This window comes from Staphylococcus sp. FSL W8-0304 (assembly GCF_038006565.1).
In the GTDB taxonomy this organism is placed as follows: domain Bacteria; phylum Bacillota; class Bacilli; order Staphylococcales; family Staphylococcaceae; genus Staphylococcus; species Staphylococcus epidermidis.
In genome coordinates this window covers 1,499,460-1,557,130 of sequence record NZ_JBBOVL010000001.1, presented here as the reverse complement: position 1 = coordinate 1,557,130, position 57,671 = coordinate 1,499,460, and the positions used below count along the sequence as shown (strand labels likewise).

Here is a 57,671-nt window from a genome sequence, read left to right as displayed (position 1 = left end):
TTCAAGATGATAAACGTGATCCAGGTAATGCACTGGAAGCATGTGGTTATGGACGTGATGAAATTGATGTGATTGATAATCTAGTGCAACGTTATATTGATAGCGAAGATGTTGATACAGAAACAATTGTGAATCAACCTGAAGAACAAGACGAAATTATTGAAAAGAAACCAGTTGGATGTACACGTGTAAAAGTATGGTCAGAAGATGCTTATTATAAAGGTAAGATTAAATACGATGCTTCATTACGTGAACGTGCCGGAAGTAGCTTTGATAACTTTAGTTTTGCAAAAGAAATTGATGTACTTGAAGCGGGTACAGAAGTTTATATTTTTGAAGAAATTCAAGATCCACAAGGAAATATTTGGTGTCGAACATATTCGCCTAGTAATAATGGGTGGGTGCACAAGCATACTATTGAAGTAGAAGAAAAATATAAATAATTAAAAGGGTAGCCATTTTTTGGTTACCCTTTTTTGTGTTTAAATGTAATTATATGATTAGTGTTTTATATCTATCTGAAACAAATTTAAAGATAGTGATTTAAATAGTGGTTCACAGCATATTAAAGTTAGAGTATAATGTAATTAATTTTGAGTATAATAGAGGCAGGGGTACAAGTTGGAAATTATTTCAGAAATCACTGAGGATGTGGGGAATGGAGTAACCGATCCTATTCGAGGATATATAGATGATAAAAAAGTTGTTGCAAAGTACATACACAATAACGAAGGATTTATTGCGTTATTTAATGAATTATTAGGCTATAATTTAGCTGAATTTTTTGGTATAAGACATCCCCATTTTGGATATGCATTGTTTAGCAAAGAAGATACGGCAGTGAAAAATGGGAAAGATTACGTACATAGTAGTTTGTTCACTTACACAACTTGGTTAGAAAAATCATTAACAATTACTTCGCCCAGCATGACATCTTTTGTTCAAAAGAGTGAAATTGTCAATTTGCTTCTATTTGATATCTTTATTTACAATAAAGATAGAAATTTAGGTAATTTATTAATAGAAATCCCTAAAAAATTATATCCTATTGATTATACTCATATTTTACCAGGTGGATGTATTTGGCCAGATGTACTTAAAAATGATGATTATAGTATAGAGGATATAATTAAGGATATGTTTAGTTCTGGATATTATCAATATTTACTTGAAAATAGAAAAATTGAAACATCAATAATTGAAGATTGTGGTAGAACTTTTGTTGATAAAGTTAATGATGTTGATATTGAAAGTATTATTTCTAAAATTCCTATTTATTTAAAAAATAATCTTTCTGAGGAAAATATACAACAACTATACAAGTACTTTATATACATTACCGAGAATTTTGATGAAGCTATTAAATTTATAATAGAAAAAATAGGAAAGGAGTGATTGACTATGTTTAAAGTGAATTATTCAGTGTTAAGTTACTATCCAGATATATATTTAAGAAGTAATCTAGCTATAGGTGTTGCTTTTGAGGTAGTAGGAGAAAGCTATCATAAAAATGAAGTTAAATTTATAACTCAAAGAAAAAAAATTGTTTCTTTTGATGATGAACTTGAAGATTTAGAATTTATTAATATGTTTTTAGATGGATTAAAATTTGAATTCGAACATACTAATCAATCGCTTCAGAATTATATAAAAAGATTTGTTAATAATTTTTATTTTGAAGATATTGAATATAGAACATTTAGTTCCATTAATGAAGTTAATGATTTTATTAATAAAACTTATAAATACATTTTACATCTTGGGTTGAATAAAAAGGAAAGATTAAATGTAAATGAAAAAAGAAAGTATGTAATGACTTATTTAGAAGGACGATATAAAGATATAACTTCTAAGCATGTCGTAAGTGGCAAGAATTCATTAGATAAATTTACTCCAGATTTTGTTGCTAAGGATATTGAAAATAAAGAGTTCCTTTTTAAATTTTTAAATAAAAATAATACAACTATTCATAATGCGAGATCTTATATTCTATATTCAATTATGAACGAAAAAAATCTGATTTTAATTCTTGAGGATGATATGGTAGAAGAAGAAAAACTTTTGAAAGAATTCATCAATAAATTTGAAGCTAAAGTTCAATTAAAAAATGAGCATGATTTAATTAAGAATTAATACACCATACCTAGGAGGTATGGTTTTTTTATAAAAAAATTAAGAAAAACAGTTGAATTATATCACATATGTGATATAATATATGTATCAAGAAAGAAAGGAGAAGGAAATGAAAAGAATTGAAAAAGAAAAAGAACGAATTGAAAAAATAAAGTATCGATTAGCTATAACAGGCTTAATAATTCAAATACTTAATTTTATCAAATCGTTCATTTAATGGTAAAGGGTTAAAAGCCCTTTACCTCATTATATATGGAGGTGAGGTCTATGACAAGAGAATTGAGAAAGAAGTTAACATTTTATATAAATATATTATCTTTAATTTTGTTTATCATTAATATAATAAGAAGAAAATAATAAAATATTTCTTTTCATTTCCTATTTAATTTATGAATCAGTTTAATCATATATATACAGTTATAGAAAAATTGCTAAACAATAATGAAATATCGAATTATAAAATTAAAAAAGATACTGGCATTTCCTATGGGGGCATAAGTGAGTTAAGAAATGGTAAAAGAAAAGTCAAAAATTTAACTCTAGAAACTGCGGAAAAACTTTACAATTATCAAGTAGAATTAGAACAAAGTGATGAAAAATAAAACAAGGCTCTATCTTTTGCTACATAAGGGATAGAGCCTTGTTAGTTGCCCAGTGTATATAATTTATTATATTGGGCAACTAAATGGGCAACTACAATTAATTCACAATACATTAATAAAGTGTAAAAACGTTGATATAAAGCTATTTAACAATTTAATAAACCTTATTATACCCAATTTGCTTAAATAGAACTCAAGTATCCGAATGGGAAAGAGAACAGTATATTAAGCAATACTAAGCGCTAAACAATTTCAGGGGAAACCTAATAGGGGTAAGGAGTTAAGGCATTTTGCCTTAGCTTCTTTTTTATTTAGTTTAGGTGGACAATACTATTAAATTACATTATAGAATTTTTACTTGTCTACTATTCAAAAATATTTTAACCATATAAAATATGAGGTAATTAAATGGAATTATATACACATATAGAATGCTTATTATTAGATATACTTGATAAAACACCATCTATTTATTATTCTTTCTTTACAATTGCGTTAGGGATTATAATTTATTCTATTAAAGAATGTATTAGATATTTTAATGAAAAAAGATTCATAAAGCTAAATACAATTTAGAATATATAAGACCTATATTACAAGAAGCACATATTAAAGTTAATAAATTAAATCAAGCTTTTATAGATACTTACAACGACATAGATTCATATAGTGATTTGAATTTGGAACTTTTAAGTAAACTACCAGAAAATGAAAGAAGAAAGTATGAAAAAGAAGAAATTTATAGAATATATTATAATATTGAAACAAACATAAATAGATTAAAAAAAGCTTGTCGAGAGTTTATTGCATTTATGAATGTAAACAAAATCTATTTTTCAAATGAGATTTTTTATAAAGTTATAGAGATAGACATTACTGTAAACACCAATCATATTAGTTTATTAAAAAACATACAAAAAGAAGTTGTAGAAAAGAAAAATCCTAATACATTGAAAGTTGGTATTTCTGAAGATTACAAAAGAAATCAAAGAGATTATAGATTTTTACAAGATGCATTAGAACAGGAAATTGAGAAGCAATTAAAAGTATGAAACTAAAATATGTAATATTCTTTAAACTTAAGAAGAAACATAAAATGAAAAATCTAACAATTACATCTTTAATACTCAAAATTGGAAATATGACGAAATTAATGATGAATTCATTTGTCCGAACAATAAAAGACTAGGATTTAAAAGATATGCCTATCGCTATGATAAATATGTTTTTAAACGAGACTTTAAATTATATGAATGTGATGATTGTTCAGAGGGTCCTCTGAAACACCATTGTTTGAACTTCAATTCAAAAGCAAATAAAAAATAATGAAGAATTATAATTTGTAATATTTTAAAGCCCAAATTAATAAAAAGCTTTCAAAACCAAAAACAAAAACTATCTACATTCAAAGGAAAATTGATGTGGAGCCTGTTTTTGGATTTATTAAGGCTATTTTGGGTTTCCCTCGAATGTCCGTTCGAGGGATAAATAAAGTCAAAAGGGAACTAGGATTTGTGCTAATGGCACTTAATATAAAAAAAGTAACAGCTCAATGAGCTGAAAATAATCAAAAAATTATAAAAAAGACAATTTCTATATTATTTTAACAGAAATTGTCTTTTGTTACTTATACTAAAACTTTATGTCCCGGACTCTGTAATGTTAAAACTCTTTCTTAATGATTACCTATCTAAATGATTCATTGCATATTGTGCTTCTTCAGGAGTAAATCCTTCTCCTTTTTCTGAAACGAGTTGATCATATAACGCTTGATTAGAAATGTTTATATTTTTTACGTAACTTTTTGCTAATCTCAATGCATTCTTTTTATAATCTACACTGATATGGTCAACAGCATACTGTGCTACGTCTGACGGATATTTCTCTCCGTATTCCGAAGTTAATTGTTTGTATAAACTTTTCTTAGAGATAGGTAATGAATTTGCATATGATTTTGCTTGTGCTATAGCTGCATTTTGTTCGCTAGTTGTAGAAGTTTCTTCATCATTTGCGTTATTGTTTTGATCTTTTGTATTTTGCTTTAAGTTTACAGAGTTTTGTTTATCTGTCTGCGTTGATTTTTCAATATTTTTATTTTTAGTTGTTTTTACATTATTTATATTAGACTTTTCTTTCATAGTTGATGCATGTTCTATTTGATTTGTTTTATTCTCATTTAATAGACTAACTTGAAATAAAAGTATTAAAACTAAACTAATAATATAGACTGATGAAACAATTAATTTTAACCAATTCTTCCAATGCGCATACCTCCACATTAGAAAGAGACCTAATGGAAAAATAAATAGCAATGTGAGAATAATAAACCAAGATTTTTGGTACCACGATTGTCGTTCTTGTTGCATAGCATAGTCCTCCTGACTACATTCTTAGCTGCCTGTAGTGATACAGTTTTTATAACTTCATTTTGTATTTTATATTAGTTCAAGTAGTTGATTAACATTTTCTTCAGTAGTGGCCCAACTTGTTGCGAAGCGAACTACACGATGTTGATTATCGTATTTCTCCCAAACTGCGAATTTTACCTTTTGTTTTAGTTCTTCAATTTTATCGTTGCTTAAAATAAAAAATTGTTGATTGGTTGGTGAATCAAAATAGACTTGATATCCTTTATCTATAAATCCTTTTTTTACCTTTTCAGCCATTTTAATAGCATGTCGACTTATATCAAAATATAAATCATCAGTGAATAATTCTAAAAATTGAACACCAGTTAGACGGCCTTTTGCTAATAAAGCACCATGATGTTTTATAATTGTAGTGAAGTTTTTAGGTTCATTTTGTTTAGTGAAGACGATTGCTTCACCACAAAGTGCTCCAATCTTAGTACCTCCTATGTAAAACACATCACAGTATTTTGCAACATCTTCGATAGTTACATTAGTTTGATTACTCATAAGACCATAGCCTAAACGTGCACCATCCATAAATAGTGGAATCTGATGTCTACGGCAAACTCTAGATAAAGATTGTAATTCCTCTTTCGTGTATAAAGTTCCGTATTCGGTTGGATGTGAAATATAAACCATCCCTGGATACACCATGTGCTCTTTTTTAAAATCACTTTCAAAAGTTTCTATATAATTCTCAACGTCTTGAGCAGTAATTTTACCTTCTTGGGAGGGGATGGTTAGAACTTTATGTCCACTGAATTCTATCGCACCACCTTCATGGACTGCCACATGTCCTGTATCAGCGGATATAACACCTTCATAACTATCAAGCATTGAGTTAATAACTACTTGATTGGTTTGCGTACCACCTACTAAAAACCGAATGGTAGCATCTGGACAGTCAATACGTTGTCTAATTTTATCTGCAGCTTGTGCCGAAAAGTCATCAAAGCCATATCCAGCAGCTTGTATTCGATTTGTCTCTACTAATCGATTTAAAACTTTTTCATGTGCACCTTCTAAGTAATCATTTTCAAATGAAATCACAAGCGTTCCCTCCAATGTTAAATCGATATTTATTAATTTATTCGATGAAAAGTGTTGATTAGTTCTCAATTAGACAAGATTTCGATCAATTAAAAGAGAATCAGTAAAGACATTGATGTTAATCTAGACTAATAAAAATTCTGAATATTCAATCGAATGTAATTTATTATACATCAATACCATTTAAATTAAAATATATTCTGTTCAAGATAATGAACGTTTGATTTATAAAAGATATTTTCTCTAAAGTAATTGAAATTTTGTATGAAAAGTTCTATGATTTAATCAATATAATGAAAGGGGTATGGGATTTATGCAACAAATAAAATTTAAAACTTTAACTGAGGAAACACTGGAGAGCTTAGAGAAAAGTGTTAATTCGTTTTTAAAGTCTCAAGAGGGTAATGGTTACAAATTATTAAACATTACTATTAAACAAATCGAAGAACGTGCATTTCCGCATAATGACGAGGACTTTAATGCTATTTTAACATTGGTAACTGAAGCATAGTTCAGTAAATCGGCGGCTAAATTTTCTTGGTGAAAGACTGAATAGGAGTATTTAGTAATGAATTTTGGACTTTTGGGTACCATTTTAACTATATTGTTAGTAGTTGGGTTTATAACTAACGTAGTATTGGCATTTGTTATCATCTTCCTTGAACGTGATCGACGTACTGCCAGTTCAACTTGGGCGTGGTTATTCGTATTATTCGTTCTTCCTGTCATTGGATTTATTTTGTATCTATTTTTAGGACGAACGGTTTCCAAGAAAAAGATGGAAAAAAATAACGGTGATGAATTACATGCATTTGAAGATTTAGTTCAAGATCAAATCGACAGTTTTGATAAACATAATTATGGTTATATCAATGATCAAGTCATTAAACACCGTGATTTAATACGTATGTTGTTAATGAAACAAGATGCCTTTTTAACAGAAAATAATAAAATCGATTTATTTACAGATGGTCATAAGCTTTATGAAAAAGTACTTGAGGATATTTACAATGCTCAAGACTATATACATTTAGAGTACTATACCTTTGAACTTGATGGATTAGGTAAAAGAATCTTAGATGCACTTGAAACTAAACTTAAAGAAGGTTTAGAAGTTAAACTTTTGTATGACGATGTTGGTTCTAAGAAGGTTAGATTATCAAAATTTAAACATTTCAGAGCATTAGGTGGAGAAGTTGAAGCATTTTTTCCTTCGAAAGTACCTTTAATCAATTTCAGAATGAATAATCGAAATCATAGAAAGATTATCATTATAGATGGACAAATTGGTTACATTGGCGGTTTTAATGTCGGCGATGATTATTTAGGATTAGGTAAGTTAGGTTACTGGAGAGATACACATACACGTGTTCAAGGTGAAGTTATCGATGCACTACAATTAAGATTTATTTTAGACTGGAATTCACAGTCGCATCGTCCACAATTTAAATTTGATCAAAAATACTTCCCTAAAAAAATTGGGGACAAAGGGAACGCGGCTATTCAAATCGCTTCTAGTGGACCTGCATTTGATTTACATCAAATAGAATATGGTTATACAAAAATGATAATGAGCGCTAAAAAGTCTATCTATCTACAAAGCCCTTATTTTATTCCAGACCAATCATACATTAATGCATTAAAAATGGCTGCTAATAGTGGCGTTGAAGTAAACCTTATGATACCGTGTAAACCTGATCATCCATTCGTTTATTGGGCTACATTTTCAAATGCAGCTGATTTATTAGATAGCGGAGTTAATATTTACACTTATCAAAATGGATTTATTCATTCTAAAATATTAATGATTGATGATGAAATTTCTTCAATTGGTAGTGCAAACATGGACTTTAGAAGCTTTGAGCTGAATTTCGAAGTGAACGCATTTATATATGATGAAGATATTGCTAAACAGTTACGTCAAGCATTTGAAAAAGATATTGAGCAATCTAAATTACTTACAAAAAAAGTATACGACAAGCGTCCATTATCAATTAAATTTAAAGAAGGACTAGCAAAATTAATATCTCCAATTTTATAAAATTTCAAAATACCCTCGTTTAAATGAACGAGGGTATTTTTTTAACAGTAAATATATTATGTAAACTTATATGTATGATATGACAAATGTCATAGTTAATTAATGACATTCGGTACTTATATCACTAACTTAAACTTGCTAAATTATAATTAACATAAATCAAGAGGTGTGACGATAATGATTGAACTTCGACATATATCTAAATCTTTCAAGGAACATAAAGTTTTAGAAGATATAAGTATTGATATAAAAAATAATCGTTGTACGGCATTAATCGGTAAAAATGGAGCAGGTAAGTCAACGTTAATTGATATTATTATTGGAAATAATCACTATGATAGTGGTCAAATCGCTGATAAATCAAATTTGTTAAATAAACATAAAATGGGTATTCTTTTTCAAAAAACGGAGTTTCCTAAATACATAAAGGTTTGCGAATTATTACATTTATATCAATCCTTTTATCAAACGTTTATTTCTTTTCATCAATTTAAAGAAATTACACAATTTAGTGACCGACAAATGAATCAATTTGCATGTAATTTATCAGGTGGACAGCAGAGAATTTTAGATTTTGCTTTAGCATTGGTAGGTAAACCTGAACTGTTAATTTTAGATGAGCCTACGTCAGCTATGGATGTAGAAATGCGTCAACATTTTTGGAATGTTATAGAAAAATTAAAAATGAATAACACTACGATACTATATACTTCTCATTACATTGAAGAAGTTGAAAGAATGGCTGATCAAGTAATGATGTTAGATAAAGGTAAAATTCAATTAGATGATTCACCTGAAAATATAAAAAGGAATCAAAGTTATTCTTTAATTCGAATTCCTTGCAAATATCAAGAACTTATCAATCAACTGAAACATAAATACGAAATTAAATTAATAAAAAATAGATATGAAATAAAAACAACTGATGTGAGTGATGTTTTACAATTATTGAAACAATATCATGTCAATTTCAATAAGATTGAAATTCTTAAAAAATCTTTATTAGAAGTCATGTTTTCTAATGATTTGTCTAAAGGAGGGAATTACCAGTGATATCAACTTATTTTAAAATAGAATTAAAGATTATATTTAGAAAGAAATTGTATTTAGTTATGTCCATATTCCTACCTGTCGTGTTTTATTTATTATTTACTTCTATATTAGACATGCCAGAAGAAGCAAAACTTAAGTTTTATAAAGAGTATATGTACAGTATGACAGTATTTAGTTTAATGAACTTTTGTCTATTGTCATTTCCATTAGATTTGATTGAAGAGCGAAATCAAGGTTGGTATAAGCGGTTAATGGTGACCCCATTATCATCATTTCAATATTATTTAGTTAAAATTAGTAAGACAATGTGTCAGTTTTTAATAGCAATTATAATTATTTTTTCAGTAGCTCATTTTTACAAAGATGTTCACATGACTGTTTTTCAATGGATATTCTCTGCATTAACTTTATGGATTGGGGTTAGTTTATTTTTGACTTTAGGATTGATTATCGCTCAACTCAACGATATTCAAAAAGCAAGTAGTTTTGCCAATTTACTTAATATTACACTAGCTATATTAGGAGGTCTATGGTTTCCAGTATACACGTTTCCTGATTGGCTTCAGTCGATTTCTAAACACATGCCAACATATAATTTAAAGCTACTTGCTATAGATTTAGCGCAAAATAAAGGGGTGGATATAGAAGCGTTTGGCTATCTCGTGGTCTATTGTATAATCTTTTTGAGTATTGCTTTATTCATGAATAAGAAAGGAGATGTACCCTAATGGAATCAAGAAGTTGGGGAGTGAGAATAGGGGAATTAAGTACTTTAATATATTTAATATTTCCTATTTTAGCTATATTTGTTGACAAACGTGGTAATTTCTTAACTTATTTAATTGTTTGTACTATTTTTATAATCAGCTATGTGACGATGATTTTATTTTATAAATACCTTAGTAATAGTATTTTATATTCATTACTGGTTATTCATTATTTAGGAATCTTTTATTTTGTCTATAGTGTCAATCCTATGAATAGTTTGTTTTTCTTCTATAGTGCTTTCGCTTTACCTTTTATATTTAATGTTCGTGTTGTTTCAAAAGAATTTATAACCTTTTTAATAGCTATGGTAAGTTGCTTAATACTAACTTATATATTTAATCCAACATTTGTGGTTCTATTAAGTGCATTTTATTTGGTTATATTAATTGTTGCTATAGGTAATTTTAAAAATAGAGACGAACGAATTATGAAAGCTAAACTTGAAGAAAAGAATAAGTATATTAATGTATTAATAGCTCAACAAGAGCGTAATAGAATAAGTCAAGATCTTCATGATACATTAGGACATGTATTTGCTAGTCTTACATTGAAGTCTGAATTAGCTGTTAAACTCATAGATACTAATCCAGAAGAAGCAAAAAATGAAATGCAGGCAATAAATCAACTTTCAACAGAAGCCTTAAATAAAGTTAGACTCATTATTGATGATTTGAAGATACAATCTTTTGAAGATGAAATTTCATCATTGGAAAAGTTATTGCAAAATGCTAATCTACATTTTAAGTTTAACAATAAAAGTGCGGCTAAATCATTAAATCCAGCAAAACAATCAATATTATCTATGATTTTTAGAGAAGCAATTAATAATGTTATTAAACACGCACATGCGACTGAAGTAACAGGTGAATTGGAGGTACATGAGCATCAAATCATTTTAAAAATTAAAGATAATGGTGTGGGGATGGAAAATGAAGATGCTTCAAATTTGAAAAGTATTAAAGAACGTGTAGATTATTTAAATGGTAAATTAATTGTACAATCAAATAATGGAACACTTATTATTGTTGAAATACCTAGAGGTGATTTATTATGATATCGCTTGTCATAACTGAGGATCAATTGATGTTAAGAAAAGCTATGGTACAACTGATAGAAATGCATGAAGAAATGAATGTATTAAAAGATTTTGAAAATGGTCTAGAGACACTCGAATTTATTGAAAATAATGAACCCAATGTAGCCATTTTAGATATTGAAATTCCGGGTATAACAGGCTTGGAAATCTTATCTTATGTAAGAAAAAAACAACTCAATACAAGAATAATCATAGTGACTACATTTAAACGTCCAGGTTATTTTGAAAAAGCTGTAGCAAATGATGTTGATGCTTATGTACTAAAAGAGCGTTCAATTGATGATTTAATTAAAACTATTTATAAAGTGACAAAGGGTGAGAAGGAATATAGCCCTTCACTCATGACATCATTGTTTACCGAATCGAATCCATTAACTCATAAAGAACAAGTTGTTTTAAGAGAAATAGGCAATGGGTTAAGTAGCAAAGAGATTGCTAGCAAATTGTATTTATCGAACGGGACTGTGCGTAACTATACGAGTACTATTATAGACAAAATGAATTCAGATCATCGTTTTGAGGCATGGAAAAAAGCAAATGAAAAGGGGTGGATTTAATTAATAAGAGTCCACCATACATAATTGAGGCAGACTCTATAAAATTAAATTAATCTAACAGTTATCAATACGATAAAGTTTTGATAAGTAAAACTTTGTATTGAGACAAAGATACTGAGTGAATGAAGTTTAATTTCAAACCATATATACTAAAGATATTACCAAATTTTAATTCTTTTTTTTACGACGAAATGATTGAATTAGGTAAACGATAAAACCAACGAACATACCTAAAAATACTGACCCCACTAAACTCACGATTAAGGGTAGTTTAAAGACAATTTGTAGTACGACACCAACAATTATTGCTACTATAACGGCAATGATTGTTATTTTATTTTCATTAGATGTATCCATTTCTTTCACTCCTAACATCATGTATTATATCATGCTCTTATAATTTGGAAAGCGAGATTGTAATTATATAAATTTGATTACTTATAATAGTATGAAATCATTTGACGTTGGATCAAATTTTCTTTAGTATAAATCGGGATATTAAGTGAAATAAGGTGACATTATTGAAATCTAAGAAAATGTCATCGCTTTTAGTAGTAGCGATGATAGGAATAATTGTAATTATTTTCCAGTTTGTAAACCATTCTGGACCGTTTAGTGGTTCAGAATCTCAACATCAATCAGATAATTCCAATTTAAATGGTAAAGACAAAGTATATGTGAAACGAGTTGTAGATGGTGATACATTTGTTGCTCAAAAAAATGGAGAGGAAATTAAAGTTAGATTAATTGGTGTAGATACACCAGAAACTGTTAAGCCTAATACGCCAGTTCAACCATATGGTAAACAAGCATCTAATTATACGAAGAAGTATCTCACGCATCAAAATGTTTATTTAGAATATGATAAAGAAAAAACTGATAGGTATGGTCGTACTTTGGCGTACGTATGGTTAAAAAATGGAGATATGCTTAACGAATCGCTGGTGAAAAAAGGTTTAGCCAGAGAAAAGTATTTTTCTCCAAATGGAAAATATAGAAATACCTTCGTAAATGCTCAAGAGGAAGCAAAAAAGAGAAAATTAAATATTTGGAGCTAGAAGTGATAATTTAGAGTTTGATATTGAGTGAAAATAGAAAAAATCGTTTGTTATATCGATAAGTAGAAACTCAGTTGGACCATTTTGTTTTGCATCGTTTTCTTATTCTAGCAAATGAGATTAGAATAAAAAAAGATTGATATTTAGTAGATTTCAACTACGTTTTTGACTAGTGTTTCAATAAAGTAGAAATTAGGATATCTACTTCTTAGTCTAGTGAAAAACATTATGTTTCAAATAGATTTCTAATGGAAACTTATGTATTTTATAATTTTGTTTATCGATTCATGAAATAATTGCTATAAGTATTGTCATATAAATATGTACTATGACTACCGAATCGTATAAAAACATTAAAATTAAAAAGAAATATATGACAACATTGTTGATAATAGATAATTTAAAAAGTTGAAATATAAAATTACAACTTAAGATGTTTTAAAAACCAAATTGGGATAAGATTTCTTATTAGAAGAAACGTTTGCAGTTAAAGAAATTTGATGTGGAACTTGTTGATGGATTTACGAAAGTTATTTTGAGTTTCATCCGAATGTCGATTCGAAACATAATTAAAGTCAAAAGAGAAATTGCATTTGTATTAATGCTAATGAATATAAAAAAAGTAGTTGCTCAACAATTTGAATAATTATAATAAAAAGACAATTTCTATATTTTATTAATAGAAATTGTCTTTTTATTAGTCAAATAACTTCATGCTCCAAACTCTTTTTGAATTTTAATTATTCATATGTTGTTTAAAGCTTTCAGAAATTTCTTCGATTTGTTTATCAGTAAGGGGGTGCTTAGATAAATCGATAGCATCCTCAATTACTTTTTCAAGTGATATTGGTGTAGATACGGTGTCGACGTATTTATCACTCTCATCGGATCCTTCAATAATATTAACGCTACCATCACTAAAGTATATGACACCAATACTTTGAATTTTAAAATTATAATCATTTTCAATTTTATCTTTTAATGCTTTTGCATTGTTTGCGGCTTTATCGTATGGATCGTGGTCATAAAATTCATATATTACACGATTATCCTGTAAAATCTCAATAAAAGTATAGACACCAGAACGTGTTGTTTTAAACTGACTATGATATCGATTGCTAATATAATGACCGACAACTTTTTCGGTATTATATTGTGGTTGTCCTTCTTCAAGATGTTGATCTGGCACATCAAAATGATAAAACGTTTTTTGGTTCCAATTTTTAACATCCACATTTATCAAACCAACATCAGTAATGATAATAAAATCGAATGAACGTGCGTATTCGAAAAGGGGATGTTTAACAGCCAAATTACTCGTAGGAACAATTGTATATGATCGTAAACGACCCTCTTCTTTAAATCGATTTAATATTTTTCTTAATTCACGCTTGGCGTTTTTAAAAGCGTGTTGTCCGACGTCATTGTTTGTACTTAACATTTGGTTTTTCAATGATAAATTTTCTTCACTTAAAATTGAATTTTTAGAGATTAATTGATTTCTAGCATATTCTTCTGTTTCAACCCTATCTTTCATAAAATTTTGATTAAGAACCATAGTTATAATCAAAATAATAATTATTATAGATAAGATAATCGTTAAAGACATTACTACTCACCCAAATCTTTTAATATTAAATTCTATTTGCAAGATAAATTATAAACTTCTTAAATTTTGAGTTCAATGAAAATGAGAGGGGAAATGTGTTTTATCAAATAGTAATGACGAAATATTTACATATCAATTAAACTTTCGTGAATTTTTATGAGAGCCCTATCATATGCGTAGCGAATAGTGATATAGTAACTTTTTATGAAAATAATTTTATTGAAAATAAAATAAATTTTACTAAATGTTCACATTTATTTGTTTGATAAGTGAAAAAAGAGAATGTATAATTTAATTGTGAGAGCGCTTGCTCTAGGGGTGGTAACATGTACGTTAAAGAAGAAAAATCAGTGAATAAAATAGTCGAAATTTTAAGGAAAACATCATCTCATTTATTCAAATTTCACGGCGAGGTAGCGATGCATCTATTTCTGAATGATGATTTTATATTACCATCGAAAGTAGATATTTGTGTTGAGCGCAAAAAGTTATTGGAAATTATCAGAATGATTCCTGAAGAATTTACGATTCACTATTATGATGATCAGTTATATGAAAGATTGAGAGAATCTTTATCTTTATCAGATGTTGAACATGTTAAAGTCTTTAAAAACGATACAGAAGTCATGACAATATTTGTTTATGATGTTGTAAATGATGAATGGCTATTTAGGTTAGATCATCATATACGTTTACCAAAAAATAATATATATTTTCATTCTTTAAGTTGGAACGTAGATTATATCAAGCCAGAAATAGTTCTTATGTATGATTTAATGAGTGAACAAAAATATCATCAGTTTAGTAATTATAAAGCTGTTATTGATTCTCTTAGTTATTATCAATTCTATATTTTAAAATTAGTAGTAGGTGAACAGCGTATTAAAAAAGCTATAGTAAATAGTTCCGCTAAAAAGATATCTTAAAAAGATTTCTACATCATTGATACAGAGTTAATAAATTTACTTTATGTATTGAAAGTGATGTAGAAATCTTTTTTATTTTATTTACACAAATTTTTTAAACAAACGCCGTTGTAACAAAATTCGTACGTAGATAATACTGCTTTTTCAGCATCTGCTTCATGAATTCCAAACATCATTGAAATTTCAGAAGCCCCTTGGTTAATCATTATTAAATTAATGTTTGATTCTGAAAGGGCGTGAGTAATTTTACTAGCTGTACCAACAACTTGATTCATACCTTCACCAACAATCATTAATACTGCCAAATCATGGTCGATACTTAACTCATCAACTTCACAACGTTTGCGTATGGCATTAAGAACTTGACTTTCTTTACCTTGAATTTGATTTGTACGCATGATAATACTTATGTTATCAATACCAGAAGGCATATGGTCAAATGATATATTATAATCTTCTAAAACGCCAAGAATCTTTCGTGTAAATCCAACTAATCTATTCATTAAATATTTTTTAATATTAATCACAGTAAAGCCTTTATCACAACTAATTCCACTAATGACATTTTTAGAATCGATTTCACGGTCATGTAAAATGTAGGTTCCTTTATCATTTGGACGATTAGTATTTTTGATAACTACCGGAATTCGATCTTTGTATAAAGGTTGTAGTGCTTCATCGTGAAAAACTCCAAATCCTGCATAAGATAGCTCTCGCATTTCCCTGTAAGTTATTTCCTCAATGAGTTCAGGATTATTTATGATATTTGGATTAGCTTTATATATTCCTGATACATCAGTGAAGTTCTCATAAAGTGAGGCTCGGACGCCACGTGCTATGATAGCACCAGTTATGTCAGAACCACCGCGTGGAAACGTAACGATATAATTTTGTTTTGAAACTCCGAAAAAACCAGGAATAATTAGTTTTTCATCATAATCACGCAATTTGTATATATCATTATATGCGGAATCTAAAATTTGAGCCTGCTGTGGTAAATCAGTTACGGTTAATCCAGCTTCTTTAGGAGAAATATAACGAGTAGGAATACCTTGACTATTATTATACTGGGCTATTAATTGAGCATTAAAATTTTCGCCACAAGATAATAAAGCATCATATAAACGGTTAGGTTTGTCAGAAAGATTTTTAATGTATTCCTCTAAAGTGTCATTAATTGTTATTAAAATGTCATTTCCTATACCTAATTCTTCTACTATATCAGCATATCTTTGAATAATTTCTTGTTTTTTACTTTCATAATTTAATTTATTAAGTACTTTTTCATAGAGACGAATTAATAAATCAGTAGTTTTAATGTCGTCATTATGCCTTTTGCCTGGAGCTGAAACGATAATGATTTTACGTTCAGGGTCTTCATTCACTATAGTTAATACCTTTTTAATTTGTTCTGCAGTTGATACAGAACTTCCACCAAACTTAGCAACTTTCATAATTTTCCTACCTTTCTAAAAAATCAGAAAATTTTATTTAGTTTTCTGATTAAGCATGGTAATATAGATTTATATTTTCAATATTAAGAACTTTACAAAAATTTAGAATGATTTTATACTAAACCATTATATAGTATTTTTCAACAGTACAATTGTTTTTCTCAAAAGCACAAACGGAGGTAATTTACATGAAAGAGTTAAATATCGCATTACTTGGTTTGGGAACTGTCGGATCAGGTGTTGTAAAGATTATTGAAGAGAATAGACAACAGATTAAAGACACCATCAATAAGGATATTGTCATTAAACATATTCTAGTCCGAGATAAATCTAAGAAACGTCCGTTAAATATTAGTCAATATCATCTTACAGAAGATATTAATGACATCTTAAATGACAATTCTATTGATATAGTCGTTGAAGTTATGGGTGGTATTGAACCTACTGTTGATTGGTTAAGAACAGCCCTTAAAAATAAAAAACATGTGATTACAGCAAATAAGGACTTACTAGCTGTCCATTTAAAATTGTTAGAGGACTTAGCTGAAGAAAATGGCGTCGCTCTTAAATTTGAAGCAAGTGTGGCAGGTGGTATCCCCATTGTCAATGCCATTAATAATGGACTGAATGCAAATAATATTTCTAAATTTATGGGAATATTTAATGGAACTTCTAACTTTATTCTCTCAAAAATGACTCATGAACAAACAACTTTTAAAGATGCGTTAGAAGAAGCACAAAGATTAGGATTTGCTGAAGCTGATCCAACAGATGATGTAGAAGGTGTAGATGCTGCAAGAAAGGTAGTTATTACATCTTATTTATCTTTTAACCAAGTCATTAAACTGAATGATGTTAAATTGGTAGGAATTAGTGACATTACATTAGCAGACATTAATGCAGCAAGCGCATTAAATTATAAAATTAAATTAATAGGTAAAGGTACATATGAAAATGGATATGTGAATGCTTCAGTAGAACCGACACTGATACATAAGAATCACCAACTTGCAGCTGTAGAGAACGAATACAATGCAATATATGTTATAGGTGATGCTGTTGGCGATACAATGTTTTATGGTAAAGGTGCAGGTAGTTTAGCAACAGGAAGTGCAGTTGTAAGTGATTTATTAAATGTGGCACTTTTCTTTGAATCAAACTTACACACTTTACCACCTCATTTTGAATTAAAGACAGAGGAAACTAAAGAAATGATGGATGGTGCAGAACCAGTGGTTATTCAAGAGAAATCTAATTACTATATAGTAATTAGTAACAATAATAAATCTTTGGAGAAAGTTGAATATGACATTAAAAAGAAATTACCATTCCATAAATCGTTGCAACTTGTTGAGAGGGATCAAGATACTTATGCAATTATCGTTACTGGAATAGAAACATCTCCAGAAAAAGTTCTAAATCAATCAGGATTTAATATCAAGAAAGTTTATCCTGTAGAGGGAGTTTAATAATTATGAAAAGATGGCAAGGATTAGTTAAAGAATTTAAAGAATATTTACCAGTCAATCAATCTACACCAGCACTAACACTCAATGAAGGACATACACCACTTATTTATTGTGAAAATCTTTCTCAAAAATTAGATATTGAATTATATGTTAAATATGAAGGAGCAAATCCGACTGGCTCATTTAAAGATCGTGGTATGGTTATGGCTGTAACAAAGGCAAAAGAACAAGGGAAAAAAGTTGTTATTTGTGCTTCAACTGGTAATACTTCAGCATCAGCAGCTGCTTATGCTGCAAGAGCTGGTTTAAAAGCAATTGTCGTAATTCCTGAAGGTAAAATAGCATTAGGTAAATTATCACAAGCAGTTATGTATGGTGCAGAAATTGTTTCTATAGAAGGAAACTTCGATGAAGCACTAGAAATTGTAAAAGAGATTGCTGAAGAAAATGATGAAATTGAATTAGTTAATTCTGTTAATCCATTTAGGATTGAAGGACAAAAGACGGGTGCCTTTGAAATTGTTGAACAGTTAGATGGTCAAGCCCCTGACATTTTAGCAATACCAGTGGGAAATGCAGGTAATATAACTGCTTATTGGCAAGGATTTGTTGAATATCATAATAAAAAGAATACACAATTACCACAAATGTTTGGCTTCCAAGCAGAAGGAGCATCTCCAATTGTTCAAAATAAAATAATCAAAAATCCAGAAACAATAGCTACAGCTATCCGAATAGGGAATCCTGCTAGTTGGCAAAAAGCTGTTAATGCACTAGATGAATCAAATGGTTTAATTGATAGTGTGATAGATGAAGAAATTTTAGAAGCTTATCAGTTAATGACAACAAATGAAGGTGTTTTTAGTGAACCAGCGAGTAATGCTTCAATTGCAGGTCTAATCAAACTTCATCGCTCTGGTAAGTTACCTAAAGGTAAAAAGATAGTTGCAATATTAACTGGGAATGGACTTAAAGATCCTGACACAGCTATTTCTCTCTTAGATAATCCTATTCAACCTTTACCTAATAATAAAGAAAGTATAATTAGATACATCAAAGGGGCAATCTAGTATGGAGGAAGTTTTAAAACTTAAAATCCCTGCATCAACCGCGAATCTAGGTGTAGGTTTTGACTCAATTGGTATGGCATTGGATAAATATTTGCATATGTCTATACGTAAGATTGAAAGAGCTAATTGGGAATTTCTATATTATAGTTCAGAACTAGAAGGTTTACCTAAAGATGAGAATAATTATATTTATCAAACTGCTCTAAATGTTGCGCGTAAATACAATGTTACACTTCCAAGCTTGCAAATTGAAATGAGAAGTGATATTCCATTAGCTAGAGGACTAGGTTCATCTGCCTCTGCATTAGTCGGTGCTCTTTTTATTGCTAATTACTTTGGTAATATTCAATTATCTAAATACGAATTGTTACAACTAGCGACTGAAATTGAGGGACACCCTGATAATGTAGCACCTACAATATATGGAGGTTTGATTGCAGGTTTTTATAATCCAATAACTAAAATAACAGATGTTGCTAGAATAGAAGTTCCGCACGTAGATATAATTTTAACTATACCTCCATATGAGCTTCGTACAGAAGACTCTAGAAGGGTCTTACCCGATACATTTTCACATAAAGGTGCTGTGCAAAATAGTGCCATTAGTAACACTATGATTTGTGCTCTCATTCAGCATAAATATAAACTTGCTGGAAAGATGATGGAACAAGATGGTTTTCATGAACCATATAGGCAACACCTTATTCCAGAATTCAATCAAGTACGTAAACTATCACGTCAACATGATGCATATGCAACTGTTATCAGTGGAGCTGGACCTACAATACTCACTCTTTGTCCAAAAGAAAAAAGTGGTAAATTAGTTAGAACACTACGTGAGAAAATTAATAATTGTGCTTCAGAACTAGTAACAATTAATGAAATAGGTGTTAAAGATGAAGTGGTGTACCTAAAGTCCTAAATTATTGTAAAATATAGTTAAGAATAAACTTTTAATAACTCTTGAAAGGAGTTCTATACTATATGACTCAGTATAAAATGGTAGTTTTAGATATGGATGATACTTTAATGAATAGTGATAATAAATTATCCATTGAGACAAAATCTTACTTATTAGATATTCAAAAGCGTGGTTATTATGTAGTATTGGCCTCAGGTAGACCAACAGAAGGTATGTTACCTACTGCGAGAGAATTAGAGTTAAATAAATATAACAGCTTCATTATTAGTTATAATGGAGGTAAAACTATAAATATGGCTAATGAAAATGTAGAGGTCGATCAGCCTGTTTCAAAGGAAGATTTCGATAATATTGTAGATTATTGTAGAGATAAGAACTTTTTAGTACTTACTTATGATAATGGATATATCATTCACGATAGTAGTCATGAATATATGAACATAGAATCACAACTTACCGGATTACCTATGAATCGTGTTGCTGATTTGAAGGAATATATTAATCATAGTGTGCCCAAAGTTATGGGTGTGGATTATGTAGGTCATATTACCGAAGCACGTATTGAATTGGATGGTTACTTCAATAATGATATTGATGTGACAACGAGTAAGCCTTTTTTCCTAGAGTTTATGGCAAAGAATGTTTCGAAGGGGAACGCAATAAAAGCACTTTGTAAAAGATTACAAATTTCTCTAGAAGAAGTTATAGTATTCGGGGACAGTTTGAATGATAAGTCAATGTTTGAAGTTGCTGGATATTCTGTAGCAATGGGAAATGCTAGTGATGAACTCAAGAAAATTGCTGACGAGGTAACTTTAGATAATAATTCTAACGGTATTCCTTATGCTTTAAAAGAACTTTTGGTTTAAAGTATTATTACAATGAATTAATATGTAAATTAATAATTTTAAGGTTAATTGAATCTGACTTCTCTAAATATAAGTAGTAAGTCATAAAAAACTGTCGATATAAATATAATTAAAAAATTTTCTTTTTAATATAATATATAAGTCTGAGACATAATCTAGAATAATAGCCCGTAAATGAATTTTCAAAATTTATTTACGGGCTTCTTTATTCATAATATAAGTTACATAATTAACCTTCATCCATGCCTACAATTTCTTTATTGAATATATTTAAATCTTTATTTACTTTTTCTTTCAAATCAATTGAAAATCGAGACTTTCAATTGATTTGCTATTTCGCAGTATGTGTCCAGTCATGTTTTCCTTTATAGCGTTTAACATGTGCATATACTTGATCTGCGGCATAATCTAGGTTTGTATAAACAGTAATGCTATATGCTGATTGATTGACCCCAAAAGGTTCTTCAAGAAATACTTCTTTAAGATGAGAGAAAAGGTCATTCATTTGCGTGTGCTCTAAGCTTGGATATTCTCTCAAAGTCCGTTTTAAGAGCTTACCATTTTTTTCTTCAAGTGCTTGAACAACTATAACAAAGCGTTCCTCTTTCTTTATAACATCATCGAATAAATTTGTTTGTCCAACCATGTTATCCACCTCTATACCATTTTATTATCTTTATTATACATTATAAGTTTTAATCATAAAATAACGAAAATTTATATATGGTGTTAAATCATTCAAAAGAGGGTGAACAAATTTCCTATCGAATTCGAAGCTCCACTATAGTCTATAGTCTCGACATATATTTTCAGTAGAAATTAAGTATGAAATACTCTTTAGCATTGAGATTACTGATATTGAAATTGATGTATGCATTTTGAGTTCAACTATCAATTACTAATATTAAAAAGGCCTGTGACAAAAATACACGTCACAGGCCTTCTTAATAATTAATTCTTGTAATTATGCGGAGTTAAATCTATTTCTTCCAGTTTGACAAAATGTGTCCGTTTGATTAATTTATGAGCAATATAGATGATAGCTAGAATAAATAATGGTGTAAAGTTTCGAATGACACCTAAAATATCACCAGATGCGATACTACCAAACGAACTACCTAATAATAAGAATAATAATGTGAAAAGGACAATAATAGGTCCGACTGGGTAAAAAGGTGCTTTATATGGCAACAGTTTATCTGGATTTTTACCCTGTTTTTTAATTGCTTGTCTTAATCTAATTTGTGACCAAATACTAGATCCCCAAACTACAATAACCATAGATCCTATGATATTTAATAAGTTAAATACAGCATTAGCATTAAAATTAGCATAAACAATGACTAATACAATAATAATATATGTTGTAATTAATGCACGCATAGGTAATTTAGTTTTATCATTGAGTTTTCCAAAGAATTTAGGTGCTTGTTTATCAGCACTTAAAGAAAATAGCATTCTACTTGTTGTATAAATACCAGAGTTAGCTGCTGATAATAATGATGTTAAGATAACAGCGTTGATGACTGATGCAGCAAAAGCGATCCCTATTCTATCGAAAACAATTGTAAACGGACTTTGTGATACAGACTCATTTTCATTAAGTAAAAGTGGATCCGTATATGGAATGATGGCAGCTATCACAGCTATAGACAATACGTAAAAGAGTAATATTCTCCAAAATACCTGTTTTATAGCTTTAGGCATTGATTTTTCGGGATTATTTGATTCACCAGCTGTTACTGCGACTACTTCAGTACCACCAACTGAAAAACCTGCAACTAAAAGAACGCTTAATATGCCTGATATTCCACCGACAAAAGGTGCTTGACCTTTAGTATAATTCTCAAAGCCATATGTATGACCACCAAGAATACCGAAAATCATCATAATTCCAAAAATAATAAATACAATTATAGTAATGACTTTGATCAGTGATAACCAAAACTCAGTTTCTCCAAAAGCTTTAACAGAAAAAATATTAATTAAAAACAACAGAGTTAAGAAAATTAAGCTCCATGTAAGTGGATTTAAAACTTTAAATACATCCCAATATTGTAATACATTGGAAGCAACAATGATATCTACACTTGTTACAAGTGACCACATACCCCAATACAACCAACCCATTGTAAAACCAAGTGACGAATCAACAAATCTGGTAGAGTATGAACTAAAAGAACCAGAAACCGGATAGAAAGTTGCTAATTCTCCTATTGATGACATTAAAAAATAAAGCATAATACCAATTAGTATATAAGCTAATATAGCTCCTCCTGGGCCAGCTTGAGAAATGACACTTCCAGTTGCCACAAAAAGTCCAGTACCTATAGCGCCACCTATAGCTATCATAGATATATGTCTCGAATTGAGACCACGTTTCATATTATTATCTTCCATATGCCGTCTCCCATCTATCTTAAAATATATCCCTCATTTTAATCTTTTTAAAGATACTATTCAATAACTTTTTAGTACTTTAAAGCGTAATTGTTAAATTTTTCTGATATTTCTTATGTTTTTCTATCAATAATTTTAAAATAAGTTTATTTGCTATCGGAAAAGGGTTTAATTAAAATAGATACTACATAGTAATCAATATTAAATATAAAAGTGAGGGGGAGCTTGCTATGTCAAAACAGGATGGAAAATTAACTGGACTTTTTGGTGCGCCAGTTTCGGATAGAGAAAATAGTATGACAGCAGGACAACGTGGACCATTATTAATGCAAGACGTTTATTATTTAGAACAAATTTCTCACTTCGATAGAGAAGTGATTCCTGAACGTCGTATGCATGCGAAAGGTTCAGGTGCATTTGGAACGTTCACAGTTACAAATGACATCACACAATATACAAATGCGAAAATATTCTCAGAAGTCGGAAAACAAACAGAGATGTTTGCACGTTTTTCTACTGTTTCAGGAGAACGTGGAGCAGCAGATTTAGAACGTGATATACGTGGGTTTGCCTTGAAATTCTACACTGAAGATGGAAACTGGGATTTAGTAGGTAACAATACGCCAGTTTTCTTCTTTAGAGATCCTAAACTATTTATTAGTTTGAATCGTGCTGTAAAACGAGATCCACGTACAAATATGAGAAGTGCACAAAATAACTGGGACTTTTGGACAGGTCTACCGGAAGCATTGCATCAAGTGACAATATTAATGTCAGATAGAGGTATGCCAAAAGGATTCCGAAATATGCATGGATTCGGTTCTCATACGTATTCTATGTATAATGATAAAGGTGAACGTGTATGGGTTAAATATCATTTCCGTACACAACAAGGAATTGAAAACTATACTGACGAGGAAGCGGCTAAAATTGTAGGTATGGATAGAGATTCTTCACAGAGGGATTTATATAATGCTATCGAAAATGGAGATTATCCAAAATGGAAAATGTACATTCAAGTTATGACAGAGGAACAAGCTAAAAATCATCCAGACAATCCTTTTGATTTAACAAAGGTATGGTATAAAAAAGACTATCCACTGATTGAAGTGGGAGAATTTGAATTGAATCGTAATCCTGAGAATTATTTTCTTGATGTAGAGCAGGCAGCGTTTACGCCTACAAATATTGTTCCTGGGTTAGATTATTCACCAGATAAAATGCTACAAGGACGTTTATTCTCATATGGAGATGCCCAACGTTATCGTTTAGGAGTTAATCATTGGCAGATTCCTGTCAATCAACCTAAGGGAGTTGGAGTTGAGAACTTGTGTCCATTTAGTCGTGATGGACAAATGCGTTTCTTAGATAATAACCAAGGTGGAGGCCCACATTATTATCCTAATAATCAAGGTATATATGAGTCACAGCCTGAACACAAGAAGCCACCATTCCCGACAGATGGTGATGGTTATGAATATAATTATCGCCAGGATGATGACAATTACTTTGAACAGCCAGGTAAATTATTCAGATTACAGTCTGAAGATGCAAAAGAGCGTATCTTCACAAATACAGCTAATGCAATGGATGGGGTCTCTAAAGATGTCAAAGTTCGCCACATTCGCCACTGCTATAAAGCTGATCCAGAATATGGGAAAGGTGTAGCAAAAGCTTTAGGTATTGATATCAATCAAATAGATTTAGAGACAAATCAAGACGAAACATATGAAAACTTTAAATAATCTAAAATTCTTAGATTGCTTACCACTGAATTATATGATACAATCTTAAATCGTAAGAATTCCTAACAACATTAGAAAGGGTGTTTAACGTGCGCGTAAATATTACATTAGCTTGCACAGAGTGTGGCGATCGTAACTATATTACTACTAAAAATAAACGTAATAATCCTGAACGCATTGAAATGAAAAAATATTGTCCAAGATTAAATAAATATACGTTACATCGTGAAACAAAATAATTACTTATCTTTCAAATACGACAATTTGAAACGAAAACTCTCCTTAACTCATAGGGGAGTTTTTTTTTATAGTTTGTACTTAGAAGAATTTTCACTTGTATATTTTGAAATATATGTTATTCTATAAAACGTAATTATTACGATTTGTAGAAAGAGGTTATAATATATGGCGAAGAAATCTAAAATAGCAAAAGAACAAAAAAGACAAGAATTAGTAAATAAATATTACGAGTTACGTAAAGAATTAAAAGCAAAAGGGGACTATGAAGCATTAAGAAAGTTGCCAAGAGATTCATCTCCAACTAGATTAACTAGAAGATGTAAAGTAACTGGTAGACCTAGAGGTGTGTTACGTAAATTTGAAATGTCTAGAATTGCATTTAGAGAACATGCGCATAAAGGTCAAATTCCAGGTGTAAAAAAATCTAGTTGGTAAATATTTACTACTTAGGTCCATTTACAACAGAAGAAAAACAATGTACATTTAAAAAGGATGAATAATATGAATGATTTTTACAAAATTAAAGGTATTATTCGTATTTTCATTAAACATTTTGAAGATTAATTCTATTGTAAGGGGTTAAAAAAGATGAAAATTTTTGATTATGAAGATATACAATTAATTCCCAATAAATGTATTGTTGAAAGCAGATCTGAGTGTAATACTTCGGTTAAATTTGGGCCTCGTACTTTTAAATTGCCAGTTGTTCCAGCAAATATGCAAACAGTCATGAATGAAGAACTTGCACAATGGTTTGCAGAAAACGATTATTTTTATATCATGCATAGATTTAATGAAGAAAATAGAATTCCATTTATAAAAAAAATGCATCATGCAGGGTTATTTGCTTCTATTTCTGTTGGAGTTAAAGAAAACGAATTTAATTTTATTGAAAAATTAGCTTCTTCATCGCTCATACCAGAATATATAACAATTGATATTGCTCATGGTCACTCAAATTCAGTTATAAATATGATTAAGCATATAAAAAAACATTTACCAAATAGTTTTGTGATAGCTGGTAATGTTGGGACGCCTGAAGGAGTAAGAGAACTTGAGAATGCCGGTGCAGATGCTACAAAAGTAGGTATTGGTCCAGGAAGAGTATGTATTACTAAAATTAAAACTGGATTTGGTACAGGAGGTTGGCAACTTTCTGCGTTAAATCTTTGTAATAAGGCAGCTAGAAAACCTATTATTGCAGATGGAGGGTTAAGAACCCATGGTGATATAGCCAAATCAATTCGTTTTGGTGCCACTATGGTAATGATTGGCTCTTTATTTGCTGCCCACGAGGAATCACCGGGTGAAACCGTCGAGCTAGATGGCAAAAAATATAAAGAATATTTTGGTAGTGCCTCAGAATATCAAAAAGGTGAACATAAGAACGTTGAAGGTAAAAAAATGTTTGTAGAACACAAAGGATCTCTTAAAGATACCCTTACTGAAATGGAACAAGATTTACAGAGTTCAATTTCATATGCAGGAGGAAAGGACTTGAAGTCATTAAGAACAGTTGATTACGTCATAGTAAGAAATTCAATCTTTAATGGTGATAGAGATTAGTAAAAAGTAGTAGGTGAATACAATTAAAAGATTTCTTTTATTGATTACAGTTTTACTTTGCATCGTTATTTTTACGCCAGTCAAAGAAACTACTTTTATGATTAAAGCTCAAAATGATATACGTCATCAAATTAATCGATGGATTGATTCTGATTCAAATGACGATAATACTCAATTAGCGATTCCTAAAAAGCAAGAATTTGCAATCAACAATATACAGATGAATATGACTAAAAAAGATGTTGAAGCACAATTGGGACAACATAAGCGTATGACTTCGAGTGTGTATGGCACAAATTGGTACACATATTATTCAAATGATTATAATCAATTTTTGATGGTGAGTTATATTAACAATCATGTTAATGCACTGTATACAAATCAAAATCTTATTTCATCAAAATCTCAAATTAAGTATGATACTCCTAAAGATGTTGTTAGGGAAAGATATGGGCCCCCGATTCAAGTTATAAAAAAAGGGAAAGTTGGTTTTGATGTAAAAAGTAATGAATATGATGTTTTCCATAAAGACCATATTTATACCACAGTATTTTATGATAAGCACAGAGATAATGGTGTGAAGTCATTATTACAAGTTAGTGAGAAAATGGAAAATCGATTAAGATATCAATATGGGAAACCATCTAAATTACTTGCAAAGAGTTTTGAGTTGCAAAATTTTGACATTGTCAATGCTGAAAGAAAACAGCATGGCTTAAAAACATTAGATTATTCTAAGGATGTTTCTCATACTGCGCGTAAGCATAGTGTTGACATGGTTAAGCATAATTATTTTGACCATGTAAATCAAAAGAAACTTTCTCCTTTTGATAGATTAAAAAAAGATGGAATAGAATTTAATGCTGCTGGAGAAAACTTAGCATATGGACAATTGAATAGTATCTATGCACATGAAGGTTTGATGAATTCATTGGGGCATAGAAAGAATATTTTAAACACCCATTTTGATTATTTGGGCGTAGGTGTATATTTCAATGATCGAAGACAACCCTTTTGGACCGAAAATTATACAAGTTAAATGTTTATATATATGACTTATGGGTAAATATAGTCCGTAAGGATGTAGATAAATATGAAGCAAAAAAATAAAAAACAAACTGATATACTTGAAAAAGTGAAAGAAATATTAGATAAGAAAAAAAAAACAAAATCGGTTGGTCAGAAGTTGTATTGAATTTTTCTCTCGCAACAGGTGTGGTTTAGAGTGAAAAAATTGATAAAAGCGTTATCTTAACACTAACACTGGCATCGAAATTAATATATTAAATAACCCTAGGACATCAGTTGCTGTCCTAGGGTATTTGTTTTTTAAACCATATAAAAAATATAAGGAGGCCTACACTTAAAAATAAGATATTGATTATAAATTTATTACATTTCTCTATATAATCCTATTACTTTACCTACTACAATGACATTATCTAAGTAAATAGGCTCCATAGTACTATTTTCAGGTTGTAGTCTATAACGATTTTTTTCTTTATAGAAGCGTTTAACAGTAGCTTCTTCATCTTCAGTCATAGCTACTATAATATCACCATTTTCAGCAATAGTTTGACTTCGTACAATTACTTTGTCGCCATCTAATATTCCAGCTTCAATCATACTTTCCCCAACTACATTTAAAATAAATATATCGCTGTTATGTGTTGAAGTTAAGTGCTCTGGTAGTGGAAAATATTCTTCTATATTTTCTACAGCTGTAATTGGAACGCCGGCTGTAACTTTACCGATAACCGGAACATGTATTGTTTCCTCTACATTTACCTCATCTAATTGTTCGCTAACTATCTCGATAGCTCTAGGTTTAGTAGGATCTCTTCTTATATATCCTTTTTCTTCTAATCTAGATAAATGTCCATGTACTGTAGAACTTGAAGCTAAACCGACAGCTTCGCCAATTTCTCGAACACTTGGTGGATAACCTTTTGTTTGAACAATTTTCTTAATATAATCATATATTTCACTTTGTCGCTTAGTGAGTTCTCTCATAAATAGGCACTCCTTATTGTTGTTTGAGATTATTATATCATTAATTACATTTTCTAACAAACATTTGTTCGTAATGTTGTTGACACAGAACTTATGTTCTGATAAATTACTTATACAAACAAATGTTCTAGGAGTGATATTGGATGATTTTAAAATACAAATATAAATTTTTAACATATATGACAATAGTAATAGTGTCTTGTATTATTTTTTCAATTTTCTTTTTAAGCGTTAACCAAGGTGCTCAATCAGAACAAACGTACGAAATGACTGACCACAAGATTCATCAACATAATCAACAAGGAACTACTCAAAACTATAAAGACAAACAAAATAGCGAACAGAATGATCAGTCTGTGTTCGCATTAGTTAATTAACTTTCATATTATCTACTGTAAAATGAGCGTAACAATTTGGTTATGCTTATTTTTTTGATATATTCTACTCAAGTAATAAGTATTATTAAAACTAACAGAATATTTGTTAATTATTATGATAGCAATAATAAAATTTAATGGATTAAGAAAGAGGTTTCAAATGAGTAAAGAAAATTTAAATATTGATAGAATAAATGAATTAGCCAGAAAAAAGAAAGAACATGGCTTAACCAATGAAGAGGCTAAGGAACAGACTAAATTAAGAAGACAGTATTTAGAAGAATTTAGAAAAGGGTTTAAGCAACAGATAGAAAATACTAAGGTCATTGACCCTGAAGGAAATGATGTGACACCTGAAAAGTTAAAAAAGATACAAGAAGAGAAACACAATAAATAAAACAATAGAGCTCGACCCATCATTGATATATAAGTTGAAAATTTTCGTAGTCATTGATGATTTACTTAGAAATAATTTATTTTTAATTAACTTTTAGGGAGTTAAACTAGGTATATAGTTTGAATCCAGTTATATCCTTAGATCTAATTTATCTGATTTTTCTTTATCATTTTAAAATAAAATAAGTTATAATTAAAAATAGATATTAATTGTAGAAGGGAAGACACAACGATGTTTAATGAAAAAGATCAATTAGCTATAGATACGATACGTGCTTTAAGCATTGATGCAATCGAAAAAGCAAATTCAGGACACCCTGGATTACCTATGGGAGCAGCACCTATGGCGTATACTTTATGGACGCGCCACCTTAATTTTAACCCTCAATCTAAAGATTTTTTTAATAGAGATAGATTTATTCTATCAGCAGGTCATGGTTCGGCTTTATTGTATAGCTTATTACATGTCTCTGGTAGTTTAGAACTTGAAGAACTTAAACAATTTAGACAATGGGGTTCGAAGACGCCTGGACATCCAGAATATAGACATACTGATGGCGTAGAAGTTACTACTGGTCCATTAGGTCAAGGTTTTGCCATGTCTGTAGGGATGGCGTTAGCAGAAAGTCATTTAGCAGGTAAATTTAATAAGGACCAATTTGATATAGTTAATCATTACACTTATGTATTAGCGTCAGATGGTGACTTAATGGAAGGTATCTCACATGAAGCTGCATCTTTTGCAGGTCATAATCAGTTAGATAAATTAATTGTCCTTTATGATTCAAATGATATATCTTTAGATGGAGATTTAGATAAATCATTTTCTGAAGATACAAAACAGCGTTTCGAAGCCTATGGTTGGAACTATATTCTAGTTGAAAATGGTAACGATTTAGATGAGATTGATAATGCAATCACTCAAGCTAAATCACAACAAGGACCTACTATTATCGAAGTTAAAACTATTATCGGTTTTGGTTCTCCTAATAAAGCTGGTTCAAATGGAGTTCATGGTGCCCCACTTGGTGAAGAAGAACGTGCACTTACATTTAAAGAATATGGATTAGATCCTGAAAAACGTTTTAATGTTCCTGAAGATGTATACGAAATATTTAAATCAACAATGTTAAAACGTGCAAATGAAAATGAAGAGGCTTGGAATAATATGCTTAAAAATTATAGTGAAGCCTATCCGGAATTAGCTGAAGAATTTAAATTAGCAATGAGTGGTAAGTTACCAAATAATTACGCTGATGCCTTACCAGAATATGATTTAAATCACAGTGGTGCTTCTAGAGCTGATTCAGGAGAAATAATTCAAAAATTAAGCGAGTTTGTACCTTCATTCTTTGGTGGATCAGCAGACTTAGCAGGTTCAAATAAATCTAACGTTAAAGAAGCTAAAGATTATAATAAAGATACTCCAGAAGGTAAAAACGTATGGTTTGGTGTACGTGAATTTGCAATGGGAGCAGCAATAAACGGCATGGCAGCACATGGTGGACTTCATCCATATGCAGCAACATTCTTTGTATTCAGTGATTACCTAAAACCAGCTTTACGATTATCATCAATCATGGGACTCAATTCAACGTTCATCTTTACTCATGATTCAATTGCTGTAGGTGAAGATGGCCCTACACACGAACCTATTGAACAATTAGCAGGTCTTCGTGCTATTCCTAACATGAATGTTATTCGTCCAGCTGATGGTAATGAAACACGTGTAGCTTGGGAAGTTGCACTTGAATCAGAACAAACACCAACATCATTAGTGTTAACTCGTCAAAATTTACCAACTTTGGATGTTGATAAACAAACAGTTGAAAATGGTGTGAGAAAAGGCGCATATATTGTTTTTGAAACAGAACAACAACTTGAATATTTATTATTGGCATCTGGATCAGAAGTTAATTTAGCTGTAGAAGCCGCAAAAGAATTAGAGCAACAAGGTAAAGGTGTACGAGTTATTTCTATGCCAAACTGGTACGCATTTGAACAACAATCTTCTGAATATAAAGAATCAATTTTACCTTCTGATGTTACTAAACGTATAGCTATCGAAATGGCATCACCACTTGGTTGGCATAAATATGTTGGAATTGAAGGTAAAGTCATTGGTATAAATAGTTTTGGCGCTAGTGCTCCTGGAGATTTAGTAGTTGAAAAGTATGGATTCACTAAAGAAAATATTTTAAAACAAGTCCGTTCATTATAAATCTAGACAATGATTTAGTTGAACTTTTTAGGTTACTAACCATCAAATTTGGTTAGTAACCTTTTAGATTTTAAAATAGAATTTAATAATATCTTTGGCTTTGTTATGATAATAATTGGAGTACTAATCGTTATTATTCAAGAATGTCTTGAAATAACAGAACGAATTTAGTAAAATGCATAAGGATAAAGAAAGCGGGTGAAACAATGGCAATTTGGGTAGCAATTATTCTAATCGTTATAGCACTTATTGCAGGTTTAATTGGTGGTTTCTTATTAGCTAGAAAATATATGAAAGATTACTTAAAGAAAAATCCACCTATCAATGAGGAAATGCTACGTATGATGATGATGCAAATGGGACAAAAACCATCTCAAAAGAAAATTAATCAAATGATGACAATGATGAATAAAAATATGAATCAAAAAATGTAAGGTTCATAGACATTATATTAACGAGTGTTACAGAAACTTATCGAATAACTGTAGCGCTCTTTTTTTATTATTATTAATATATTAATTTTATGTTCTAGTAATGAATTAAATACTATATATGTATTTAAATGTTAAAAATTGAACGTTTAAAGTGTCAATTTTATAGTGATAATGATATACTATCAAATGATTATTTAAGCGAATAAGTTTATGTCAAAAGAGGGTGTCAATTTGACTTATTTAGTCTTTTCCATTGTATTTGCATTTCTAATGGGTGCTGTCGTTATAGTGATAAGAATGAAAGCACAACAGTTTCCAGTCAATGAAAAGAAAATTATCTTACCACCATTTTTCATGGCTACCGGTGCATTGATGTATGTGGTACCATACTTTCGATTAACTGGTATGGAAATGTTAGAATCATTGATATTAGGTGTTTTGTTTTCTACTGTTTTAATCTGGACTTCTAGATTCGAAGTTAAAGATGATAATATTTATATGAAACGGTCTAAAGCATTTCCAATTATTTTAATATCATTATTAATAATAAGAACAGTTATTAAAATATTTATAAGTAGCGAAATTGATCCAGGTGAAATTGCTGGTATGTTTTTTTTACTCGCATTTTGTATGATAGTACCTTGGAGATGTGCAATGCTTTATAAATATAAAAAATTGCAAAAGAATCTTATTAAGTAATATATTTAACCACTTATCATTATCTTGATAGGTGGTTTTTTACTTGAAAAAGATAAAAAAAGCATATAGAATTAAAACGAACAAACGTTCTTATCAGGAGGATAATTATGAAAATTGTACATACCGCTGATTGGCATCTGGGTAAAATTTTAAATGGAAAACAATTGCTTGAAGATCAAAAATATATTTTAACTCAGTTTAAACAACATATGGAGAAAGAACAGCCAGATTTAATAGTAATTGCAGGTGATTTGTATGATACCTCATATCCAAGTAAAGAAGCGATAGGTTTACTTGAAGAGACTATTGAATACCTAAATATAGAACTTAAAATTCCAATAATCATGATAAGCGGTAACCATGATGGTAGGGAGAGATTGAATTATGGCTCTAAATGGTTTGAGAATAATCAACTTTACATAAGAACTCAACTAGAAAATATTGATGATCCAATAGAATTGAGTGGTGTTCAATTTTTCACTTTACCTTTCGCAACTGTGAGTGAAGTACAAAATTATTTTAAGGATAAGCAAATAGAAACATATCAACAAGCATTAAACGAATGCTTAGAGCAAATGTCTAGTTCCATAGATAATAATAAGGTGAATATATTAATTGGTCATTTAACTATTGAGGGCGGTAAAACTTCAGATTCGGAAAGACCATTAACTATTGGAACAGTAGAATCAGTTGATATGCATTCTTTTCGGTTGTTTGATTATGTAATGCTCGGGCACCTACATCATCCATTTAGTATAAATAACTCTTTTATCAAATATAGCGGTTCGATTTTGCAATACTCTTTCTCTGAAGTAAATCAATCTAAAGGATATAGAGTTCTTGATATTGAAAACAACCAACTATTAAATGAAACCTTCGTTCCTTTAAAACCTCTAAGAGAACTAGAAGTTATTGAAGGTGATTATGAGGATATTATTCAAGAAAGAATTAAAGTAAAAAATAAAAATAATTATTTTCATTTTAAGTTAACGAATGTTTCTCATATTACTGATCCAATGATGAAACTGAAACAAATTTATCCCAATATATTAGCACTATCGAATGTAGTATTTGATCATAGTGAGAATTTTAGCCATGTTGAAATCAAAAAACAAGATGATCAGACAATTATAGAAAATTTTTATAAAAATATGACAGATCAACATCTGAGTCAAGTTCAATCAGACAAAATAAAGCACTTGTTAAGTTTTATATTGGATAGGGAGGGGTAAGATTTGAAGCCTTTACATATAGTTATGGAGAACTTTGGCCCTTTTATTAAAGAAACTATTGATTTTGAGCAAGTTGAAACTGATCAACTCTTTTTAATTAGTGGTAAAACTGGATCTGGTAAAACAATGATTTTTGATGCTATAGTATACGCATTATACGGTATGGCTTCGACCAAAACTAGAAAAGAAGGAGATTTAAGAAGTCATTTTGCAGACGGTAAATCGCCAATGTCTGTAATTTATCAATTTAAAGTTAATAATCAAACTTTTAAAATTCATAGAGAAGCGCCATTTATTAAAGAGGGGAATATAACTAAAACACAAGCCAAGTTAAATATATATGAATTAGTTGATAATCAATTTGAATTAAGAGAAAGTAAAGTGAATCAAGGTAATCAATTTATCGTACAATTATTAGGCGTTAATGCTGAACAATTTCGTCAATTATTTATTTTGCCTCAAGGAGAATTTAAAAAGTTTCTTCAGTCAAATAGTAAAGACAAACAATCGATTCTTAGAACACTTTTTAATAGTGAGCGATTTGATGAGATTAGACATCTACTTGTAGAAAATGTAAAGCAAGAAAAAGTACAAATTGAAAATAGATACACTCAAATTGAAAATTTATGGAATGATATAGATACATTTAATAATGATGAATTGGCCTTATATAAAGAATTAGAGAGTTCTCAGACAGATAAAATGATTGAAAAATTCCCACAATTTAATGATTATGGATGCAAAATTCTCAAGTCATTTGAAGAAGCTAAGAATAAAATAACTAAGGAATTAGATGATTTAAATCATAAATATAAAGTGAATGTTGAATTAAGTGAGAATACTAAAAAATTAAAAGCGGAAAAAATCAAATTTGACGATTTGAAAAAAGAACAAAATTATATTGATAAATTAAAGCAAGAATTAAAAATGATTCAGGAATCTAAAGTATTAATCACTTATTTTACTAGGTTACAAAGTTTAAAAAAAGATAAAGATGAATTAGTGTCACTTCATGAGCAATCAAAATTAAACGAAACAAACTATCACAATGAAATTAAAGGTTTTCAAAAACAACTCGAACATTTATCAACACGAGAAAATGAAATAACTCAATTTAATCAGTATCTAGAAAAAAACCAAGTTTTCTTCAATCAATTAGATAAGATTATTAGTAGTTATCAACAAAAACCGGTAATTGAAGAAGAAATAAAAAGATTATACAGTGAATATAATGATTTAATAACCAAAAAAGAAGAATTGACGAAAGAAATGAACAACAAGAACAAAGATTTTGCAATTATTGAACATTACACTGAAGAGATTTATAAGCTGAAAAAGATTATAGATGAATCTGAAAGACAAAAAAAGGATGAGAAATTATTTGATAAATTACAACTAGATAAATCATCTTATCTTAGCAAATTAAAAGAGAAGAAAGAACAGTTAAATGAAATTGAATCATCAATCACCAATATAGATGCGACTTTAATTGATTTGAATGACAAAAAGGATTTTGTAAATGAAATAAAGTCCGCTATGTCAATTGGAGATACCTGTCCAATTTGTGGTAATGAAATACATTCATTGGGAGAACATATTGATTTTGAATCAATTGCTCAAAAAAATAATAAAATAAAACGGTTAGAAAGTAAGAAGGTAAAAATTCGTGATGAAATAATCAAAATAGAAACTCGAATTGAAGAATTAAATCATAGAGAAAATGAATTAAATTTTGAGAAACAAGAAAAGAAGGATATTAGTGAGCTTCAAAAACAGCTTAATCATTTGAATCAACTAAAAGACGAGCAACAAAGCATAAATAAGTTAGTAGAAAATTTTGAGAAACAAGAAAAAGAAATAGTTAATAAAATACATCAGTTTGATTTAGATTTGAGTCGAAAGAACACGCAAAAAGAAAAACTGGAAATTCAAATTAATGATTTTGAACGACATTCACAATTTTCATCAGTAAATGATTTTGAAACTTATTATTCTCATGCTAAAAAACAAGTTGAGACGTATGAGTATGAGAATGAGAAAACTAAAGATAAATTGAACGAGTTGAATAATAAGTTAAAGATAGAAATGAATGATCAAAAACATTTAACTGAGAATTTAACTCAAACAAGTAAGGAAATAAATAATTTAGAATTAAAAATGGAAAAAGAAATGCAACAACTTGGTTTTGAGTCTTATGATCAAGTCAAAAGCGCTGCAGATTTAAGTGCTCAAAAAGATGAAATAGAAAGAGAAATTAATATTTATAATAAGAACTATCAAAGTTATGAAATAGAGATTAACAGACTCAAAGAATTGGTTAAGGGCAAAAAATTATTAAATTTAGAAGAATTACGACAATCTATAGAAAAAACAAACTTGAAACTAGATGAAACGAATTCACAAATAGCTACGATTAGCTATAAAATAGATAATAACTCTAACAAATTTAATAAAATAAAAAATATAATTCAGATTCTCGATGATGAATTAAAAGTGCAAAAAGAAATTTTCTTGCTATCAGAAATATTAGCTGGTAAAAATGATTATAAATTAACACTAGAAAATTATGTTTTAATTTATTACTTGGAAAAAATAATTTTTCAAGCGAATCAACGACTTTCATTTATGAGTGGAAATAGATATCAACTGATTAGAAGAGAGGCCATTTCCTTAGGGTTAAGTGGATTGGAAATTGACGTGTTTGATTTTCATTCAAATAAATCGAGACACATAAGTTCACTTTCAGGAGGAGAAACATTTCAAGCATCACTAGCTTTAGCTTTAGGATTAAGTGAAGTTGTACAACAAGAATCAGGTGGAATCACTTTAGATTCTATGTTTATAGATGAAGGATTTGGCACTTTAGATCAAGAAACACTCGAAACTGCGATAGATACATTAATTAATTTAAAATCATCTGGGCGCATGGTTGGTATAATCTCACATGTAAGCGAACTTAAGCAACGCATACCTTTGATTTTAGAAGTGACAAGTAACCAATACGAAAGTCATACACAATTTAGAAAAAATTAAAAAATAGAGACTTAAGATTTTGTGACATGCTCTAATTTAAAGCTATTGATTTTTCAATACTTTAATAAGAACACGTATAATTTCTTTAAGTCTCTATAATTGGATATAGTGATTTGATTATTTTTTAAGCAAGTCTCTAATTTCTGTTAATAAAACAGTATTTTCTTCTACTTCTTCTTCTTTCTCTTCTTTTTTCATAACTGTATTAGCTATCTTAACAAAGATAAATAAAGCAAAAGCAATTATGATGAAGTCAATTATTGATTGTATGAAAAGTCCATACTTAATCCCCCAAAAAGACCAATCTTCAGCAAAATTAACTGAACCAAATAATTTACCAATTAATGGCATGATGATGTATTGGACTAGGGATGTAACTATTTTATTAAACGCTGCTCCCATAACTACAGCAATAGCTAAGTCTAAAACATTGCCTTTGAGTGCAAACTCTTTAAATTCTTTTAACATAAAGCATAACCCTTCTTTTAAAATATATTTCTGATTATACAACATATAAATATTTTAGCAAATACTATAATTATGTAAATTTGATAATGTTGAAGACCTTTGTTAATCTATTAAAGTGTATTGGTAAAGTTAAAAATTTTAAAATAAAATTTAATTTTTTGATTTTACTGCCTTGAAAAATTAAATATTCGAATGAAGGGAGTAATTAATTATGAATTCTTCTTCACAAGAGAAGAAAAATAAAAAGTTTTCTTCGGTTTTCATCTATAGTTCAATTATTGCAGCTATAGTAGTGATTATCGGTGCTGTTTGGCCTGAGAAATTCGATAGCGTTACTAATACGGCTAAGATGTGGATTACTAATAATTTGGGTTGGTATTACCTTATTTTAACAACAGTAATTGTATTCTTCTGTGTTTTCTTGATTTTCAGTCCAATTGGGAAACTTAAATTAGGTAAACCTAATGACAAACCAGAATTTAATACAATTTCTTGGTTCGCAATGCTATTCAGTGCTGGTATGGGTATTGGTTTAGTATTCTATGGTGCAGCTGAACCTATGGCACATTTTGCTGCTCCACCAACAGCTGATCCTGAAACGACAAAGGCCTACACTGAGTCTTTAAGATCTACATTTTTCCATTGGGGATTCCATGCTTGGGCAATTTATGGCGTGGTAGCTTTAGCACTTGCTTATTCTCAATTCCGTAAAGGTGAACCTGGATTAATTTCTAGAACCTTACGTCCATTATTGGGAGATAAAGTTGAAGGACCAATAGGTACTCTTATTGATGTACTTTCTGTTTTTGCTACATTAGTTGGTGTAGCTGTGTCTCTAGGTATGGGCGCACTTCAAATTAATGGTGGCTTGCATTATTTATTTGGTGTGCCGAACAACACTTTTGTTCAAGGTATTATTATTGTTGTCGTAACAATTTTATTTATTGCTAGTGCTTGGTCAGGTTTAAGCAAGGGAATTCAATATTTAAGTAATTTAAATATAGGTCTTGGTACGATATTAATGATTGTAACCTTAATTGTTGGACCAACTGTTTTAATCTTAAATATGATGACAAGTTCTACGGGTAGCTTATTAAATTCATTCTTATTTAACAGTTTTGATACTGCTGCGTTAAACGGTCAAAAGCGTGATTGGATGTCAACTTGGACATTATACTATTGGGGTTGGTGGCTAAGTTGGAGTCCATTCGTTGGTGTATTCATCGCACGTGTATCTAAAGGACGTTCTATAAGAGAATTTATTTCAGGTGTTTTATTAGTACCGGCACTTGTTAGCTTTATATGGTTCAGTGTTTTCGGCGTATTAGGCATTGAAGCTGGTAAAAAAGATTCGGGTCTCTTTAAAATGTCACCTGAAACACAGTTATTTGGTGTATTCAACCATATTCCGTTAGGTATTGTTTTATCTATCATTGCATTATTGCTTATCGCTTCTTTCTTTGTTACTTCAGCTGACTCAGCAACATTCGTATTAGGTATGCAAACTACATTTGGATCATTAAATCCAAGTAGTCTAGTTAAAGTAACCTGGGGAGTTGCGCAAGCACTTATTGCCTTTGTACTATTATTAGCTGGTGGAGGAGATGGCTCTAAAGCCTTGAATGCTATTCAAAGTGCTGCCATTATAAGTGCCTTCCCATTCTCATTCGTCGTCATAATGATGATGATAAGTTTCTACAAAGATGCAAATAAGGAACGTAAATTCCTTGGATTAACACTTACGCCAAATAAACATCGCTTACAAGAATATGTTAAATATCAACAAGAAGATTATGAAACAGATATTCTTGAAAAAAGAGAAGTTAGAAGAAATAAAGAAAAAGAAGAATAGTGTGTAATTGCTTTATTAACCTGAGACAAACAAAATTGTCTCAGGTTTTTTTAATAAAAATCATTAATGTCTCACAACTAAAATTTTATTATCATATCTGCAGATAGATACAGTATCAAATTGATATCATTTCATTTTTGAGTGCATACGCTTATAAGTTTTAGTCATTCAATATGTATGAAGAAACCGAATAGTAGTTTGAGATTTAAAATGATGTTCATTATTGATAACCATTCTCAATTAATAACATTTTCTTATTGCACAAATATTTTAAGATAAGTTTTTCTTATATAAACTGATTACAAAAGCGAAATGAAAATAAAGCGTTTTCTAACGGTACATAGTTGTTTTGATAAACATATAATAATACAATTTAATTAACGGCATATAAATATATATAAATATCAAGGGGGATATAAAATGGCTTCTAATATTAAAGAACAAGCAAAGAAACAATTCGAATTAAATGGCCAATCATATACTTACTATGACTTACAAACATTAGAAGAAAAAGGGCTAGCTAAAATTTCTAAATTACCATACTCAATTCGCGTATTGTTAGAATCTGTGTTACGACAAGAGGATGATTTTGTTATAACAGATGATCATATCAAAGCATTAAGTAAATTCGGAAATGCAGGTAACGAAGGTGAAGTTCCATTCAAACCTTCTAGAGTTATTTTACAAGACTTTACAGGTGTGCCAGCAGTAGTAGATTTGGCTTCTTTACGTAAAGCTATGAATGATGTTGGTGGGGATATTAATAAAATCAACCCAGAAGTACCTGTGGATTTAGTTATCGACCATTCAGTTCAAGTTGATAGTTACGCTAATCCAGAAGCATTAGAACGTAATATGAAATTAGAATTTGAACGTAACTATGAACGTTATCAATTTTTAAACTGGGCAACAAAAGCTTTTGATAACTATAATGCAGTACCTCCTGCTACAGGTATTGTCCATCAAGTAAACTTAGAGTATTTAGCAAATGTAGTACATGTAAGAGATGTTGATGGTGAAAAAACAGCATTTCCTGACACTTTAGTAGGTACTGATTCACATACTACAATGATTAATGGTATTGGTGTTCTAGGTTGGGGCGTTGGTGGTATCGAAGCCGAAGCAGGTATGTTAGGACAACCATCATATTTCCCAATTCCTGAAGTTATCGGAGTGCGTTTAACTCACTCTTTACCACAAGGCTCAACAGCTACGGATTTAGCTTTACGTGTGACTGAAGAATTACGTAAAAAAGGTGTAGTTGGAAAATTTGTTGAATTCTTCGGTCCAGGTGTTCAACATTTACCATTAGCAGACAGAGCTACAATTGCTAACATGGCTCCAGAATATGGTGCAACGTGTGGTTTCTTCCCAGTAGATGAAGAATCATTGAAATATATGAAACTTACAGGCCGTGACGAAGAACATATTGAATTGGTTAAAGAATATTTACAACAAAACCATATGTTCTTTGATGTAGAAAAAGAGGATCCTGAATATACAGATGTTATTGATTTAGACTTATCTACAGTAGAGGCATCACTTTCTGGTCCAAAGCGTCCACAAGACTTAATTTTCTTAAGTGATATGAAAAAAGAATTTGAAAAATCAGTAACTGCTCCTGCTGGTAATCAAGGACATGGACTTGATCAAAGTGAATTTGATAAAAAAGCAGAAATTAATTTTAATGATGGATCTAAAGCAACAATGAAAACAGGAGATATAGCAATTGCTGCTATTACCTCATGTACTAACACTTCTAATCCATATGTTATGTTAGGTGCTGGTTTAGTTGCTAAAAAAGCTGTAGAAAAAGGATTGAAAGTACCAGAGTTTGTTAAGACGTCACTTGCTCCAGGTTCAAAAGTTGTTACAGGATATTTAAGAGATTCTGGATTACAACAGTATTTAGATGATTTAGGTTTCAATCTTGTTGGTTATGGTTGTACTACATGTATTGGTAACTCAGGGCCACTATTACCTGAAATTGAAAAGGCAGTTGCGGATGAAGATTTATTAGTAACTTCAGTTTTATCAGGTAATCGTAATTTTGAGGGGCGAATCCATCCATTAGTGAAAGCAAACTATTTAGCCTCACCACAACTTGTTGTAGCTTATGCGCTTGCTGGTACAGTAGATATTGATTTACAAAATGAACCAATTGGTAAAGGTAAAGATGGTAAAGATGTATATTTACAAGACATTTGGCCTTCAATACAAGAAGTTTCTGATACTGTAGATAAAGTTGTTACACCTGAACTATTCTTAGAAGAATATAAAAATGTATATCATAACAATGAAATGTGGAATGAAATAGATGTAACCGATGAACCATTATATGATTTCGATCCTAATTCAACATATATTCAAAATCCAACATTTTTCCAAGGATTATCTAAAGAGCCGGGTAAAATTGAACCACTTAAAAGTTTGAGAGTTATGGGTAAATTTGGTGATTCTGTTACAACAGACCATATTTCTCCAGCAGGTGCTATCGGTAAAGATACACCAGCAGGAAAATACTTATTAGATCATGATGTTGCAATTCGCAACTTTAACTCTTATGGTTCCCGTCGCGGTAACCACGAAGTTATGGTACGTGGTACATTTGCCAATATTCGTATCAAAAACCAACTTGCTCCAGGTACTGAAGGCGGATTTACAACATATTGGCCTACCGGAGAAATAATGCCTATATATGATGCAGCAATGAAATATAAAGAAGATGAAACTGGCTTAGTTGTCTTAGCTGGTAATGACTATGGAATGGGATCTTCTCGTGACTGGGCTGCAAAAGGTACCAATTTATTAGGAGTTAAAACTGTCATTGCACAAAGCTATGAACGTATTCATCGCTCTAACTTAGTTATGATGGGTGTACTACCGCTTCAATTCCAACAAGGAGAATCTGCAGAAGCACTGGGTCTTGATGGAAAAGAAGAAATATCTGTAGATATTAATGAAGATGTACAGCCACATGATTTTGTAAATGTGACTGCAAAAAAAGAAAATGGTGAAATCATTAATTTCAAAGCTATTGTACGTTTTGATTCACTAGTAGAATTAGATTATTATCGTCATGGTGGTATTTTACAAATGGTACTAAGAAATAAACTTGCGCAGTAATTTAATATGATTTTGACTCACTATTGAGTACAAGCAGTCATGCTAACTATTGTGTTGGCATGACTGCTTTATGTTATCCTTAATTGAAAGAATAAGTTAAAGTTGAAAGAAGGATTATTCCAATGATATACAGTTTGACTGAAATTGAAGCAAGATATCAAGAAACCGATAAAATGGGGGTTATCTATCACGGTAACTACGCAACATGGTTTGAAGTTGCGAGAACAGACTATATAAGAAAGCTTGGCTTCAGTTATGCCTCTATGGAAGAACAAGGTGTTATTTCACCAGTTGTAGATTTAAAAGTGCAATATAAAAAATCAATTTACTATCCTGAAAAGGTGACAGTAAAAACATGGGTGGAAAAATATTCTAGATTACGTTCAACTTATTGTTATGAGGTTTATAATGAAAATGGAGAGTTAGCTACTACTGGTTCAACAGAACTTATCTGTATTAAAGCAGATACATTTAAACCCATACGCTTGGATAGATATTTTCCTGAGTGGCATGAGACTTATAGTAAAGTTAACCAGTTAAATAAAGAAGGTAAAGATGCTGAGGTTACGTTTGGCATTAATCATTTATAAAAAGAAGCGAAGTAGTTTTTATCGCTTCTTTTTTTATATGTATAATTATATTAATTTCGTTTGTAGATGATCTCATCTTCATGATCGATTGCATCTACAGTTAGTTTTTCATCTTGAAAATACCATAAATCTTTTTCCGCAATAACGACATTTATTTCATAGAATGTTTGTTCAAAACCTATATCAATAGCATCTTTATTTTCTACGGTGAACGCTGGACTAAATCCTTGTTTTAATTGGAATTCTCCTCCATATTTTACATAAAATTGAAGAACTTTATTGCTTATAGGTAAATCCAATTCGTTTTTAAACCATTCTACTGCCTTTTGAGTTAATTTTATATTCATAGTGTTATCACCTTACTTTTTTAAATTTTTATTTATCTAAATTTTAAAGGCATGATAGCATAATACATTGGATATGCTCTTTTATTGTAATCGAGTAAATATAAATTCATGGAAAATAATGAATCTTTTCAAAATTTTAAGTCTTTATTTTATTTTGGCAATTAAGTTATTAATCGCTAATATATTAATAATGCCTGGAACATTGATTTGAAGTCCCAGGCTCTAAGCAATTAGAAATTTGAGTTACATCCATTTAATTTTAGGTTCTTCTCCTTTAAAAATTCTAACTATATTAGATTTGTGTCGAATTATTAATATGATTGAAACAATTCCGCTAACAGCAAGTAAAATATAATCATGAATGATGATTGAACCAATCACACAACTAATTGCTGCAATGATACTTGATAAAGAAACATATTTAAAGATTTTTAATACACTAAAAAAGATAATTGCCAAGATAAGAAGTAAAATAGGATTGACACCTAATACAACTCCTGCACTGGTAGCTACTGCTTTTCCGCCATTAAATTTCAGATATATTGGATACACGTGACCGAGTATTGCAAACAATCCTACTATTAAACCATTTGTAAAGAAGGTGCTTATAACACCATCCGCATGAACTGGGAACCATAGTGGAAAAAAGACTGTAATAAATCCCTTGAAAATATCTAAAAACGTAACTATAAATCCAGCTGGTCTTCCAAGAACACGAAAACTGTTAGTTGCTCCAGTATTTCCACTACCGTATTGTCTTATATCTTTTTTAAAAAATAATTTACCAATAATTAACCCGCTTGGGAATGCACCAATCAGATAACTCAAGATTAACATGACGATGATCATCATAAAAACTTACACATCCTTTAGAAACTTAGCTTCATTCTACCACACTCAATATTAATTAGAACATTGTTAATTTAATTTAATTCAATAAAGTTACTCAAACAACTTAGTAATTTAAATGACACTTGCAATTTAGGTGAATTTATATAAGAATAACTATTGTATAGTTTTAATAACGAACGTACGTTTGTAGGAGGGCGAAATCATTGGCAATGAATAAACAAAATAATTATTCAGATGATTCAATTCAGGTACTTGAAGGACTAGAAGCAGTTAGGAAGAGACCTGGTATGTACATTGGATCAACTGATAAACGAGGATTACATCATCTTGTATATGAAGTTGTCGATAACTCCGTCGATGAAGTATTAAATGGTTATGGTGATGCGATTACAGTAACAATTAATCAGGATGGTAGTATTTCTATAGAAGATAATGGTCGAGGTATGCCAACAGGTATACATGCGTCTGGCAAACCTACTGCAGAAGTTATATTTACTGTTTTACATGCTGGAGGTAAATTTGGACAAGGAGGTTATAAAACATCTGGAGGTCTCCATGGGGTGGGTGCTTCTGTAGTAAATGCCCTTAGTGAATGGCTTGAAGTTGAAATTCATAGAGATGGTAATATCTACACACAAAATTTCAAAAATGGTGGTATTCCAGCGACAGGTTTAGTAAAAACTGGAAAAACAAAAAAAACTGGTACTAAAGTTACATTTAAACCAGACTCAGAAATATTTAAGTCAACGACGACTTTTAATTTTGATATTTTAAGTGAGCGTTTACAAGAATCTGCATTTTTACTTAAAGATTTAAAAATTACACTTACTGATTTACGTAGTGGAAAAGAACGAGAAGAAATTTACCATTACGAAGAAGGAATTAAAGAATTTGTTAGTTATGTCAATGAAGGTAAAGAAGTATTACATGATGTTACTACATTTGCAGGGCATTCCAATGGAATAGAGGTAGACGTAGCATTCCAATATAATGATCAGTACTCTGAGAGCATATTAAGTTTTGTAAATAATGTTCGTACAAAGGACGGAGGTACTCATGAAGTTGGTTTCAAAACGGCGATGACTCGTGTTTTTAATGAATATGCACGTCGTATAAACGAACTGAAAGATAAAGATAAAAATTTAGACGGTAATGATATACGCGAAGGTTTAACAGCGATAATTTCAGTACGTATACCAGAAGAACTTCTTCAATTTGAAGGGCAAACGAAATCAAAACTTGGCACTTCAGAAGCAAGGAGTGCTGTAGACTCTGTTGTTTCAGAAAAATTACCATATTACTTAGAAGAAAAGGGCCAATTATCTAAATCATTAGTTAAAAAAGCAATTAAAGCTCAACAAGCACGCGAGGCTGCTCGTAAAGCTAGAGAAGATGCACGCTCCGGAAAGAAAAATAAACGTAAAGATACATTGTTATCAGGTAAGTTAACTCCTGCGCAAAGTAAAAATACTGATAAAAACGAGTTATATCTAGTTGAGGGTGATTCAGCGGGAGGTTCTGCAAAATTGGGACGCGACCGTAAATTCCAAGCTATTTTACCTCTTCGTGGAAAGGTTATTAATACAGAAAAGGCACGTTTAGAGGATATTTTTAAAAATGAAGAAATTAATACGATTATTCATACTATTGGTGCTGGTGTTGGTACTGACTTTAAAATTGAGGATAGTAATTACAACAGAATTATTATCATGACAGATGCTGATACGGATGGTGCACATATTCAAGTATTATTGCTTACATTTTTCTTTAAATATATGAAACCACTTGTTCAAGCTGGACGTGTCTTTATTGCGTTACCGCCTTTATACAAATTAGAAAAAGGCAAAGGTAAGAATAAAAAAGTTGAGTACGCTTGGACTGATGAAGAATTAGAAAATTTACAAAAGCAATTAGGAAAAGGTTTCATATTACAGCGTTATAAAGGTCTTGGTGAAATGAATCCAGAACAATTATGGGAAACTACCATGAATCCAGAAACTCGGACATTAATTAGAGTTCAAGTTGAAGATGAAGTTCGTTCATCAAAACGTGTCACTACTTTGATGGGGGATAAGGTTGCCCCACGAAGAGAGTGGATTGAAAAACACGTTGAATTTGGTATGCAAGAAGATCAAAGCATTTTGGATAATAAAGAAGTCCAAATACTAGAGAATGAAAAATATATTGAGGAGGAAACGAATTGAGTGAGATAATTCAAGATTTGTCACTTGAAGATGTTATTGGTGACCGATTTGGACGTTATAGTAAATATATCATTCAAGAACGTGCATTACCTGATGTACGTGATGGTTTAAAACCAGTACAACGACGTATACTATTCGCAATGTATTCAAGTGGGAATACGTATGATAAAAATTTCCGTAAAAGTGCGAAAACTGTCGGTGATGTAATAGGTCAATATCATCCTCATGGAGACTCTTCAGTATATGATGCTATGGTGCGCTTAAGTCAAGATTGGAAGTTACGTCATGTTCTAATTGAAATGCATGGTAATAATGGTAGTATCGATAACGATCCTCCAGCTGCTATGCGTTACACAGAAGCTAAACTTAGTCAATTATCAGAAGAACTATTAAGGGATATTAATAAGGAAACAGTATCATTTATTCCAAACTATGATGACACAACTTTGGAACCAATGGTATTACCAGCGAGATTTCCTAATTTATTAATTAATGGATCTACGGGGATTTCTTCAGGATATGCTACTGATATCCCGCCGCATAACCTCGCCGAAGTAATACAAGGCACATTGAAGTATATCGATCAACCTGATATTACAATTAATCAACTGATGAAATATATCAAAGGGCCTGACTTTCCTACAGGTGGTATCATTCAAGGAATAGAAGGTATAAAAAAAGCGTATGAGACCGGTAAAGGAAAGGTTGTCGTGCGTTCACGAGTAGATGAAGAGCCTTTAAGAAGTGGACGTAAACAATTAATTGTGACTGAAATTCCGTATGAAGTGAATAAAAGTAGTTTAGTTAAAAGAATTGACGAATTACGTGCCGATAAAAAGGTTGATGGTATTGTAGAAGTTCGAGATGAGACTGATAGAACTGGATTACGAATTGCAATCGAATTAAAAAAAGATGCTAATAGCGAATCAATCAAAAACTATTTATATAAGAATTCGGATTTACAAATTTCATATAATTTTAATATGGTTGCTATTAGTGAAGGTCGCCCTAAGTTGATGGGATTACGTGAAATTATAGAAAGTTATTTAAATCATCAAATTGAAGTGGTTACAAATAGAACGCGTTATGACTTAGAGCAAGCTGAAAAACGTATGCATATTGTGGAAGGATTAATGAAAGCTTTATCTATACTTGATGAAGTTATTGCATTGATACGTAATTCTAAAAATAAAAAAGATGCTAAAGATAATTTAGTTGCAGAGTATGACTTTACTGAAGCTCAAGCAGAAGCTATTGTCATGTTACAGCTGTATAGATTAACAAATACTGACATTGAAGCTTTGAAAAAAGAACATGAAGAGTTAGAAGCTTTAATAAAAGAATTAAGAAATATCTTAGATAATCATGAGGCACTTTTAGCAGTAATTAAAGATGAACTAAATGAAATTAAAAAGAAATTTAAAGTGGATCGACTATCTACAATCGAAGCTGAAATTTCCGAAATCAAAATTGATAAAGAAGTTATGGTGCCTAGTGAAGAAGTGATTTTAAGTTTGACGCAACATGGCTATATAAAACGTACATCTACACGTAGTTTTAACGCAAGTGGTGTGACTGAAATCGGTTTGAAGGACGGCGACCGTTTATTAAAACATGAAAGCGTGAATACTCAAGATACTGTTCTTGTATTTACAAATAAAGGTAGATATTTGTTTATACCTGTTCATAAATTAGCCGATATCCGTTGGAAAGAGCTTGGTCAACACATATCACAAATTGTGCCAATAGATGAAGATGAAGAAGTGGTAAATGTATACAACGAAAAAGATTTTAAAAATGAAGCCTTTTATATTATGGCTACAAAAAACGGCATGATTAAGAAAAGTAGTGCTTCACAATTTAAAACTACTCGGTTTAATAAACCACTCATAAATATGAAGGTTAAAGACAAAGATGAACTTATTAATGTCGTTCGATTAGAGTCTGATCAGTTAATTACTGTTCTAACCCATAAAGGCATGTCATTAACTTATTCAACTAATGAATTATCGGATACAGGCTTAAGAGCAGCTGGTGTTAAATCAATTAATCTTAAAGATGAAGACTATGTTGTTATGACAGAAGATGTGAACGACTCAGATTCCATAATAATGGTTACACAACGTGGTGCTATGAAGCGTATTGATTTTAATGTTCTTCAAGAAGCTAAACGCGCACAACGTGGAATTACTTTACTAAAAGAATTAAAGAAAAAACCGCATCGAATTGTGGCAGGTGCAGTAGTTAAAGAAAATCACACGAAATATATTGTATTCTCTCAACATCATGAAGAATATGGTAATATCGATGATGTACACTTATCTGAACAATATACTAATGGATCATTTATTATTGATACTGATGATTTTGGAGAAGTAGAAAGTATGATTCTAGAGTAAAAGTATATGCAATCACAAAATAAAATGATAAAATAAAAATTAATAATAGCAACTAAAATGAGCACAAGGGATTTATGTCTAATTTGAACTATCAAAGTGATAATATACATTTATTGTTAATATGAATGTTTAATCTTTGTTAATGAAATTAAAGCATAAATCTCTTGGTGTATTTAAAACGATAAATTTAAGTGGATGAGAGGGATTCGTTTTGCAAGATTTTGATAACTTAATTCCTGGCTGGTTTAAAACATTTGTTCAAGTCGGGAATGACTTAATTTGGTCTCAATATCTTATTGGATTATTATTAACAGCAGGTTTTTTCTTTACAATTAGTTCTAAATTTATTCAACTCAGAATGTTACCAGAGATGTTTAGAGCATTAACTGAAAAGCCAGAAACTTTAAGTAGTGGTGAGAAGGGTATTTCACCATTTCAAGCTTTTGCGATTAGTGCTGGGTCAAGAGTAGGAACTGGAAATATTGCCGGTGTTGCAACTGCTATTGTTCTTGGTGGCCCCGGTGCAGTCTTCTGGATGTGGATTATTGCTTTTATTGGTGCAGCTAGTGCATTTATGGAAGCAACGCTTGCTCAAGTTTATAAGGTACATGACAAAGAAGGTGGATTCCGTGGCGGACCAGCCTATTACATAACAAAAGGGCTAAACCAAAAATGGCTTGGAATTGTATTTGCTGTTTTAATTACAGTTACATTTGCTTTTGTATTTAATACTGTTCAAGCGAATACAATTGCTGAATCATTAAATACACAATACAATATTAGCCCGGTAATTACTGGAATAGTACTTGCAGTTATTACAGGTATTATCATCTTTGGTGGTGTTCGTAGCATAGCTACACTATCTTCACTTATTGTGCCTATTATGGCTATTGTTTATATAGGTATGGTTTTAATCATTTTATTACTCAATATAGATCAAATTGTACCTATGATTGGCACTATTATTAAAAGTGCATTCGGAGTTCAGCAGGTTACTGGTGGTGCTGTAGGAGCTGCTATTCTTCAAGGTATTAAACGTGGTTTATTCTCAAACGAAGCTGGTATGGGATCTGCACCTAATGCTGCTGCTACATCTGCTGTGCCCCATCCCGTTAAACAAGGTTTAATTCAATCATTAGGTGTATTCTTTGACACTATGCTTGTTTGTACAGCTACAGCAATTATGATTTTATTATATTCTGGTTTGCAATTTGGTGATAGCGCGCCTCAAGGTGTAGCAGTTACGCAATCAGCGTTGAACGAACATTTAGGTTCAGCAGGAGGTATTTTCTTAACTGTAGCAGTTACCTTATTTGCATTTTCATCTGTTGTAGGTAACTATTACTATGGACAATCCAATATTGAATTTTTATCTAACAATAAGATGATATTATTTATTTTTAGATGTTTTGTAGTACTTTTAGTATTTGTAGGTGCTGTTGCTAAAACAGAAACAGTTTGGAGTACTGCCGATTTATTTATGGGTCTTATGGCAATAGTAAATATCATATCAATTATAGGTTTGTCGAATATTGCGTTTGCAGTGATGAAAGATTATCAAAGACAGCGTAAAGAAGGTAAGAGACCTGTGTTTAAACCCGAAAACTTAGAAATAAATTTATTTGGCATTGAGACTTGGGGACAACATGCAAAAATGCCAAAAAAATAGTGAATAAATCAATAAAATAACGGCTTGATACATATCCCTTGATGTATCAAGCCGCTTTATTTTTGGCAAGATTTAAAGTATTGATGTCATTGATTCAATCTCTATATAACAGTAAAAAATTTCAAAATAGATTCCTTTTCAATTTAGGTATTAAGCATTATAATTTTAATAATGATATTAGAAAGGTGATTATGATGAGCAAGTATGTAATAACGAAAACACTCAATAACAATGTCATCATATGCACAAAAAATCATCAAGAGGTTGTTTTAATTGGTAAAGGTATTGGTTTTAATAAAAAGGTTGGTATGACAGTTCAAGAGAATGCTTCAATAGAAAAAATTTATAAATTAGAACAACAAGAGCAACAAGAACACTACAAAACACTTTTGGAGCTCGGAGAAGATCATGTTGTTCAAGCGGTGATAGAATCAGTTAATATTATCAATGAATCTGGTCTAATTACAGATGATAAAAATTTGGTTGTTGCACTTACAGATCACATCATTTATGCCTATAAAAGACTTAAGCAACATCAAATGATTACAAATCCATTTGTGATTGAAACAAAACATCTCTATAGTAATGCATACAATGTTGCTCGAAAGGTAATCGATAAATTAAATAAAACCTTAGACGTACATTTTCCAGAAGATGAAATTGGATTCATCGCATTACATATTGCATCCAACTCTGAAAAATTATCAATTCACGATATTTCAGTAATAAACAAGTTAATCAATAAGAGTATTACAATTATTGAAACTGATTTACAACATTCAATTGATAAACAAACAATACAATATCAGCGTTTTATAAGACACATACAATTTTTAATATATCGATTAACTAAAGGTGAGTATTTAGAAGCACAGGAGAATTTTATATCGATGATAAAAACTATGTATCCTCGTAGTTTTAATACGGCTTATAAAATATTAAAAATGATTCAACGTGAGTTTAGTGTGTATGTATACGAAGCGGAAATAGTTTATTTAACATTACATATCAATCATTTTGAAGTTCAAATTAGTAGTGAATAAATCTTAAAATATTCTTTTAATAAGAAAAGTGACTTTAATGATTAGAGTATTGTTATTTGTGGTAAGATAAATATTGTGTTTTTAAGCTTATTTTTACAATAAATTAAAAAGTAAATAGATGTATTTTTAAGGCGTGGTGAATTTAATGAAAAATGAAAAAGAAATAAATGGAAAAAAAAGCCATTTTTTTAGTTTGTCAGAGTCTAGATTTATGAGGTTTTTAGGCGGAAATGACCTTATTTATGCTTTAATTGCATTGGTTCTTTTAGGTATTGTCATTTTTATCTTTGATAAAATTTCATATGTCTTTCAACCATTTATTATTGTATTTAATACAATAGCAGCACCTATTATTGTTTCATTAGTGCTATTTTATTTATTCAATCCTATTGTAAATATGATGGAGAGATATCGTATTCCAAGATTATTAGGTATAACAATTATTTATGTTGCAATTGTTGGTATTATTACATTAATAGTTAATTTACTTATTCCAATTATTGGATCACAGATAGAAAGTTTTATCAAAAATACACCTAATTATTTACATAAAATTACGCGTTCACTTGATAAACTTAATAATAATACCATTTTATCTGGTTACATGGGACAAGTGAACGAATGGTTAGAATCTGCTCAGAAAAAGATACCATCTATGGTTTCAGATTACTCAGACGGATTTGGATCTAAACTCGCAACTTTTGCTGAGGCAGTCGCAAATATCGGTATTGTTATTGGGACTACACCTTTTGTGTTATTCTTTATGTTAAAAGATGGTCATAAATTTAAAGATTATACTACAAAAATTATGCCACCTAAATTTAGAAAAGATTTTCATGACTTGTTAGAAAAGATGAGTGTACAAGTTGGTTCATACATTCAAGGTCAAATTATTGTGTCATTTTGTATTGGATTATTACTATTTATTGGCTATTCAATTATTGGTCTTAAGTACGCCTTAGTTTTAGCAAGTATTGCTGCAGTAACTAGTGTGGTTCCTTATTTAGGACCGACAATAGCAATATCACCTGCGATTGTTATCGCGATTATTACTTCACCTTTAATGTTATTAAAGTTAGCTGTTGTATGGACGCTTGTCCAATTCTTTGAAGGCCACTTTATCTCTCCTAACGTTATGGGGAAAACATTGAAAATTCATCCTTTAACAATTATTTTCATTTTATTATGTGCAGGAAATTTAATGGGCATTGTTGGTGTGATTATTGGTATTCCTCTATACGCTGTACTTAAGGTATTGGTTTCACACATATTTATGTTATTTAAACGAAGATACAATCGCTACTATGGAAATGATGCTGGTGAGTACACTATCACTGAAGAAGAAAAAGGAATTAAACAATAATATATATAATTTTAGACTGGAACAACAAAACAACAATGTTCCAGTCTTTTTTATTTTTAAATCACATACATTTGCAATCATGATATGCTTAGTAATCATATGATAAATGATTTTATTCAAATTAATCTCGCGGATGATGTGAAAATTGTATTACAATAATGTAAGGTTCATCTTGCTTATTGATATTCTATATGACATAGCTTTATGATATATTTTGATATATATCATATTGAATTAGAATCGAAGTGAAAACATGACACAAGAATTAAAAAGTAAATTACTTTCTTTTTTTAAATTTATTTTCGCCACTGCTTTATTTATCTTTGTAATTTTTACACTCTATAGAGAATTATCACATATCAATTTTAAAGAGACATTCATACAGTTCGGCAAAATTAATAGATTATGGCTCGTACTACTATTTGCTGGTGGGGGACTGTCACTCATCTTATTATCACTGTACGATATTATTTTAGTAAAGGCTCTTAAACTTAAAATGCCGTTGATTAGAGTCTTTAGAGTGAGTTATATTATCAACGCCCTTAATTCTATAATTGGTTTTGGAGGGTTTATAGGTGCAGGCGTAAGAGCTTTTGTGTATAAAAATTATACTAATGACACGAAAAAACTTGTACAATATATTTCTATTATTTTAGTATCTATGCTTACGGGATTAAGTTTATTATCCATCTTAGTTGTCCTGCGTATATTTAATGCTTCTCACATGATTGATGAAATTTCGTGGGTACGTTGGATTTTATATATTGTTGCATTATTTTTACCAATTTTTATTTTTTATACCGTCGCACGACCTGTAGATAGAAATAATCGTTATATGGGTGTGTATTGTACAGTTGTATCATGTGTTGAGTGGATGGCAGCAGCTACTGTATTATATTTTGCTGCATTGATTGTCGATATACATATCTCATTTATGACTTTTGTAGGTATATTTGTTATTGCAGCTTTATCTGGTTTAGTTAGTTTTATTCCAGGTGGTTTTGGCGCGTTTGATTTAGTCGTGTTACTAGGACTGAAATCACTTGGTATTTCTGAAGAAAAGATACTTCTAGCATTAGTTTTATATCGATTTGCTTATTATTTTGTGCCAGTGATGATTGCGCTTATACTATCTTCATTTGAATTTGGAAATACTGCTAAAAAATATCTCGACAATTCGAAGTACTTTATACCTGTAAAAGACTTCACTTCATTTTTGAGGTCTTATCAGAAAGATATTTTAGCTAAAGTGCCTTCATTTTCGTTAGCGATTTTAATATTTTTAACTAGTATTATTTTCTTTATTAACAATTTAACTATTGTCTATGATGGATTGTATGATGGAAATCATTTTGCCTATTATATTGCTTTAGCTATACAAACGAGTGCTTGTTTGTTACTTATTTTAAATGTAAGAGGTATTTATAAAGGCAGTCGTCGTGCAATAATTTATGCCTTTATTTCTATTATTTTAATTGCTAGTGCGACTATATATACTTATGCGTCATTTTTATTATTGTCATGGCTCATTATCATATTTGTGTTACTGATTTTAGCTTATCAACGTGCGCAAGTACTTAAACGACCATTACGCTTTAAAAAGTTGGCGTTTATGCTACTTCTTAGTATCTTTATTCTTTATTTAAATCATATTTTAATATCAGGAACTTTATATGCATTAGATGTTTATCATATTGAGATTGATACGTCTTTATTACGATATTACTTTTGGATGACCATTGTTATTATTATGCTACTCGTTGGCGTTATTGCTTGGCTTTTTGACTATAAGTATAAACGCCCTCATCATAGCATTGATTTAACACTTTGCGATGCAATTATTCAAAAATACGGTGGTAATTATTTAAGTCACCTTGTTTATAGTGGTGACAAAGATTGTTTCTTTAATGAAAATAAAGATTCTTTTATTATGTATCGATATAAGTCCAATGCCCTTGTCGTTTTGGGTGATCCAATTGGCAATACTAAATCATTCGAGTCATTATTAGAAGCATTTTATCAGTTTGCAGAGTATCAAGGTTATGAGATTATTTTTTATCAAATAAGTGATCAATATATGCCTTTATATCATAATTTTGGGAATCAATTCTTCAAATTAGGTGAAGAAGCTATTATTGATTTAACAACGTTTACAACATCTGGTAAAAAGCGACGTGGTTTCAGAGCGACGCTCAATAAATTTGATGATTTAAATATCAATTTTGAAATTATTGAACCACCATTTACTCAAGATTTCTTTGATGAACTTAAATTTGTGAGTGATAAATGGTTGGATGGAAGAAGTGAAATGCATTTTTCTGTAGGTCAATTTACTCAAACTTATTTATCGAAAGCACCTATTGGAGTAATGAGAGATCATTCTGGCAAGATGATTGCATTTTGTAGTTTGATGCCTACTTATTCTAATAATGCAATATCTGTTGATTTAATTAGATGGTTGCCTGAATTGGATTTACCTTTAATGGATGGATTATATCTTCATATGTTGTTATGGAGTAAAGAAAAGGGGTATAAAGCATTTAATATGGGAATGGCGACACTCTCGAATGTAGGTCAATTGCATTATTCTTATTTAAGAGAGAGAATGGCAGGACGTGTATTTGAACATTTCAATGGTTTATATCGTTTTCAAGGATTAAGACGTTATAAAGAAAAATATAGCCCCAATTGGGAACCTAGATTTTTAGTTTATCAAAAGCATTATTCTCTGTGGGAGAGTATGCTTAAAGTGATGAGAGTCATACGCCATAAATAATGAATATTTTAAACATTTATCTCTAAATATCCATAAATATAGCCTGGAACATCAATTGTTGTTCCAGGCATTTTTAATGTAAGGTAGTTGTTGACTTAATTGAAAAAATATTTTTATCAAAATTCTTCATTCATATTTTTTATTCTCAAGATGGAATGATATATTCAAAATGAATCATGGTCCAATCTATTATTTACATATGATTATCTTTGACATAATTAGCACGATCTTGTTGTTCTTGTTCATAACGTTCAGGGTTCTTTTTGTAGAAATCTTGATGGTATACTTCCGCTTCATAAAAAGTTGATGCCGGTAAAATTTTTGTTGCAATTGCTTTATCAGCGTTAAAACTATCTTGGAGTTCACATATATATTGTTCTGCTAACTGTCTTTGATGTTCATTTGAATAGAAAATAGCAGTCTTATATTGAGAACCTCTATCTTGAAATTGACCACCATCATCCAAAGGATCGATAACTGAAAAGAAAATTTCTAATAATTTATGATATGAAAATAGAGCAACATCATACTCAATTTTAACCACTTCATAATGCCCAGTAGATCCAGTTTTTACTTCTTCATAAGAAGGATTAACTAAGTGTCCTCCCATATATCCCGACGTGACTTTTTCGATACCATCGAATGTATCAAAAGGTTTAGTCATACACCAAAAACAGCCACCAGCAAAGTATGCAGTATTGATATTCATTTATGCCATCCTCTCATTGGACCTTAGTACCATTTATTAAAAAACTCTTGCAATTTGAATACTTTTTCTATAACGTTAATACATATTAATTATAGTATATAGATATGTAATTTTGAAGGTATAAGGTAGGTAAATATGACTGAACAGAAGGATATTAAAGAAACAGAGTATCGACGACAGAAAGGAACAACTTCGACACCTTCTAGGCGAAGAAATAAAAAAAGAATGCGGAAGTTACCTTTTATCATTTTAGTCATCCTTATTATTTTAATTTCTATCATTGTGTATATTACCCATCAGTATAACAGTGGTATGAAGTATGCTAAAGAACATGCTAAGGATGTTAAGGTGCATAAATTTAATGGGAATATGAAAAATGATGGGAAGATTTCAGTTCTTGTCCTTGGCGCGGATAAGGCTCAAGGTGGTAAATCACGTACTGACTCGATTATGATTGTTCAATATGATTACGTACATAAAAAAATGAAAATGATGTCTGTCATGAGAGATATTTATGCTGATATTCCTGGTTATGATAAATATAAAATTAATGCCGCATATTCACTTGGAGGCCCGGAATTGTTAAGAAAAACACTTAACAAAAATTTAGGTGTTAATCCTGAGTATTACGCTGTAGTAGATTTTACTGGATTTGAAAAAATGATAGATGAACTACAGCCTAATGGTGTCCCAATTGATGTGGAAAAAGACATGTCTGAAAATATAGGTGTGTCTTTGAAAAAAGGACATCATAAGTTAAATGGTAAAGAATTACTTGGTTATGCTAGATTCCGTCATGATCCGGAAGGCGATTTTGGTCGTGTGAGAA

At 30.4% G+C, this 57,671-nt stretch carries 51 protein-coding genes and 2 pseudogenes (2 of these 53 cut by a window edge); 41 read left to right on the top strand and 12 right to left on the bottom strand.

Annotated features, from left to right (window positions below):
• From NST35_RS07275 to NST35_RS07250, 6 genes and pseudogenes are all read left to right on the top strand, one after another.
• On the top strand, positions 1-443 hold the end of the coding sequence (locus NST35_RS07275; protein ID WP_002458419.1) for a peptidoglycan recognition protein family protein. 475 nt of this gene lie to the left of the window's left edge; only the last 443 of its 918 coding nucleotides appear in the window; its start codon lies beyond the left edge, outside the window; the stop codon is at positions 441-443.
• A 178-nt stretch (positions 444-621) separates the two neighbouring features.
• Entirely contained in the window at positions 622-1,395 is a 774-nt protein-coding gene (locus NST35_RS07270; RefSeq protein WP_002458418.1) for a HipA family kinase, read from the top strand.
• Positions 1,396-1,401: 6 nt separating this feature from the next.
• Positions 1,402-2,133 carry a hypothetical protein gene (locus NST35_RS07265; protein ID WP_002484791.1) on the top strand — a complete coding sequence of 244 codons (732 nt, stop codon included), beginning with the start codon at positions 1,402-1,404 and terminating at the stop codon, positions 2,131-2,133.
• 389 nt (positions 2,134-2,522) lie between these two features.
• Positions 2,523-2,735, top strand: coding sequence for a helix-turn-helix domain-containing protein (locus NST35_RS07260; protein WP_002457563.1), 213 nt, complete (start codon positions 2,523-2,525; stop codon positions 2,733-2,735).
• 674 nt (positions 2,736-3,409) lie between these two features.
• Positions 3,410-3,787 (top strand): hypothetical protein, encoded by a 378-nt coding sequence (locus tag NST35_RS07255; protein WP_232156610.1) that lies wholly within the window; start codon positions 3,410-3,412, stop codon positions 3,785-3,787.
• Between the two features lie 58 nt (positions 3,788-3,845).
• Positions 3,846-4,371, top strand: a pseudogene (locus NST35_RS07250) (transposase); the annotation flags it as partial.
• A gap of 46 nt (positions 4,372-4,417) precedes the next feature.
• Here NST35_RS07250 and NST35_RS07245 read toward each other — a convergent pair.
• Entirely contained in the window at positions 4,418-5,101 is a 684-nt protein-coding gene (locus tag NST35_RS07245; RefSeq protein WP_340747287.1) for an Ltp family lipoprotein, read from the bottom strand.
• Positions 5,102-5,170: 69 nt separating this feature from the next.
• Complete coding sequence (locus tag NST35_RS07240) at positions 5,171-6,196, bottom strand: threonine aldolase family protein (RefSeq protein WP_002456217.1); 1,026 nt, start codon at positions 6,194-6,196, stop codon at positions 5,171-5,173.
• A gap of 313 nt (positions 6,197-6,509) precedes the next feature.
• Here NST35_RS07240 and NST35_RS07235 point away from each other — a divergent pair, with 313 nt between their 5' ends.
• The 6 genes from NST35_RS07235 to NST35_RS07210 all read left to right on the top strand — a co-directional run bounded on the left by NST35_RS07235 (position 6,510) and on the right by NST35_RS07210 (position 11,711).
• Positions 6,510-6,707, top strand: a complete 198-nt coding sequence (locus NST35_RS07235; RefSeq protein WP_001829481.1) for a hypothetical protein — start codon at positions 6,510-6,512, stop codon at positions 6,705-6,707.
• 57 nt (positions 6,708-6,764) lie between these two features.
• Complete coding sequence (gene cls / locus NST35_RS07230; protein ID WP_340747286.1) at positions 6,765-8,237, top strand: cardiolipin synthase; 1,473 nt, start codon at positions 6,765-6,767, stop codon at positions 8,235-8,237.
• A 177-nt stretch (positions 8,238-8,414) separates the two neighbouring features.
• Entirely contained in the window at positions 8,415-9,290 is an 876-nt protein-coding gene (locus NST35_RS07225) for an ABC transporter ATP-binding protein (protein ID WP_002476682.1), read from the top strand.
• On the top strand, positions 9,287-10,018 hold the full coding sequence (locus NST35_RS07220; protein ID WP_002476683.1) for an ABC transporter permease: 732 nt from the start codon (positions 9,287-9,289) through the stop codon (positions 10,016-10,018). The genes NST35_RS07225 and NST35_RS07220 overlap by 4 nt, the downstream gene beginning before the upstream one ends.
• Positions 10,018-11,112 (top strand): sensor histidine kinase, encoded by a 1,095-nt coding sequence (locus tag NST35_RS07215; RefSeq protein ID WP_002476684.1) that lies wholly within the window; start codon positions 10,018-10,020, stop codon positions 11,110-11,112. Before NST35_RS07220 ends, NST35_RS07215 begins: the two co-directional genes overlap by 1 nt.
• Entirely contained in the window at positions 11,109-11,711 is a 603-nt protein-coding gene (locus NST35_RS07210) for a response regulator transcription factor (RefSeq protein ID WP_002476685.1), read from the top strand. The genes NST35_RS07215 and NST35_RS07210 overlap by 4 nt, the downstream gene beginning before the upstream one ends.
• A gap of 168 nt (positions 11,712-11,879) precedes the next feature.
• On the opposite strand, the gene NST35_RS07205 is transcribed toward NST35_RS07210, so the two are convergent.
• The gene (locus tag NST35_RS07205; RefSeq protein WP_001829458.1) at positions 11,880-12,068 is read right to left on the bottom strand and encodes a membrane protein; all 189 of its coding nucleotides are present in this window, start codon (positions 12,066-12,068) and stop codon (positions 11,880-11,882) included.
• Between the two features lie 164 nt (positions 12,069-12,232).
• Here NST35_RS07205 and nucI point away from each other — a divergent pair, with 164 nt between their 5' ends.
• Complete coding sequence (nucI, locus tag NST35_RS07200; RefSeq protein WP_002476686.1) at positions 12,233-12,769, top strand: thermonuclease NucI; 537 nt, start codon at positions 12,233-12,235, stop codon at positions 12,767-12,769.
• Positions 12,770-13,259: 490 nt separating this feature from the next.
• Positions 13,260-13,478: pseudogene (locus NST35_RS12520) on the top strand (IS5/IS1182 family transposase); the annotation flags it as partial.
• 27 nt (positions 13,479-13,505) lie between these two features.
• Here the strand turns inward: NST35_RS12520 and NST35_RS07195 are convergent.
• Positions 13,506-14,378 carry a hypothetical protein gene (locus NST35_RS07195; RefSeq protein ID WP_002486157.1) on the bottom strand — a complete coding sequence of 291 codons (873 nt, stop codon included), beginning with the start codon at positions 14,376-14,378 and terminating at the stop codon, positions 13,506-13,508.
• 326 nt (positions 14,379-14,704) lie between these two features.
• On the opposite strand from NST35_RS07195, the gene NST35_RS07190 reads away from it, so the two are divergent.
• On the top strand, positions 14,705-15,304 hold the full coding sequence (locus NST35_RS07190; RefSeq protein WP_002476688.1) for a hypothetical protein: 600 nt from the start codon (positions 14,705-14,707) through the stop codon (positions 15,302-15,304).
• Between the two features lie 77 nt (positions 15,305-15,381).
• Here the strand turns inward: NST35_RS07190 and NST35_RS07185 are convergent, their stop codons facing one another.
• Positions 15,382-16,758, bottom strand: a complete 1,377-nt coding sequence (locus NST35_RS07185) for an aspartate kinase (protein ID WP_002476689.1) — start codon at positions 16,756-16,758, stop codon at positions 15,382-15,384.
• Positions 16,759-16,946: 188 nt separating this feature from the next.
• On the opposite strand from NST35_RS07185, the gene NST35_RS07180 reads away from it, so the two are divergent.
• The 4 genes from NST35_RS07180 (at position 16,947) to NST35_RS07165 (ending at position 21,088) form a co-directional block, all read left to right on the top strand.
• The gene (locus NST35_RS07180; protein WP_002476690.1) at positions 16,947-18,227 is read left to right on the top strand and encodes a homoserine dehydrogenase; all 1,281 of its coding nucleotides are present in this window, start codon (positions 16,947-16,949) and stop codon (positions 18,225-18,227) included.
• A 5-nt stretch (positions 18,228-18,232) separates the two neighbouring features.
• Entirely contained in the window at positions 18,233-19,297 is a 1,065-nt protein-coding gene (gene thrC, locus NST35_RS07175) for a threonine synthase (RefSeq protein ID WP_002456539.1), read from the top strand.
• A 1-nt stretch (position 19,298) separates the two neighbouring features.
• Positions 19,299-20,219: a homoserine kinase gene (gene thrB, locus NST35_RS07170; protein WP_002456538.1), complete on the top strand. Its 921-nt coding sequence runs from the start codon at positions 19,299-19,301 to the stop codon at positions 20,217-20,219.
• 62 nt (positions 20,220-20,281) lie between these two features.
• Positions 20,282-21,088 carry a Cof-type HAD-IIB family hydrolase gene (locus tag NST35_RS07165; protein WP_001829516.1) on the top strand — a complete coding sequence of 269 codons (807 nt, stop codon included), beginning with the start codon at positions 20,282-20,284 and terminating at the stop codon, positions 21,086-21,088.
• Positions 21,089-21,419: 331 nt separating this feature from the next.
• Here NST35_RS07165 and NST35_RS07160 read toward each other — a convergent pair whose 3' ends face one another.
• Both NST35_RS07160 and NST35_RS07155 read right to left on the bottom strand, forming a co-directional pair.
• Positions 21,420-21,734, bottom strand: coding sequence for a hypothetical protein (locus tag NST35_RS07160; protein WP_002439628.1), 315 nt, complete (start codon positions 21,732-21,734; stop codon positions 21,420-21,422).
• A 305-nt stretch (positions 21,735-22,039) separates the two neighbouring features.
• The gene (locus tag NST35_RS07155; RefSeq protein WP_002456211.1) at positions 22,040-23,488 is read right to left on the bottom strand and encodes an amino acid permease; all 1,449 of its coding nucleotides are present in this window, start codon (positions 23,486-23,488) and stop codon (positions 22,040-22,042) included.
• Between the two features lie 230 nt (positions 23,489-23,718).
• On the opposite strand from NST35_RS07155, the gene NST35_RS07150 reads away from it, so the two are divergent.
• The 5 genes from NST35_RS07150 to NST35_RS07130 all read left to right on the top strand — a co-directional run bounded on the left by NST35_RS07150 (position 23,719) and on the right by NST35_RS07130 (position 28,078).
• Positions 23,719-25,233, top strand: a complete 1,515-nt coding sequence (locus NST35_RS07150; protein WP_001831169.1) for a catalase — start codon at positions 23,719-23,721, stop codon at positions 25,231-25,233.
• Positions 25,234-25,322: 89 nt separating this feature from the next.
• On the top strand, positions 25,323-25,472 hold the full coding sequence (gene rpmG / locus NST35_RS07145; protein WP_001831295.1) for a 50S ribosomal protein L33: 150 nt from the start codon (positions 25,323-25,325) through the stop codon (positions 25,470-25,472).
• Positions 25,473-25,638: 166 nt separating this feature from the next.
• Positions 25,639-25,908 carry a 30S ribosomal protein S14 gene (gene rpsN / locus NST35_RS07140; protein WP_001831302.1) on the top strand — a complete coding sequence of 90 codons (270 nt, stop codon included), beginning with the start codon at positions 25,639-25,641 and terminating at the stop codon, positions 25,906-25,908.
• Between the two features lie 153 nt (positions 25,909-26,061).
• The gene (gene guaC, locus NST35_RS07135; protein WP_001832645.1) at positions 26,062-27,039 is read left to right on the top strand and encodes a GMP reductase; all 978 of its coding nucleotides are present in this window, start codon (positions 26,062-26,064) and stop codon (positions 27,037-27,039) included.
• 13 nt (positions 27,040-27,052) lie between these two features.
• Positions 27,053-28,078 (top strand): CAP domain-containing protein, encoded by a 1,026-nt coding sequence (locus NST35_RS07130; protein ID WP_002439636.1) that lies wholly within the window; start codon positions 27,053-27,055, stop codon positions 28,076-28,078.
• Positions 28,079-28,431: 353 nt separating this feature from the next.
• Here the strand turns inward: NST35_RS07130 and lexA are convergent, their stop codons facing one another.
• Entirely contained in the window at positions 28,432-29,052 is a 621-nt protein-coding gene (gene lexA, locus NST35_RS07125) for a transcriptional repressor LexA (RefSeq protein ID WP_001831182.1), read from the bottom strand.
• A 143-nt stretch (positions 29,053-29,195) separates the two neighbouring features.
• Between lexA and sosA the strand changes: the two genes are divergently transcribed.
• The 7 genes from sosA to sbcC all read left to right on the top strand — a co-directional run bounded on the left by sosA (position 29,196) and on the right by sbcC (position 37,444).
• On the top strand, positions 29,196-29,429 hold the full coding sequence (gene sosA / locus NST35_RS07120; RefSeq protein WP_002486162.1) for a DNA damage-induced cell division inhibitor SosA: 234 nt from the start codon (positions 29,196-29,198) through the stop codon (positions 29,427-29,429).
• A gap of 160 nt (positions 29,430-29,589) precedes the next feature.
• Complete coding sequence (locus NST35_RS07115; protein WP_001831015.1) at positions 29,590-29,826, top strand: DUF896 domain-containing protein; 237 nt, start codon at positions 29,590-29,592, stop codon at positions 29,824-29,826.
• A 231-nt stretch (positions 29,827-30,057) separates the two neighbouring features.
• Positions 30,058-32,046: a transketolase gene (tkt, locus tag NST35_RS07110; protein ID WP_002456536.1), complete on the top strand. Its 1,989-nt coding sequence runs from the start codon at positions 30,058-30,060 to the stop codon at positions 32,044-32,046.
• 206 nt (positions 32,047-32,252) lie between these two features.
• Positions 32,253-32,480, top strand: coding sequence for a YneF family protein (locus NST35_RS07105; protein ID WP_001831215.1), 228 nt, complete (start codon positions 32,253-32,255; stop codon positions 32,478-32,480).
• A 231-nt stretch (positions 32,481-32,711) separates the two neighbouring features.
• A complete protein-coding gene (locus tag NST35_RS07100) occupies positions 32,712-33,179 on the top strand; it encodes a CcdC family protein (RefSeq protein ID WP_001831312.1) in 468 nt (155 codons plus the stop codon).
• Between the two features lie 107 nt (positions 33,180-33,286).
• Positions 33,287-34,411: an exonuclease subunit SbcD gene (gene sbcD / locus NST35_RS07095; protein WP_001830960.1), complete on the top strand. Its 1,125-nt coding sequence runs from the start codon at positions 33,287-33,289 to the stop codon at positions 34,409-34,411.
• Between the two features lie 3 nt (positions 34,412-34,414).
• A complete protein-coding gene (gene sbcC / locus NST35_RS07090) occupies positions 34,415-37,444 on the top strand; it encodes an exonuclease subunit SbcC (protein ID WP_002456208.1) in 3,030 nt (1,009 codons plus the stop codon).
• Between the two features lie 117 nt (positions 37,445-37,561).
• Here sbcC and mscL read toward each other — a convergent pair whose 3' ends face one another.
• Positions 37,562-37,912, bottom strand: coding sequence for a large conductance mechanosensitive channel protein MscL (mscL, locus tag NST35_RS07085; protein ID WP_001831237.1), 351 nt, complete (start codon positions 37,910-37,912; stop codon positions 37,562-37,564).
• A gap of 211 nt (positions 37,913-38,123) precedes the next feature.
• Between mscL and NST35_RS07080 the strand changes: the two genes are divergently transcribed.
• The 3 genes from NST35_RS07080 (at position 38,124) to menI (ending at position 43,480) form a co-directional block, all read left to right on the top strand.
• Positions 38,124-39,764 (top strand): BCCT family transporter, encoded by a 1,641-nt coding sequence (locus NST35_RS07080; protein WP_001831122.1) that lies wholly within the window; start codon positions 38,124-38,126, stop codon positions 39,762-39,764.
• Positions 39,765-40,184: 420 nt separating this feature from the next.
• Positions 40,185-42,890: an aconitate hydratase AcnA gene (acnA, locus tag NST35_RS07075; protein WP_340747285.1), complete on the top strand. Its 2,706-nt coding sequence runs from the start codon at positions 40,185-40,187 to the stop codon at positions 42,888-42,890.
• 122 nt (positions 42,891-43,012) lie between these two features.
• Complete coding sequence (gene menI, locus NST35_RS07070) at positions 43,013-43,480, top strand: 1,4-dihydroxy-2-naphthoyl-CoA hydrolase MenI (RefSeq protein ID WP_001831194.1); 468 nt, start codon at positions 43,013-43,015, stop codon at positions 43,478-43,480.
• Between the two features lie 50 nt (positions 43,481-43,530).
• Here menI and NST35_RS07065 read toward each other — a convergent pair whose 3' ends face one another.
• Both NST35_RS07065 and plsY read right to left on the bottom strand, forming a co-directional pair.
• Entirely contained in the window at positions 43,531-43,827 is a 297-nt protein-coding gene (locus tag NST35_RS07065) for a HesB/YadR/YfhF family protein (RefSeq protein ID WP_001831009.1), read from the bottom strand.
• Positions 43,828-44,070: 243 nt separating this feature from the next.
• A complete protein-coding gene (gene plsY, locus NST35_RS07060) occupies positions 44,071-44,679 on the bottom strand; it encodes a glycerol-3-phosphate 1-O-acyltransferase PlsY (protein WP_002439653.1) in 609 nt (202 codons plus the stop codon).
• Positions 44,680-44,888: 209 nt separating this feature from the next.
• Here plsY and parE point away from each other — a divergent pair, with 209 nt between their 5' ends.
• From parE to mprF, 6 genes are all read left to right on the top strand, one after another.
• Positions 44,889-46,883, top strand: coding sequence for a DNA topoisomerase IV subunit B (parE, locus tag NST35_RS07055; RefSeq protein ID WP_002456533.1), 1,995 nt, complete (start codon positions 44,889-44,891; stop codon positions 46,881-46,883).
• Positions 46,880-49,282 (top strand): DNA topoisomerase IV subunit A, encoded by a 2,403-nt coding sequence (gene parC, locus NST35_RS07050; protein WP_002439655.1) that lies wholly within the window; start codon positions 46,880-46,882, stop codon positions 49,280-49,282. Before parE ends, parC begins: the two co-directional genes overlap by 4 nt.
• 211 nt (positions 49,283-49,493) lie before the next feature.
• Positions 49,494-50,951, top strand: a complete 1,458-nt coding sequence (locus NST35_RS07045) for an alanine/glycine:cation symporter family protein (protein ID WP_001831046.1) — start codon at positions 49,494-49,496, stop codon at positions 50,949-50,951.
• Between the two features lie 194 nt (positions 50,952-51,145).
• Positions 51,146-51,994 carry a glucose PTS transporter transcription antiterminator GlcT gene (glcT, locus tag NST35_RS07040; RefSeq protein WP_002456203.1) on the top strand — a complete coding sequence of 283 codons (849 nt, stop codon included), beginning with the start codon at positions 51,146-51,148 and terminating at the stop codon, positions 51,992-51,994.
• 145 nt (positions 51,995-52,139) lie between these two features.
• A complete protein-coding gene (locus tag NST35_RS07035; protein ID WP_002446374.1) occupies positions 52,140-53,357 on the top strand; it encodes an AI-2E family transporter in 1,218 nt (405 codons plus the stop codon).
• Between the two features lie 253 nt (positions 53,358-53,610).
• Positions 53,611-56,133, top strand: coding sequence for a bifunctional lysylphosphatidylglycerol flippase/synthetase MprF (mprF, locus tag NST35_RS07030; RefSeq protein WP_002456532.1), 2,523 nt, complete (start codon positions 53,611-53,613; stop codon positions 56,131-56,133).
• A gap of 193 nt (positions 56,134-56,326) precedes the next feature.
• Here the strand turns inward: mprF and msrA are convergent, their stop codons facing one another.
• Positions 56,327-56,842, bottom strand: coding sequence for a peptide-methionine (S)-S-oxide reductase MsrA (gene msrA, locus NST35_RS07025; protein ID WP_002456531.1), 516 nt, complete (start codon positions 56,840-56,842; stop codon positions 56,327-56,329).
• A 135-nt stretch (positions 56,843-56,977) separates the two neighbouring features.
• On the opposite strand from msrA, the gene NST35_RS07020 reads away from it, so the two are divergent.
• Positions 56,978-57,671: the 5' portion of an LCP family protein gene (locus tag NST35_RS07020; RefSeq protein ID WP_001831067.1), read on the top strand. 296 nt of this gene lie beyond the right edge of the window; 694 of the gene's 990 nt are visible here — the first part of the coding sequence; it begins with the start codon at positions 56,978-56,980; its stop codon lies beyond the right edge, outside the window.

Coding starts and splice junctions, on each gene's coding strand:
- NST35_RS07265 (WP_002484791.1), top strand. CDS start 1,402: ATGTTTAAAGTGAATTATTCAGTGTTAAGTTACTATCCAGATATATAT.
- NST35_RS07260 (WP_002457563.1), top strand. CDS start 2,523: ATGAATCAGTTTAATCATATATATACAGTTATAGAAAAATTGCTAAAC.
- NST35_RS07245 (WP_340747287.1), bottom strand. CDS start 5,101: ATGCAACAAGAACGACAATCGTGGTACCAAAAATCTTGGTTTATTATT.
- NST35_RS07235 (WP_001829481.1), top strand. CDS start 6,510: ATGCAACAAATAAAATTTAAAACTTTAACTGAGGAAACACTGGAGAGC.
- cls (WP_340747286.1), top strand. CDS start 6,765: ATGAATTTTGGACTTTTGGGTACCATTTTAACTATATTGTTAGTAGTT.
- NST35_RS07225 (WP_002476682.1), top strand. CDS start 8,415: ATGATTGAACTTCGACATATATCTAAATCTTTCAAGGAACATAAAGTT.
- NST35_RS07215 (WP_002476684.1), top strand. CDS start 10,018: ATGGAATCAAGAAGTTGGGGAGTGAGAATAGGGGAATTAAGTACTTTA.
- NST35_RS07210 (WP_002476685.1), top strand. CDS start 11,109: ATGATATCGCTTGTCATAACTGAGGATCAATTGATGTTAAGAAAAGCT.
- NST35_RS07205 (WP_001829458.1), bottom strand. CDS start 12,068: ATGGATACATCTAATGAAAATAAAATAACAATCATTGCCGTTATAGTA.
- NST35_RS07195 (WP_002486157.1), bottom strand. CDS start 14,378: ATGTCTTTAACGATTATCTTATCTATAATAATTATTATTTTGATTATA.
- NST35_RS07190 (WP_002476688.1), top strand. CDS start 14,705: ATGTACGTTAAAGAAGAAAAATCAGTGAATAAAATAGTCGAAATTTTA.
- NST35_RS07185 (WP_002476689.1), bottom strand. CDS start 16,758: ATGAAAGTTGCTAAGTTTGGTGGAAGTTCTGTATCAACTGCAGAACAA.
- NST35_RS07180 (WP_002476690.1), top strand. CDS start 16,947: ATGAAAGAGTTAAATATCGCATTACTTGGTTTGGGAACTGTCGGATCA.
- thrC (WP_002456539.1), top strand. CDS start 18,233: ATGAAAAGATGGCAAGGATTAGTTAAAGAATTTAAAGAATATTTACCA.
- thrB (WP_002456538.1), top strand. CDS start 19,299: ATGGAGGAAGTTTTAAAACTTAAAATCCCTGCATCAACCGCGAATCTA.
- NST35_RS07165 (WP_001829516.1), top strand. CDS start 20,282: ATGACTCAGTATAAAATGGTAGTTTTAGATATGGATGATACTTTAATG.
- NST35_RS07160 (WP_002439628.1), bottom strand. CDS start 21,734: ATGGTTGGACAAACAAATTTATTCGATGATGTTATAAAGAAAGAGGAA.
- NST35_RS07155 (WP_002456211.1), bottom strand. CDS start 23,488: ATGGAAGATAATAATATGAAACGTGGTCTCAATTCGAGACATATATCT.
- NST35_RS07150 (WP_001831169.1), top strand. CDS start 23,719: ATGTCAAAACAGGATGGAAAATTAACTGGACTTTTTGGTGCGCCAGTT.
- rpsN (WP_001831302.1), top strand. CDS start 25,639: ATGGCGAAGAAATCTAAAATAGCAAAAGAACAAAAAAGACAAGAATTA.
- guaC (WP_001832645.1), top strand. CDS start 26,062: ATGAAAATTTTTGATTATGAAGATATACAATTAATTCCCAATAAATGT.
- lexA (WP_001831182.1), bottom strand. CDS start 29,052: ATGAGAGAACTCACTAAGCGACAAAGTGAAATATATGATTATATTAAG.
- sosA (WP_002486162.1), top strand. CDS start 29,196: ATGATTTTAAAATACAAATATAAATTTTTAACATATATGACAATAGTA.
- NST35_RS07115 (WP_001831015.1), top strand. CDS start 29,590: ATGAGTAAAGAAAATTTAAATATTGATAGAATAAATGAATTAGCCAGA.
- tkt (WP_002456536.1), top strand. CDS start 30,058: ATGTTTAATGAAAAAGATCAATTAGCTATAGATACGATACGTGCTTTA.
- NST35_RS07105 (WP_001831215.1), top strand. CDS start 32,253: ATGGCAATTTGGGTAGCAATTATTCTAATCGTTATAGCACTTATTGCA.
- sbcD (WP_001830960.1), top strand. CDS start 33,287: ATGAAAATTGTACATACCGCTGATTGGCATCTGGGTAAAATTTTAAAT.
- mscL (WP_001831237.1), bottom strand. CDS start 37,912: ATGTTAAAAGAATTTAAAGAGTTTGCACTCAAAGGCAATGTTTTAGAC.
- NST35_RS07080 (WP_001831122.1), top strand. CDS start 38,124: ATGAATTCTTCTTCACAAGAGAAGAAAAATAAAAAGTTTTCTTCGGTT.
- acnA (WP_340747285.1), top strand. CDS start 40,185: ATGGCTTCTAATATTAAAGAACAAGCAAAGAAACAATTCGAATTAAAT.
- menI (WP_001831194.1), top strand. CDS start 43,013: ATGATATACAGTTTGACTGAAATTGAAGCAAGATATCAAGAAACCGAT.
- NST35_RS07065 (WP_001831009.1), bottom strand. CDS start 43,827: ATGAATATAAAATTAACTCAAAAGGCAGTAGAATGGTTTAAAAACGAA.
- plsY (WP_002439653.1), bottom strand. CDS start 44,679: ATGATGATCATCGTCATGTTAATCTTGAGTTATCTGATTGGTGCATTC.
- parE (WP_002456533.1), top strand. CDS start 44,889: ATGAATAAACAAAATAATTATTCAGATGATTCAATTCAGGTACTTGAA.
- glcT (WP_002456203.1), top strand. CDS start 51,146: ATGAGCAAGTATGTAATAACGAAAACACTCAATAACAATGTCATCATA.
- NST35_RS07035 (WP_002446374.1), top strand. CDS start 52,140: ATGAAAAATGAAAAAGAAATAAATGGAAAAAAAAGCCATTTTTTTAGT.
- mprF (WP_002456532.1), top strand. CDS start 53,611: ATGACACAAGAATTAAAAAGTAAATTACTTTCTTTTTTTAAATTTATT.
- msrA (WP_002456531.1), bottom strand. CDS start 56,842: ATGAATATCAATACTGCATACTTTGCTGGTGGCTGTTTTTGGTGTATG.